The sequence below is a fragment of the Pseudoalteromonas sp. Ps84H-4 genome, assembly GCF_024124645.1.
Taxonomy (GTDB): domain Bacteria; phylum Pseudomonadota; class Gammaproteobacteria; order Enterobacterales; family Alteromonadaceae; genus Pseudoalteromonas; species Pseudoalteromonas lipolytica_C.
In genome coordinates this window covers 1-57,671 of sequence record NZ_JAMXSK010000015.1, presented here as the reverse complement: position 1 = coordinate 57,671, position 57,671 = coordinate 1, and the positions used below count along the sequence as shown (strand labels likewise).

General features: G+C 39.3%; 57 protein-coding genes (1 of these 57 running past the window's edge). 20 read left to right on the top strand and 37 right to left on the bottom strand.

Going from position 1 to position 57,671, the window contains the following annotated elements:
• Positions 1 to 1,075, bottom strand: partial view of a response regulator gene (locus NH454_RS13710; RefSeq protein WP_235382121.1) — the 5' portion only. Its footprint begins 899 nt before the window's first position; the window shows 1,075 of its 1,974 coding nt (coding positions 1-1,075); its start codon is at positions 1,073 to 1,075; the stop codon falls past the left edge of the window.
• Positions 1,076 to 1,244: 169 nt separating this feature from the next.
• On the opposite strand from NH454_RS13710, the gene yvcK reads away from it, so the two are divergent.
• Complete coding sequence (yvcK, locus tag NH454_RS13705) at positions 1,245 to 2,156, top strand: uridine diphosphate-N-acetylglucosamine-binding protein YvcK (protein WP_235382120.1); 912 nt, start codon at positions 1,245 to 1,247, stop codon at positions 2,154 to 2,156.
• Here the strand turns inward: yvcK and NH454_RS13700 are convergent.
• Complete coding sequence (locus NH454_RS13700) at positions 2,121 to 2,453, bottom strand: Hpt domain-containing protein (protein WP_199526498.1); 333 nt, start codon at positions 2,451 to 2,453, stop codon at positions 2,121 to 2,123. The two genes, yvcK and NH454_RS13700, sit on opposite strands and share 36 nt — an antisense overlap.
• A gap of 20 nt (positions 2,454 to 2,473) precedes the next feature.
• Here NH454_RS13700 and NH454_RS13695 point away from each other — a divergent pair, with 20 nt between their 5' ends.
• A complete protein-coding gene (locus tag NH454_RS13695) occupies positions 2,474 to 3,508 on the top strand; it encodes a glycosyltransferase family 4 protein (RefSeq protein WP_235382119.1) in 1,035 nt (344 codons plus the stop codon).
• Here NH454_RS13695 and NH454_RS13690 read toward each other — a convergent pair.
• From NH454_RS13690 to NH454_RS13625, 14 genes are all read right to left on the bottom strand, one after another.
• Positions 3,477 to 4,925 (bottom strand): sigma-54 dependent transcriptional regulator, encoded by a 1,449-nt coding sequence (locus NH454_RS13690; RefSeq protein ID WP_235382118.1) that lies wholly within the window; start codon positions 4,923 to 4,925, stop codon positions 3,477 to 3,479. The genes NH454_RS13695 and NH454_RS13690 overlap by 32 nt on opposite strands.
• 103 nt (positions 4,926 to 5,028) lie before the next feature.
• Positions 5,029 to 6,486: a SpoIIE family protein phosphatase gene (locus tag NH454_RS13685; protein WP_199526496.1), complete on the bottom strand. Its 1,458-nt coding sequence runs from the start codon at positions 6,484 to 6,486 to the stop codon at positions 5,029 to 5,031.
• 8 nt (positions 6,487 to 6,494) lie between these two features.
• Positions 6,495 to 7,193 carry an AAA family ATPase gene (locus NH454_RS13680; RefSeq protein WP_138557535.1) on the bottom strand — a complete coding sequence of 233 codons (699 nt, stop codon included), beginning with the start codon at positions 7,191 to 7,193 and terminating at the stop codon, positions 6,495 to 6,497.
• On the bottom strand, positions 7,190 to 9,259 hold the full coding sequence (locus NH454_RS13675) for an SLBB domain-containing protein (protein ID WP_235382117.1): 2,070 nt from the start codon (positions 9,257 to 9,259) through the stop codon (positions 7,190 to 7,192). Before NH454_RS13675 ends, NH454_RS13680 begins: the two co-directional genes overlap by 4 nt.
• Positions 9,260 to 9,263: 4 nt before the next feature.
• Entirely contained in the window at positions 9,264 to 10,118 is an 855-nt protein-coding gene (locus NH454_RS13670) for an OmpA family protein (protein WP_235382116.1), read from the bottom strand.
• An 8-nt stretch (positions 10,119 to 10,126) separates the two neighbouring features.
• Entirely contained in the window at positions 10,127 to 10,447 is a 321-nt protein-coding gene (locus NH454_RS13665; protein ID WP_135924568.1) for an STAS domain-containing protein, read from the bottom strand.
• Between the two features lie 159 nt (positions 10,448 to 10,606).
• Positions 10,607 to 12,418: a sugar transferase gene (locus tag NH454_RS13660; protein ID WP_235382115.1), complete on the bottom strand. Its 1,812-nt coding sequence runs from the start codon at positions 12,416 to 12,418 to the stop codon at positions 10,607 to 10,609.
• A 9-nt stretch (positions 12,419 to 12,427) separates the two neighbouring features.
• Positions 12,428 to 13,507 carry a glycosyltransferase gene (locus NH454_RS13655; protein ID WP_199526492.1) on the bottom strand — a complete coding sequence of 360 codons (1,080 nt, stop codon included), beginning with the start codon at positions 13,505 to 13,507 and terminating at the stop codon, positions 12,428 to 12,430.
• Positions 13,504 to 14,979, bottom strand: coding sequence for a GNVR domain-containing protein (locus tag NH454_RS13650; RefSeq protein ID WP_199526491.1), 1,476 nt, complete (start codon positions 14,977 to 14,979; stop codon positions 13,504 to 13,506). The genes NH454_RS13655 and NH454_RS13650 overlap by 4 nt, the downstream gene beginning before the upstream one ends.
• Positions 14,980 to 15,150: 171 nt before the next feature.
• A complete protein-coding gene (locus tag NH454_RS13645; protein WP_235382114.1) occupies positions 15,151 to 16,308 on the bottom strand; it encodes a glycosyltransferase in 1,158 nt (385 codons plus the stop codon).
• Positions 16,305 to 17,015, bottom strand: a complete 711-nt coding sequence (locus tag NH454_RS13640; RefSeq protein WP_235382113.1) for an acyltransferase — start codon at positions 17,013 to 17,015, stop codon at positions 16,305 to 16,307. Before NH454_RS13640 ends, NH454_RS13645 begins: the two co-directional genes overlap by 4 nt.
• A complete protein-coding gene (locus NH454_RS13635; RefSeq protein ID WP_235382112.1) occupies positions 17,008 to 18,372 on the bottom strand; it encodes an O-antigen ligase family protein in 1,365 nt (454 codons plus the stop codon). Before NH454_RS13635 ends, NH454_RS13640 begins: the two co-directional genes overlap by 8 nt.
• Positions 18,356 to 19,774, bottom strand: coding sequence for an oligosaccharide flippase family protein (locus NH454_RS13630; protein WP_235382111.1), 1,419 nt, complete (start codon positions 19,772 to 19,774; stop codon positions 18,356 to 18,358). The genes NH454_RS13635 and NH454_RS13630 overlap by 17 nt, the downstream gene beginning before the upstream one ends.
• A 9-nt stretch (positions 19,775 to 19,783) precedes the next feature.
• Entirely contained in the window at positions 19,784 to 20,935 is a 1,152-nt protein-coding gene (locus tag NH454_RS13625) for a glycosyltransferase (protein WP_135924587.1), read from the bottom strand.
• Positions 20,936 to 21,158: 223 nt separating this feature from the next.
• Here NH454_RS13625 and NH454_RS13620 point away from each other — a divergent pair, with 223 nt between their 5' ends.
• Positions 21,159 to 22,076: a glycosyltransferase family A protein gene (locus NH454_RS13620; protein WP_135924590.1), complete on the top strand. Its 918-nt coding sequence runs from the start codon at positions 21,159 to 21,161 to the stop codon at positions 22,074 to 22,076.
• Positions 22,073 to 22,474: a response regulator gene (locus tag NH454_RS13615; protein ID WP_235382110.1), complete on the top strand. Its 402-nt coding sequence runs from the start codon at positions 22,073 to 22,075 to the stop codon at positions 22,472 to 22,474. Before NH454_RS13620 ends, NH454_RS13615 begins: the two co-directional genes overlap by 4 nt.
• On the opposite strand, the gene NH454_RS13610 is transcribed toward NH454_RS13615, so the two are convergent.
• The 4 genes from NH454_RS13610 to NH454_RS13595 form a co-directional block, all read right to left on the bottom strand.
• Entirely contained in the window at positions 22,450 to 23,361 is a 912-nt protein-coding gene (locus NH454_RS13610) for an endonuclease/exonuclease/phosphatase family protein (RefSeq protein WP_253039365.1), read from the bottom strand. The two genes, NH454_RS13615 and NH454_RS13610, sit on opposite strands and share 25 nt — an antisense overlap.
• 145 nt (positions 23,362 to 23,506) lie before the next feature.
• A complete protein-coding gene (locus NH454_RS13605; RefSeq protein ID WP_135924597.1) occupies positions 23,507 to 23,941 on the bottom strand; it encodes an acyl-CoA thioesterase in 435 nt (144 codons plus the stop codon).
• Between the two features lie 5 nt (positions 23,942 to 23,946).
• On the bottom strand, positions 23,947 to 24,765 hold the full coding sequence (locus NH454_RS13600) for a M23 family metallopeptidase (RefSeq protein ID WP_235382108.1): 819 nt from the start codon (positions 24,763 to 24,765) through the stop codon (positions 23,947 to 23,949).
• On the bottom strand, positions 24,758 to 25,615 hold the full coding sequence (locus tag NH454_RS13595) for a 6-carboxytetrahydropterin synthase (protein WP_235382107.1): 858 nt from the start codon (positions 25,613 to 25,615) through the stop codon (positions 24,758 to 24,760). Before NH454_RS13595 ends, NH454_RS13600 begins: the two co-directional genes overlap by 8 nt.
• A 207-nt stretch (positions 25,616 to 25,822) precedes the next feature.
• On the opposite strand from NH454_RS13595, the gene fabA reads away from it, so the two are divergent.
• Positions 25,823 to 26,338: a bifunctional 3-hydroxydecanoyl-ACP dehydratase/trans-2-decenoyl-ACP isomerase gene (fabA, locus tag NH454_RS13590; protein WP_054553819.1), complete on the top strand. Its 516-nt coding sequence runs from the start codon at positions 25,823 to 25,825 to the stop codon at positions 26,336 to 26,338.
• A gap of 64 nt (positions 26,339 to 26,402) precedes the next feature.
• Here fabA and rmf read toward each other — a convergent pair whose 3' ends face one another.
• Positions 26,403 to 26,573 (bottom strand): ribosome modulation factor, encoded by a 171-nt coding sequence (rmf, locus tag NH454_RS13585; protein ID WP_138557519.1) that lies wholly within the window; start codon positions 26,571 to 26,573, stop codon positions 26,403 to 26,405.
• A 375-nt stretch (positions 26,574 to 26,948) separates the two neighbouring features.
• On the opposite strand from rmf, the gene NH454_RS13580 reads away from it, so the two are divergent.
• The 4 genes from NH454_RS13580 to gloA all read left to right on the top strand — a co-directional run bounded on the left by NH454_RS13580 (position 26,949) and on the right by gloA (position 29,861).
• Positions 26,949 to 27,581, top strand: coding sequence for a TetR/AcrR family transcriptional regulator (locus tag NH454_RS13580; RefSeq protein WP_235382106.1), 633 nt, complete (start codon positions 26,949 to 26,951; stop codon positions 27,579 to 27,581).
• A gap of 61 nt (positions 27,582 to 27,642) precedes the next feature.
• On the top strand, positions 27,643 to 28,635 hold the full coding sequence (locus NH454_RS13575; protein ID WP_235382105.1) for an MDR family oxidoreductase: 993 nt from the start codon (positions 27,643 to 27,645) through the stop codon (positions 28,633 to 28,635).
• A gap of 90 nt (positions 28,636 to 28,725) precedes the next feature.
• Positions 28,726 to 29,142, top strand: coding sequence for a VF530 family DNA-binding protein (locus NH454_RS13570; RefSeq protein WP_105180503.1), 417 nt, complete (start codon positions 28,726 to 28,728; stop codon positions 29,140 to 29,142).
• 188 nt (positions 29,143 to 29,330) lie between these two features.
• Positions 29,331 to 29,861 (top strand): lactoylglutathione lyase, encoded by a 531-nt coding sequence (gene gloA / locus NH454_RS13565; protein ID WP_235382104.1) that lies wholly within the window; start codon positions 29,331 to 29,333, stop codon positions 29,859 to 29,861.
• Positions 29,862 to 29,972: 111 nt separating this feature from the next.
• On the opposite strand, the gene NH454_RS13560 is transcribed toward gloA, so the two are convergent.
• The 10 genes from NH454_RS13560 to NH454_RS13515 form a co-directional block, all read right to left on the bottom strand.
• Positions 29,973 to 30,350: a hypothetical protein gene (locus NH454_RS13560; RefSeq protein WP_235382103.1), complete on the bottom strand. Its 378-nt coding sequence runs from the start codon at positions 30,348 to 30,350 to the stop codon at positions 29,973 to 29,975.
• Between the two features lie 211 nt (positions 30,351 to 30,561).
• On the bottom strand, positions 30,562 to 32,385 hold the full coding sequence (locus NH454_RS13555) for a serine/threonine protein kinase (protein WP_253039363.1): 1,824 nt from the start codon (positions 32,383 to 32,385) through the stop codon (positions 30,562 to 30,564).
• A gap of 55 nt (positions 32,386 to 32,440) precedes the next feature.
• Positions 32,441 to 32,929 carry a hypothetical protein gene (locus tag NH454_RS13550; RefSeq protein WP_253039361.1) on the bottom strand — a complete coding sequence of 163 codons (489 nt, stop codon included), beginning with the start codon at positions 32,927 to 32,929 and terminating at the stop codon, positions 32,441 to 32,443.
• Positions 32,930 to 33,037: 108 nt separating this feature from the next.
• Complete coding sequence (locus NH454_RS13545) at positions 33,038 to 33,799, bottom strand: SDR family oxidoreductase (RefSeq protein WP_253039359.1); 762 nt, start codon at positions 33,797 to 33,799, stop codon at positions 33,038 to 33,040.
• A gap of 9 nt (positions 33,800 to 33,808) precedes the next feature.
• A complete protein-coding gene (gene mmsB / locus NH454_RS13540; protein WP_063705355.1) occupies positions 33,809 to 34,699 on the bottom strand; it encodes a 3-hydroxyisobutyrate dehydrogenase in 891 nt (296 codons plus the stop codon).
• Positions 34,700 to 34,716: 17 nt separating this feature from the next.
• Positions 34,717 to 35,859, bottom strand: coding sequence for an enoyl-CoA hydratase/isomerase family protein (locus NH454_RS13535; RefSeq protein WP_253039358.1), 1,143 nt, complete (start codon positions 35,857 to 35,859; stop codon positions 34,717 to 34,719).
• Entirely contained in the window at positions 35,859 to 36,638 is a 780-nt protein-coding gene (locus NH454_RS13530) for an enoyl-CoA hydratase (protein ID WP_175078337.1), read from the bottom strand. Before NH454_RS13530 ends, NH454_RS13535 begins: the two co-directional genes overlap by 1 nt.
• A gap of 10 nt (positions 36,639 to 36,648) precedes the next feature.
• Positions 36,649 to 37,806 (bottom strand): acyl-CoA dehydrogenase family protein, encoded by a 1,158-nt coding sequence (locus NH454_RS13525; RefSeq protein ID WP_253039357.1) that lies wholly within the window; start codon positions 37,804 to 37,806, stop codon positions 36,649 to 36,651.
• Between the two features lie 110 nt (positions 37,807 to 37,916).
• The gene (locus NH454_RS13520) at positions 37,917 to 39,407 is read right to left on the bottom strand and encodes a CoA-acylating methylmalonate-semialdehyde dehydrogenase (protein WP_235382097.1); all 1,491 of its coding nucleotides are present in this window, start codon (positions 39,405 to 39,407) and stop codon (positions 37,917 to 37,919) included.
• Between the two features lie 91 nt (positions 39,408 to 39,498).
• Positions 39,499 to 40,680, bottom strand: coding sequence for an acetyl-CoA C-acyltransferase (locus tag NH454_RS13515; RefSeq protein ID WP_235382096.1), 1,182 nt, complete (start codon positions 40,678 to 40,680; stop codon positions 39,499 to 39,501).
• A gap of 341 nt (positions 40,681 to 41,021) precedes the next feature.
• On the opposite strand from NH454_RS13515, the gene NH454_RS13510 reads away from it, so the two are divergent.
• The 9 genes from NH454_RS13510 to NH454_RS13470 all read left to right on the top strand — a co-directional run bounded on the left by NH454_RS13510 (position 41,022) and on the right by NH454_RS13470 (position 50,749).
• A complete protein-coding gene (locus tag NH454_RS13510; protein WP_036968456.1) occupies positions 41,022 to 41,456 on the top strand; it encodes a MerR family DNA-binding transcriptional regulator in 435 nt (144 codons plus the stop codon).
• Positions 41,457 to 41,500: 44 nt separating this feature from the next.
• Positions 41,501 to 42,676, top strand: coding sequence for an isovaleryl-CoA dehydrogenase (locus NH454_RS13505; RefSeq protein WP_135924632.1), 1,176 nt, complete (start codon positions 41,501 to 41,503; stop codon positions 42,674 to 42,676).
• A 9-nt stretch (positions 42,677 to 42,685) separates the two neighbouring features.
• Positions 42,686 to 44,293: a carboxyl transferase domain-containing protein gene (locus NH454_RS13500; RefSeq protein WP_235382095.1), complete on the top strand. Its 1,608-nt coding sequence runs from the start codon at positions 42,686 to 42,688 to the stop codon at positions 44,291 to 44,293.
• A 10-nt stretch (positions 44,294 to 44,303) separates the two neighbouring features.
• Positions 44,304 to 45,074 carry an enoyl-CoA hydratase/isomerase family protein gene (locus NH454_RS13495; RefSeq protein ID WP_054553800.1) on the top strand — a complete coding sequence of 257 codons (771 nt, stop codon included), beginning with the start codon at positions 44,304 to 44,306 and terminating at the stop codon, positions 45,072 to 45,074.
• Positions 45,075 to 45,082: 8 nt separating this feature from the next.
• The gene (locus NH454_RS13490; RefSeq protein ID WP_235382094.1) at positions 45,083 to 47,047 is read left to right on the top strand and encodes an acetyl/propionyl/methylcrotonyl-CoA carboxylase subunit alpha; all 1,965 of its coding nucleotides are present in this window, start codon (positions 45,083 to 45,085) and stop codon (positions 47,045 to 47,047) included.
• Positions 47,047 to 47,952 (top strand): hydroxymethylglutaryl-CoA lyase, encoded by a 906-nt coding sequence (locus NH454_RS13485; RefSeq protein WP_235382093.1) that lies wholly within the window; start codon positions 47,047 to 47,049, stop codon positions 47,950 to 47,952. The genes NH454_RS13490 and NH454_RS13485 overlap by 1 nt, the downstream gene beginning before the upstream one ends.
• A gap of 11 nt (positions 47,953 to 47,963) precedes the next feature.
• On the top strand, positions 47,964 to 48,662 hold the full coding sequence (locus tag NH454_RS13480; RefSeq protein ID WP_199526468.1) for a CoA transferase subunit A: 699 nt from the start codon (positions 47,964 to 47,966) through the stop codon (positions 48,660 to 48,662).
• Positions 48,663 to 48,673: 11 nt separating this feature from the next.
• On the top strand, positions 48,674 to 49,330 hold the full coding sequence (locus NH454_RS13475) for a 3-oxoacid CoA-transferase subunit B (protein WP_062564432.1): 657 nt from the start codon (positions 48,674 to 48,676) through the stop codon (positions 49,328 to 49,330).
• A 540-nt stretch (positions 49,331 to 49,870) separates the two neighbouring features.
• Positions 49,871 to 50,749: a LysR family transcriptional regulator gene (locus NH454_RS13470; protein ID WP_135924646.1), complete on the top strand. Its 879-nt coding sequence runs from the start codon at positions 49,871 to 49,873 to the stop codon at positions 50,747 to 50,749.
• Positions 50,750 to 50,796: 47 nt separating this feature from the next.
• On the opposite strand, the gene NH454_RS13465 is transcribed toward NH454_RS13470, so the two are convergent.
• The gene (locus NH454_RS13465) at positions 50,797 to 51,144 is read right to left on the bottom strand and encodes a hypothetical protein (RefSeq protein ID WP_235382092.1); all 348 of its coding nucleotides are present in this window, start codon (positions 51,142 to 51,144) and stop codon (positions 50,797 to 50,799) included.
• A gap of 99 nt (positions 51,145 to 51,243) precedes the next feature.
• Positions 51,244 to 51,696, bottom strand: coding sequence for a hypothetical protein (locus NH454_RS13460; RefSeq protein ID WP_135924651.1), 453 nt, complete (start codon positions 51,694 to 51,696; stop codon positions 51,244 to 51,246).
• Between the two features lie 386 nt (positions 51,697 to 52,082).
• Between NH454_RS13460 and NH454_RS13455 the strand changes: the two genes are divergently transcribed.
• Positions 52,083 to 52,505 (top strand): hypothetical protein, encoded by a 423-nt coding sequence (locus NH454_RS13455; protein ID WP_135924653.1) that lies wholly within the window; start codon positions 52,083 to 52,085, stop codon positions 52,503 to 52,505.
• A gap of 70 nt (positions 52,506 to 52,575) precedes the next feature.
• Here the strand turns inward: NH454_RS13455 and NH454_RS13450 are convergent, their stop codons facing one another.
• The 4 genes from NH454_RS13450 to NH454_RS13435 form a co-directional block, all read right to left on the bottom strand.
• Entirely contained in the window at positions 52,576 to 53,493 is a 918-nt protein-coding gene (locus tag NH454_RS13450; protein ID WP_253039356.1) for a DUF5700 domain-containing putative Zn-dependent protease, read from the bottom strand.
• Between the two features lie 173 nt (positions 53,494 to 53,666).
• Positions 53,667 to 54,080, bottom strand: coding sequence for a hypothetical protein (locus NH454_RS13445; RefSeq protein ID WP_235382090.1), 414 nt, complete (start codon positions 54,078 to 54,080; stop codon positions 53,667 to 53,669).
• A gap of 108 nt (positions 54,081 to 54,188) precedes the next feature.
• Entirely contained in the window at positions 54,189 to 54,623 is a 435-nt protein-coding gene (locus NH454_RS13440) for a GNAT family N-acetyltransferase (RefSeq protein ID WP_235382089.1), read from the bottom strand.
• Between the two features lie 227 nt (positions 54,624 to 54,850).
• The gene (locus tag NH454_RS13435; RefSeq protein ID WP_253039355.1) at positions 54,851 to 56,227 is read right to left on the bottom strand and encodes a serine hydrolase domain-containing protein; all 1,377 of its coding nucleotides are present in this window, start codon (positions 56,225 to 56,227) and stop codon (positions 54,851 to 54,853) included.
• A gap of 221 nt (positions 56,228 to 56,448) precedes the next feature.
• Between NH454_RS13435 and NH454_RS13430 the strand changes: the two genes are divergently transcribed.
• Positions 56,449 to 57,582: a winged helix-turn-helix domain-containing protein gene (locus tag NH454_RS13430; protein WP_253039354.1), complete on the top strand. Its 1,134-nt coding sequence runs from the start codon at positions 56,449 to 56,451 to the stop codon at positions 57,580 to 57,582.
• Positions 57,583 to 57,671 lie beyond the last annotated feature (89 nt).

The following is a 57,671-nucleotide window of genomic DNA, read 5'->3' as shown; positions in this document are numbered from 1 at the left end:
AAAAATCCAGTACGTCACTAATTAAATCAAGTAATAAATCGGCACTTGAATTAGCATAATCAAGCCAGCGGCTTTGTTTGTCGGTAAGTTTTGAATCAGCAAGCAAATCTAACATTCCGACTATCGCATTCATAGGGGTACGTATTTCATGTGACATCACGGTTAAAAATTTAGATTTAGCAAGATTCGCTTCTTCTGCCTTTTCTTTTGCTAATTGCAAAGCTTGCTCACGGTCTTTGTTTACTGTGATATCTTTTGCAATTCCGAGGTACCCTCTAAACTGACCCTGTGCATCAAACTGTGGCTTGCCACTAAATGATACCCATGCCGATGGTGAGGAGTTAACTTCAAACTCAAAATCAAGAAACTCAGCATGCTCGGCTAAAAGATGTTTAAAGTGAGACCATTTTTTAAGCTGTTTTTGTTCTTGCTGAGTAATGATCGCATCGAAATTTTTATGTAAAAAATGACGTTTATATAAATTACTGTGGCTAGCTGTGGTCAGCACATTAATAAACCGCTCTTCTTTATTGGTGCGCCAAAACCATTCACTGGCAAAGTCTCTAAATAATTCTGACAGCTCTCCAAGGCGAGTTAATAACGAGGTCGAATGAAATTTTTGCCTATTTAAACGTGTTAATTGCGAATACTGCCATGCAACTTGCTGTAATAGCACATGGAGCGCTGTTGATGCTTTTTTAGAAAAATAGTCACTTTCTTTAACTGAAAAAAACACAAAACATTGCATGCTTTCTTCAGACAAGGCGACTTTAAATATCAAGGCATCATTAAGTGGCTCTGAGCTTAGGAAAACATGGTTAGTATTAAAAAAACACCATTCGTCGTTACTGGATTTTAGTATTTCCTTTAGTAATTGTTCATCAAATTCAAGGTGTTTTGTGGTTCTCATTTCGAAAGATGCTTTGTCATGTTCGATATTGATTAAACAAAGTTCGTTAAAAGTAAAGTACGGAGCTAATACATGTTCAAGCTGCGCTTTCAACGCTCGACTGTCATTTATACCGTGAAACTTGCGAAGTTCACTCTGTAACTGTTGTAAATTTAATTCAGCCATTGCTTTTCCACGTTGATATTGCGTCGCATATTGCAAATAAATGCCCCACTTTTAGTGTAGACACTAAACCTAGAAAATAAAGTATTTAAATTTCATTACCTTATAAAACTTAATCTTTTGGTACAGACTATGCTTTTAAGTAGTATTGAACGAATAAGGGGTAAGAATCATGAAAATAGTATGCATTGGTGGTGGCCATGGTTTATCTCATATGCTCAGTGCTATAAGACCTCATTGTGCAGAACTAACTGCGATTGTAGCAACAACCGATAATGGTGGTAGCACTGGCAAGCTAAGAAATAGTCAAGATGTTGTTGCATTGGGTGACATACGGCGCTGTTGTTTACAGCTTGCAGATAATGATTCACTTATTCATCAAGTATTTCACCACCGTTTTAGTGGCGGTGAACTCGATGGCCACAGCTTGGGTAATTTAGCATTATTAAGTTTAACGCAGCAAACAAACTCTGCGACTCAAGCAGTAGCATGGTTTAACGCAATGTTAGGAAACTCTGAAAATATTTTACCCATGTCAGATGAACCTACCGATTTACTTGCGGTGTTACCTTCTGGTTTAAAAGTATTTGGCGAATGCGAAATTGATTCTCTGGCGGAATTACCTGATTACGTCACCCTTTCTCAAAATGTAAATGCCGCACCAGGTGTTATTCAAGCAATAGAAAACGCAGATATGCTTATTATTGGCCCAGGCAGTCTGATTACCAGTGTTATGCCAGCCATGTTAGTAGAAGATATTGCCAAAGCCGTACAAAACACATCTGCATGTAGAGTGTTTATTGAAAACATCGCTAAAGAAACCAGTGTTATTAAATCGCTCGATATGAAACCTGTTGACTGGCTTGAAGGCATGCTGGGCTATAGTTTTTGCGATTTAAGTATTTCTTTAGATGCACTTAGTGAAATTGTTTCGCATTTTAATGATGTGGTGAAATCGGCTAATCAACAACACGATATAGAGCAGTTAAGTACGGTGTTTGGGGAAATCTTAAAAATGCCGCTCAGTTTAGAGACTGAGCATGAGCAATTAATTCGCGCTGATCAAGCTCTGCGCGTGGGTTGAGGTCTGTGTAAATTGATCTTGTAACGTACTGATTAGGCTAACAAGTTGGTCATCGAATTGTTCTGCTTTAGCTTTCATTTCAATTTGTTCGGCAAGTTTTCCGACAGCTAATGCACCATAGCTCAGGCTACTGCTTTTTAAGCTATGCGCATTAATTTCGATGTCAGTTTGCTTGTTTGGATCAGCTAGGCTTGAAACAATTTGACTGGATTCAGTGATATAGACTTGCAAAAGCTGTTTAGCTAAGTCATCACCAACATCCTGTTTTAACTGAGAAAATGTAGCATTATCTATCATGGTCTCACCTTGGAGTGAATATGAAATACAGTGTTATTTTATTTGTTGATTCAAGCCTGATAGGTGGAATCGAAAGTCACCTAATTGCTTTAAATAAGCTTTTAGAACGAAACAATATTAAGAGTTCAATCCTATTTTATCAAGATCATAATAATCGGGATTTTTACTATCGCTTAGAGCAAGAAAATATCGTCTATGGTTTTGCTGGCGGGAGCTTAAAAAGTTTAAACGATATTTTAAAATCGTTTCCTCGTTCAGCGTTACTGCACACCCATGGGTACAAGGCAAGTATCATGGGTAAGTTAGTATGCCGCTGGCAAAACCGCCCTTGCATTTCGACTTACCATGCTGGAGAAGTTGGCCGTGGTAAAGTCTTTTTATATAACAAGCTTGATAAGCTTTTAAGCTTCTTTTCTAAAAACTTTGCAGTTTCAAATCAATTAGCTGCCGATATTTACAATGCCGAAGTGCTTGAAAACTTCATTTCTATTCCTAATGCTAACCCGACATTAGAACCTAAATGCAAAAGCAATTTAAATGTTGGTTTTGTTGGTCGGCTTTCAATAGAAAAAGCGCCCGATATATTTGTAGATGTTGCTAAGCAATTTGCTACTAGTTCTTTAATTTTTCATATGTTTGGCGATGGACCTATGCGTGACGACCTTGAGCTTTCTTCAGTATCCTTTCACGGCATGTGCGACCAACATGAAATTTGGCAAAAACTCGATGTATTAGTGGTCTGTTCTAGGGCTGAAGGACTGCCAATGGTAGTGCTTGAGGCAATGTCGCATGGCGTATTAGTTATTGTCTCTCCAGTTGGGCAATTACCTCATATTGTGAGCCACTTAACTAATGGGCTATTAATGACAGACAACTCTGCGCAAGCGCTATCTAAGCAATTAAATAATTTAATCAATTTAACCCCTGACCAAATTACTTACATGCTTACTAATGCACATACTTTGGTCAGGCAACGGTTTGGTGGAGAGCAACAATTCAAGCAACTTAACCGAGTTTATCGAACTAGCTTACTTGCATCTCTTCCCAGCTTTTAATTTTTCGGTATAAAGTTGAAGGGCTCACATCTAATAAAGCAGCTGCTTTAGGAATGTTGTTATCACATGCTTGTATAGCTTGTTCAATGTAACGTTTTTCAACAAGCCATAATGGTTCAATGTCTGCTTGAGTGAACGTCAACAAAGTGTCATTCATGGTAGCTTGTTCAGTATGCAAGCCTGTATCTACAGCAGTAATAATGACTTCTGGTTGCGGTACTTGATGCAACGATGCTAATTGATTCTGATTAGAGGATTGAGGTAATGCGGGGATCATATCCACTTCGATATATGATTCATCATGTAACACCATAATATTACGAATCGTGTTCTCTAATTGACGAACATTACCAGGCCAACTGTAGCCCAAAAATAAGTTTTTTACGCCTTCAGACATCCCTTTATATTGACGCTTTTCTTCTTTACTTATTTTTTTAAATAACGCATCAGCAATTTCTATAACATCTTTGCCCCGTTGTTTTAGTGGCGGTAAGGCTATTGGAATAACGTGTAAACGATAATAGAGATCTTCCCGAAAGCGACCTTCTTGTACTTCTAGTAACGGGTCTCGATTGGTAGCGCAAACGAAGCGTACATCCACTTTTACTTCTTTTTCACTGCCTACTTGTTGATAACATCCCGTTTGAATAAAACGCAGTAGTTTGCTTTGTAAGTTGATATCCATCTCACAAAGTTCATCAAGAAATAACGTGCCGCCATCAGCTTGACCTGCGGCTCCTTCTCGATTTGCTATAGCACCAGTAAAAGCGCCTTTTAAGTGTCCGAATATTTCGCTTTCAATTAAGTCTTTAGGAATAGCTGCACAGTTTAGAGCAACAAAAGGCTTATTAGCTCGAGGTGATGCTAAATGCACAGCTCGTGCACACAACTCTTTACCAGTACCACTTTCACCGGTGATGAACACGGTTGCTTTACTTGCCGATGCAGATTTTATGATTTGATAAACTGACTGCATCACGCTTGAGCTACCAATCAAATCAAAATATTTACCATTTTCGTATGTAGTTTGATAACTTTTTACCGTTTGCTTTAAGTCTTTTAATTTAAGCGCGTTATTTACGGTGATCCTAAAACGATCGGCTTCTATTGGTTTTTCTAAAAAGTCACTCGCGCCGAGTTTAATGGCTTTAATGGCCATTTCTTTGGTGCCATGACCTGTAAGAACAATAACTTGTGGTGCGGTGTCTGAGTCTAACGAAGATAAAATATCCAAGCCATTTATATCGGGTAGCATGACATCTAAAATTATTAAGTCAGGCTCGAATTCTTGTAATGCACACATTGCTTGCTCACCGTTATAAGCGATGCGTGTTTTCACTCCCGTTGGAATCAGATAAGACTGATACATCAAGGCGAGTGACTCAGTATCTTCAACAATGAGTATTTTAGGTGGCATTACTGGCTTCCTTTTTCTAGTTTTTATGCTGAGATAAAGTGATTATTTTACAGTTCCTTACTAGTAGCTTAGTGCTTAATTGGTGACTTTGTAAACTCTATATTTAGTGTTTATTGATGACAATTAAAGACGCATCATCAACTTCGTCTGATAGTTTAACTTGGCTTGATTGCCAAAGCTTATATGCAAATTGTTCACTGTGAAGATCTTCGGCCGTTAAATTTGCTATGTGTTGACCCACCTCATTAAAATGTTGGTTGTCTAACCAGCCATCAGTAAATAGTAAAATATGCTCAACATCACTCAGGTCATATTGGTAATGTGAGTAGTGATGCTCATCACTTAAACCAAGTAAAGGGTCTGTTCCAGTTAACTGTATTAACTGCCCTTTTTTAGTAATAACACAAGGAGCAGGATGACCGGCATTGAACCAATGGAATGTGTTGTTTTCTATAAATGTTATTAATAAGGTCACTAAACTCGATTTACACAGTCGTTGTTCACAGAGTGCTGTGTTTAAGGTGCTAAGAACATTTTGTAAGGGGATCTCTGTGGCCAAACAGCCACTCAAAAAACCTTTGATGGCGAAGCTTTCTTTTAAAGCTGTAATGCCATGCCCCATCATATCTCCTAAGATAACTGGCTTTTGTGGCTGGTGGGGATATAAACAGAAATCGCCACCATTTTGTGAAATAATCGAGCCAAAATTATAGGCGGTATGATCTGTTAAACTACGCTGTGTTTGCATTCGCTCTTCGTTAATTAAATATTTTAACGCAGAGAATCGATGAACAATTCGTTCAATACTTTGAAGTAATCGAGTTTTTGTTACGGGTTTTACTAAGTAGTCATCAACCCCTAATAAATTTATCCGTTTAATAAGTTCATCACTATCATCTCCGGTTAGCATGACTACTGATAAATTTGTTTTAATATTTGACTGATTTAATTTTTTTAATAATGGCTCACTTGTGCCATTTTTTAGTTTATGGTCAAGCAACAAAATCGTTGCGCCCGATGTAAGTAGCTCTTGCCAACCTGACTCTATATCTTCACAGCAAATTACCTGAAAGTGGTTGCAAAGATAAGCATTTAGCAAAGCTAACTGAGATTTGTCATCATCGATATAAATCAGTGTTGGTCGTTTATCAATGTTTGATAAATGAAATGAAAAGGTATTTTTGTGCTTCTCTGATGTGTACTTAGCATTTGGGAAGTAGTGCTTAATAAGCGCTACACCCATACCACCTTCTACTAACTCACCACTTTCTAGATGCCAATCAGAGCTATGATTCTCAAACAAATTATAGCTTGGCATTGCATCAGTGAACTCTATAAGCAATTTATTTTTAGGTAATTTATACATTGAAAACTGCAGCTTTTTATCACTTTCCTCGCTATGACGTAGCAAGTTTGTTAGGTACTCAGTAGCAACCAAGCCGGCAGCATCAATATCTTGATTTTTAACACTTATAGCTGTTAATACATGTTTTAGAATATGGCGGATCTCACTAACAATAGGCCAATCTAATTGAAATGATTTTTGATATAAACAATCCATACAAGGCCTCAGTAAGGAACAAATAACCAACGTTGTTTGATCACTTTATTAATTAAAAAATTAGTGAGTGTTGGCCACTTTTGTTGGTATTTATTGAGTGTATTTAAAATACGACTACCAAGCGGTGCAAACTGATGTTGAGCAACAACAATTTTTATATTTTTTATCCCCGCATTGTTTAAATTTGCGACCCCGTGACACAGCGCCTCTTCATTGTTGTAACCAAGTGATACTGTCAAAAAGGTTAATTCAGTACACAGACTTAATGCATGCAGCGGCACATTACCTCGGTTACGTTTCAAGGCCGGGCTCATATCTAAAAAAATAAAATCGTACTCTTGCTTTATTCGTTCAATCGCATCATTGAGTACTGTTTTATTTTTTACCGATTCCAGCTCTTTTAGGTGCTGCATGGTTAATAAATCAACATAATCAGTATTAATAATATTAAGCTGACAAGATATATCACTAAAACACCATGATTCTGCTTTTGTTTGCGCATCCAATTTAAAAGGGTTTAAAGGGTTCAAGTCGATAATTAGTACTCTTGAACCTTGTAAACTTAAACGTCTAGCAACACTTGCACACAATGACGTTGACCCTTCATTGCCTGTTAAAGAAATAAAACAAATGCAACGTGCTTTAGCATTATCTATTTCGTTACACACAGCTTCTAGTTCTTGGTATTGCGCAGGAATTAATTTCATAAGCCCACCACTAAAGCTAGCACAGTAATAAAATCTAAGAAGTTTGATTTAAATTGACTCATTAAATCTTGCCCTTTATCAGGGACATAAAGTGTATCGCCCGCTCGTAGAACCGGTATGTAAGCTGAGTTAGGGTTTTTCACAAACTCTTCTAAATCAAATACTCTTGATTGCTCTTTGCAGCAAGAGTGGTTCACAACCACGATTTTGTCGATGAGTGCTGAACTTGATGGACCGCCTGCTTCTGCTAAAACATCAAGCACTGTCATGGTATCGTCAAAGCTATAGCGTCCTGGTTTTTCAACTGCGCCCATGATTCGAACAACTTGCTCTTTAGGTGTACGTAACCAGTCTTTGTTTTTTTCTGGGATATAAATGGTGTCGCCAGGTAACACATGGGGAAATAATGTTTCATCGCCGGTTTCAAAATACATTGCAAGGTTTAACCTGCTAACTTTAGCCGTATTACCATTACGGTGAGTAATACGAATATTACGTAGGTCTGCATTATCGGTCGGACCATCAGCTGCAGCCAAAATATCAATAAAGTGCATGTTGGTATTAAAAGCATATCGACCTGGTGAACCAACCTGCCCCATAATATAAATTGATTTTCCAGACTCTTGGCGGATCCACTGTGATTTGTTGTCTGAAGGATCAACAGGTAACTCTTCAACTATAATGGTATCACCCGCTTGTAAACTCGGTAACGCATGCTTTTTAGCGCCACTAATTGTGTATTGCTCTAAATCAAAGCGTTTTGTCACTTCGCCATTTCTAACAATTTTAATGTCGTTAATATTGGCCCCTTTTGTTGGGCCGCCGGCATGGGCGAGTAAATCTGTAAAATCCATTTCTTGACTCCACTCATAGCGTCCTGGTGACATGATCGCACCAATGATTTTAATTGCTCGCTTGGGTGGAACCTTTAACCAGCTTTTCTCATTTTGATCGGTTTTCTCTGGTACAAAAATTACATCACCCGGATTTAAGTTAGGTACTTTTGCAGTAATAAGGCCTTCGCTGTAACCTTGTAAGTCAAATAAGATGCTTTCGCCTGCTGGAGTTAAAATTTTAATCTGACGAGTTTCAGCAAAGCGTGTTGGCCCCCCAGCATTAGCAAGAATATCTAAAAAGCTTGTATTTTCTGCGGCTTCATAGGCACCAGGCTTTTGTACCTCTCCCATGATGTACACGGTTCTTGATGTGGTATTCACATCATCGACCATAATTGGTACATAGATAGTAGAGCCCGCTTTGAGCTCTGGCATGGTATCGTTGCTTGGTTTATCTAAGTATGCTTTTAGATCAAATACCACTGGGGTTTTATCAACAATGACGCGAATTTTAGTTACATCAGCATAGCGAGTTACGCCTTCTGCACGCATTAATGCATCTAGCACACTCATATTTTCTTTAAAAGAGAAACTACCCGGGTTGTGCACTTCACCCAATAAAGTAATCGCACTGTTATCGCTCGCATCGCCAGAAGCACTTAATGTTTGAGCATCAAAATCAATTTGTACATTACCTAATAGCGGAGAAACAGGCACAAATACAGTATCAGCGCTTTGTAAGCTGGGTAGTAAATCTATGTTGCCTGAGTCTAGATACGCTTTATAGTTGAACTCTATAACTTCATTTGCACGGCGAATTTGTAAGCGGTCTAGTTGGGCGCCGGGTTTTAAGCCCCCAGCTCTGGCTATTACCATTTGAATGTTACCGTCGTTTGGAATACTAACTTGTGAAGGTTCATTCACATAACCCATTACATTAATAAAGATATCGCGCGAATGTATTTCTACATAAAAATCATCCATTGCAACAAAGACTTCACTGAGTGATTTTTTAAGCTGTGCTTCAATTTCTTTAAGTTCTAAGCCCGCCACATTAAAACGACCCAGCTCAGGCAGTGTGATAGAGCCATCTTTATCTACCTCAAATGGTTGAGAAAAATCAGCTTCACCAGGTAAATAGACGAAAAGCTTATTGCCCACTTTGATTTCTTCAGCAGCCACTGTGGTTGCAAGAAAAATTAAACAAAGTAATAAAAGTAATTGTTTCATGGTATTACTCCTTAGGCCCGTTTAAGATTTTCGTCCAACTAGATAATGCAGGATGTTGCTCATTTACTTTTTCGTCACCCTTGTCGATAATAATCGCGTTTACACGTCTATCTGAATGGCGCTTAAAACTCGAATCAGGTTGTTCGCTGTAAGGCGATAAACTTCCTTGCGTTAAGGTGGTCATAGTTGCAGGGTTTACACCATAAACACCCAGCCAATGTTTCACTGTTTCGGCGCGTTTAAGAGCCAGTTCATAATTTGTTATTTGCTGACCACTAATATCAGCATGACCGACAAGCAATAACTCAACATTTTTCACTTGTTTAATTAGATCTGCAGCTTGTGCTAAGCGTGAGAGATACTTCGGCGTTACCTGAAAGTCGTTTAATGAAAATTGATTATCGCTATTCAAAAGCTCTGTGATCTGTTCTTTAAGAGAAACACTCATTGGTTCTTCTGCTTTTGTTGCTGCACCGCATTTAGTCAAAGCATTAACCGTCTCGAAGTGTTTAGTTAGTTGATTTAGTCCATGGTAATGAACGAGTAAATCATGCTCGGCATCAGACCACATTTTAGCCGCAATGAGTCGACGAATGCGGTTTTCATATATCTGTGCTTTTAATAATTGAGCAGGCATACATTGTTGAATACCTTGTGCTTTTAGTAAATCAAGTTTGAGTACATGATGTTCAAACTCACTAAGTACAATGGTTTCCTGTGTATCGTAAATAAGCTCGTTTTGCTCATCGGTTAACGGGTAGTTCTGATATTTTTCAGCCCAGCCGCCTTGCCCTTCATCAGGCCAAGAAGCACATCCACCTAACGTGAGCAAAATTATTATAAAGAGTGTGTGCTTCATAACTCACCTCAAGCTATATCATTTTGTTCAATGAAAGGGATTGTTTTGTCGACTCTTAACAGACTCATTAACTTATGAGGCTGACCAGAGACATTAAGTAATGACAGCTTTTGGCCTTTCTTCTCAATGCGTTTATATAAAAAGACCATCGCACCTATACCTGATGAGTCGATAAAAGTTGTTTCACTAAAATCGAGTACAACGTTGGTTTGTTTACCTTGTGCTACTTCTTCGAATTGATCTTTAAAGCCGTCTACTGCAAGGCCCGAAAAATCATTTGGGAGTGTGATGTATTTACTGTCTACAGATACTTTTGTGTTGTTAGCCATGATCTTCTACCTTTGTATTTGGTTAGTCATAGTTAACAGTACAACTACAGTGCCAGTTTATAACGCATTGATTTATATATCAATAAAGGCTGACTGATGCATAATGCAAACATTTTTGATAGCAAAAATTGCATTATGCAACGTAATTTGCAGAACCTGTTATTGTCCTTTACCAGTGAAAACAACAAGTAAGGTTCGCAGGATAATTGATAATTCTAATTTTGCCCATGCAACAGGAGAAGACATACTCAATGAATAAGCGTAATCCCAACCTATCTTACTTCTGGCGTCTTCTATTGTTTCGTCGTATCCGTTCATTACTTGTGCAAGACCTGAGATACCCGGTTTCACCCCGTAAGTACGTTGACAAAAATAGGGAATATCTTTTTCCAGTTTGCCGTAGAAAACTGGGCGTTCAGGTCGAGGGCCTATTAAAGACATCTCTCCTTTAAGAACATTAAAAAGTTGCGGAAGCTCGTCGATACGGGTTTTACGCATAAAACGGCCAACCGCTGTTATTCTTGGATCATCTTTACTTGCCCAAACAGCACCTGAGTGTGACTCAGCATCAACAACCATAGAGCGAAATTTATAAACGTAAAAAAGCGACACAAATTCATCTGAGCTTTCGCCCACTCTCAACTGTTTAAATATCACTGGGCCTTTTGAGGTTAGTTTTATTACAACAGCAGTTATTAAGCAGATTGGCCATACAAGAGTGAGAAGTGCTAGCGCGCCAACAATATCAATTGTGCGTTTTATTGTTTTAACTAGCGTTTTGGTTGAGGCCTTACGAATTGACCTAACCCGTTTCCAAGGTTTGTTAAAGTAGCCAAGTTCGTAGCGAATAATTCCCCACAATGCTAAGAAGTAGCTATTTAATATATAGTTGCTCTTATCAATCAAAGGTATAGGTGTTGTAATTTGGCAAGTTGCTTTGACTATATGTGTAATGTGTAAAGACGCTATAGCTGTTGCAAGAGCTTGTGCCCACAATGTGTGTGCAAAAAATGCCTCAAAAAAAATGCTGGCATAGATAATGGCTAGAATAATAGGCATTACACCACGCAGAACTTTATGAGAAAAATAATTAAGAAAAGTCCAACCTAAACGAGGATTTAACAAAATCATTAAGGCTTTAATTTGTTGCCAATTTCCGGCGCCTAAACGTACGCGGCGGGTGTAATCATCGCTTTGTGAATCGCAATCACGTTCGTATATCACAACGTCTTCGTCAAGTACCGCCTTGCCCCCTTTGCCCAATACTTTCATCGATAAAACAAAATCGTCATTTATGGTGTTTTGTTCAAGTTCAAACGTATCGCTTGAGCGCATAGCGAACATAGCACCAGGGACACCAATAACAGCACCAAGGTTCGATTCTGATTTCTTAATTTGATTTTGATAATGCCAATAAACCTTTTGTGACTCAGCTGCATCGTCATCCAATGTGTACACACCGGTTAAAATACTGATAGAGGGATTAACAAAATGCTCTACAATTTTATCGAGCACATCAATGCTTAATAAGGCACTGACATCGGTAAAAAGTAGAATATCGTTTTGATATTTTGCAATGCCCATCAGGGTATTCAAGCCTTGTACTTTCCCCATATTCTCATCGCGAATATGAAAAAAGCACTGTACTTCTTGGCTATGAAGCACTTGTTGAGCTTGCATTGCCTGTTCTATCGTGTTGTCTGTACAGCCATCAAAATAAACATGGATTGAATAGCGACTGTTATCATAAATTAATGAGGCTAGGTTATGGAGCTTCTCAGCAATGTGCTGCTGTTCATTATAAGCGCACATTAAAATCGCAATTTTTGGTTGATACTTATCAGCACACTCTTGCTGTGTAGTTGGTTTTAACTTTCTTGAGGCAACCAGTTTTAACAGAATTGGGTAGCCAATATGGTGATATATAACAACACACACCAAGGTAATAAATAGAAGCGTAACAAATGTCATACTAACCTCCTACATCAGCAGTGCTGAGTATAAATTATCGTATTTACTGCTCATTGTTCGTGCATCAGCAACCTTAATTGCATGGTGACGGATACAGAGTCCCCGCGGTAAAGTACAGGCTCTTTGAATTGCAGGAGCAAGTTGATTAAAGTCATTAACACTGACAAGTTCTCCTTGCTCTGGAGTAACGACTTCATGAATGCCTCCCACATCACTGGCCACAATTGGAATACCACATGCCATTGCTTCAATTATTGAAAGTGGAAGGCCTTCGCGTTGAGAGTACAAACACATCACATCAATACTTGAATAAAATGCACGCATATCATGTACATTTCCCAAAAAATGAACCCGCGAAGTTAAGTGCAAGCTTCTTACCAAATTTAATAAATACTCTTTTTGGTCTCCATCTCCGGCAAATACCATATGAAAATCATCGGGTAAGTAGCGAAGTGAATGAATCATATCTTTATGACCCTTCCCTTCTATGAGTCTTGCTGCGCAGCCGATTAACTTAACATTATTTGGTAAGTTGAATTGTTCACGAGCTGCTTTAGCATCAATAGCCATAAAGTTTTCGCAATCTATGCCATTTAAAATAGTGCGCTCGGGGATAATCGCAGTTTTGGCTCTAAATTCGTCTGCAACAATGCGTGCATCAGCAACCCAATATATATTAGTTAGCGAATCTAATAACTTTGTAAAAGTGCGTTGCTTTGTATTAGTGAGGTACCATGCGTCATGTATTGTTGAAATATGCCGTACTGAACCTTGCGATAACGAACTTGCTATCCCCGCATAAATCAATGGCCCAATGTGGTGGCTATGTATTATGTCGATATCATGCTCTCTGATTAGACTTTTGATTTTAGCTATAACAGATAAACATATCCCTGGCTTTTTATCTAAACAAATGACGCGATGACTGAAAGGCTCAAGCTCAGGCCACTGTTCAAATGCAGTATTTCTATCCCCCTCAAGCGAAACAATAATACTTGAATGCTTAAATTGACTGTTTTGAAGTAGCGTTATTGCCATTTTTTCTAAGCCACCTACCTGTAAGTGCTGAACTAAATGCATAACATTCATGATTTTTCTCCTTCAATAATGCCGGTTATTTCCCCGCTATTGACGATAGGAAGTATTGTTACCACCTCAGTGTTAGTTAACTTTTCAATGGTTTGCGTGTCTTTTAAATGGCTATCACAAAGGGCTGCAACAAACACACTAGCACCACCTGTAAATATTCCTAAGATAAGACCTACAATTGCAGTCATCATAATTGAGGTATTTATTGGTTGCGTTGGGCTATATGCGCGTTCAATTGTCTTAACTTTGTCAGGGCCTTCATATTTAACAAGCTTGCCGGTCACTTTGGCCATTTCGTAACGACTGAGCATATCTTTGTATAGTGATTGTTTTACTTCATAGTCACGCTCGAGTTTACGTAATTGCTTTTCAACATCACTGGTTACTAATAAACGATCGCTCACTAGCTTCACTTGCTCTTCTAACATGGCAAACTCTTGCTCTTGCTGTAGTAAGTTGTTGCGTGCCTCTTCAAGTGCTAACAGTTGAGAAACCAATACACTTGATTCTTTGTTATCTTGAGAAGGTAAGGTGTTCACTAACTGCCAAAGCTGATCGATATTTGTTGTACTTAACTGTTCGCTTTTCTCTAGTAATGCTTGTTGACGGCTTTTTAAATTAACGAGGGTACGTTTTTTCTCGATGATTTTGCTGTGCTTATCGGTATAGCGAGTGCGCAGCAAACTGAGTTCTGATTCTGTACGGATTATTTTTTCTTCTAAGTTTCCTAAAATAGGATTTGCTTGCCCTACTTTACTTACCAGTGCGTTAAGCTTTGCTTTTGCACCAGATAGAGCAATCATTTTTTGTTGTTTTTCACTTAGTAAGGTATCAAATGTTTGCCGGTTACTATGAAGCACGGCTGGTAAAGTATTACTGTTTTGACTTTTAAATTCTGCTAGTGCTTCTTCTGAAGCCTCTAATTCTTCACGTAGACTATCAAGTTGTATGTAGAAAAATTGCTCAGACGTATCCAGAGAAGCTTTAGTTGGAGCAAGTAAACGCTCTATAAATTTTTCAACGACCTTTTCAAGCACGGGCTTCATTTGTGCTTGGTTATGCCAAATAAAGTTGATGCGGACCAGCTCATCACCAATCAAAGATAAAGATAAAGCCTTAGACAACTGTTGATGTATTTCTTCAACCTGCTTATTGCTGGCATTTTCAGGGATTAATTGTGTTTCTTTCGCTACAGAGATAAGTACTTTGCGACTGATCACTAAGGTGCGTAACGCTGCTATACGATCTGATAATTGAAATGAGAAAGATAAGTCATCTAAATATGGGTTAAGTAGTGCAGATTCTTCGATTAAAATAGTTGCATGATTGCTGTATTGTTTTTGTGCAAATAAAGCAAGCACAATCACGACAAGTGGCACAATACAAAACGGGATTATAAAAAGCTTAATACGCGTGTATAGCGCATAAAGCCCTAAATATAGTAACCGTTTGATTTGCTCTTTTACTAACATGATTTACCTATTGCTTTGCATTTTGCAAAATGTTTGGGTTATTGATTGCAAATTGAAAATAAATAACCCTGATACATTCATTTAATTAGTAAGTTGCAGGTCTCGAGCCAAAATGCAAAAAGCTGCATGTTGTAGCTATACAAGATGCAGCTTTTAGGTTTTACGATTAAATCAGCAAAATCTTAGTTGTTTACAAACTAACGTGGCTTTTGCTTGCCAACTATGATTATTAGCTTGCTGAGATTGATTGGTTCGCCAGTTTAAGTTTTGTGATTTACTTAAGCTAACTGCATAGTCAATTCGATCGATAAAACCTTGATGGGTATCTGCTATTAAGATGGTCTCACGGTAAGGATTAACTGCAGCAAAGCGTGTTGTTACGATTGGTGTGCCTGTGGCTATGTATTCTTTTAACTTGAGTGGATCACAAGATCTTATCTGCTCATTATCAACAAACGGTAAGATCGATACTTGCCAATGCTGTGCAAATGAAGCTAAGCGATGATGCTCTACAGCCTTTATATGGGTTACATTGCCCAACTTGAGTAGCTCAGAGAAATCTTCTATGAGGTGTCCTATTAACACTAATTGATACTCAGGCCTCTCTTTAGCAAGAGTCAACAATAAGGCTTTATCAAGCCAAGCATTTAAGGAGCCATAAAAACCAATCATTGGTTTGCTTATTTGCTCAAGTTCTCTGGCTTTTGCTGTTTGCGTAGTAAAAAGTGCTAAATCAACCCCATGAGAAAGCATTTTCACTTTGGATTTTGGCATTTTGTTGGCAAGTCGCTCGCTAACAACATAGATAGTATCTGCTTTTTTGATAAGTTCACTTTCAAATGGCGCAACCATTTTGTGATCAACACCAGCCAGTGCTGAGAAGTCATCACCACAATAGTAAATTACTTTATCTTGCTCTCTTGGAGAGATTAAACTAATTGCTGTTGGCACACTTAACCAATAGACAATTGGCTCATCATCTATGAAACCTTTTTTATTAAAAATCCATTTATTAAATAGCCTTACTATAACGCTATCGTGCCAAGGTAAAACCGCTAATGTGTGTGCTGTTAAATTAATGTTCTGGCTAGTATTCGTTGTTTTAGCATTTGGCCTATTGCGCTTAGATGAAAAAAGGGTGCGCTTTGATAAAAAAAGGCTTTTTAATTTATTAAAAACTCGTTTCATATCAATCAAGCGAAATGTTGGTTTGCGCATCCCAATCGAGTTAATCCAAATAACCTGATGCTGTTTTGCTAGTTGTTTGAATAGATGCTGTGTACTACTTGGGTGACTTTGCCAGTCTTCGCCGAATACAATAAATTTCATAGCGAATCCTTAAGCTGTTTAACAACTTTTGCTGGATTACCGGCAACGATGGTGTTTGCAGGTACATCTTTAGTTACGACAGCGCTTGCTGCAACAATAGCCCCTTCACCGATTGTTACTCCTGCAAGTACAGTTGCACCAGTACCAATCCAAGCGCCTTGTTTAATGATGATATCGCCTACTTGGCACTCATCATCAGACTCACCCTTTGCACGTCTTTCTGAATTTAATGGGTGACCAGGAAACCCTGCTAAAAACACCCTACCAGCAAGACGCACATCGTCCTCTAGAATGATATTACGCCCCACTGAAAATGCGTTTTGCCAACCAATATCAACATTACTGCCAATTATAAGCTTAGGTGTAAATTCGCCCTGACTCCGCCCACAAAATGTTGTAATACCACTAATGCGCGTATTATCTTTACAACTAATTTCGAGTTTGCCTAATATTTGTGGCATTCCTGAATAAAGATATAAATTAGCTTTAGTGCCTTTAATTTGGCTTTTAAATAACGGTGTGTAATAAAAGATACGTGCCATCTCGCTAATAGTTGTGCTAATAAGTAAATGCAGTTTAAACAGCAAGGAATGTACACCGGGGATCACCCAAATTTGCGGATTGCGAATAGCTTTTGCAAATTGAAAAAGTGATTTTGCAAATGGGCTGTCACTTGATTTTAACCAATGTTTAAGTTGTTCACTCATGTGCGTTCTCCCGTTGTCTATCCATTACCAGCTTTTCTAAGGCAATTGTTAAAGCAAGGATTATATAAATAGGCCATGTAAATGCTTGAGTTAAAAATGTTCCAGACACCATAAAGCCAATTAATCCGCCTTTTAACGCTTTCGCATTTACCGCTATTTTTTCATCATTTAACTGCGTATTTATCAAAAATACTCGGTTTAAACTGCGGTAAATACAGGCAATCACTAATATGAAAATGCATATGCCAACAATGCCTGTTTCACCTAAAACTTGAAACCATGTACTGTGTACTGCATGATTCTTGCCATCCCAATGGGGGCTGTAAAAATAGTAATTAACAACAAAATTATTAACGCCAACCCCCGTTAGTGGGTTATGAATCGCCATATTGATCGCTGCTTGCCATGCATAGATACGGCCCATAGCAGATTCATCAACTCCGCCTTCATGTGAACCACCACTTTGCCTATCAGCAATACCAGCAAACGCCACCATAGCAAGCATTCCAACAGCACCAATACAAGCTACAACTACGGGATTCTTAACTTTTTGATAAATAAAGAAGCTAATCACTGCTGCAATACCGAGTAGTCCGCCTCGACTTTGAGTCGCAATAACGCCGCTAATAGCAATCACTAAGCAAATTAATGCAATTATTCGTCTGACTTTATGCGCACTTGTATCAAACACTTCTGCTGCTAAAAACGACACAGGGAACATCATTACCAATGACAAGTCATTGGGATCGCCTAATTGCGAACGCAGTTCACGTGAGATTGTCACGCGTGTCCCTTCTACTAAACCAATCCCATTCATTTTGTTACTCAGTGCCACTAAGGCTATGGCAGCACCAGAAATCATGATGCCAATTCTGACTGCATTAAAATGTTTAAGTGATGTCATCCACCAAGAAATTGCAAAGACCATTATGAGCACTTTAGTTAAAACGCCACTCCAGTACTCCATCGCAAGTCCACGATTAGACGCACTGAATACACACACGGTGAGCCAAACAAACCATAAAAAGAACACAAGGTGACTTGTTTGCCAGTGAGGCTTAAGTTTTTGAGAAATGAAAAGATGCCAAACAATACCAAGCAACGATGCAAGTGCTAGCAGCTTTGGTATTTTAAAAGGCATTAATATTGGAAATGCCTCATGGAGTCTAAAGTAACTAAACAGGATGAATAATATAATAAATGCAACACTGACTTTTACCGCAGTGAAGGCAGCGAATGGCAGGAGCAACAAAGCAAATACAGCTATTGGCCCTACCGTTGCGTATGTCACTGCTACAGCAAAAGTAATTAAAATGCCATTAATTAAAAGCGTGTTTTGTTTATAGTAATTGAGCATAATCATGCCCCTTAACTAGCTTTTTAATGGCAGGTAAAAATAGTGACTTATATTGGAAGGCTAATCCGGTAATGTAAAAGACAAGAATAAGCCCTTTAGCTGTTAGTGAACTTTCAAATTGCAGTGTTACAAAGGTTATTGATACTAATGCAAGCCAACTTGGGATAACAGCAAAAAAATCTAGCTGCAAAGGCTCAAGATGTTGACTCAAAATGTAAAAACATACTAATTTAAAGCTTTGCATGATAGCTAAAGCGGCTATGACGCCTTCAACTGCAAAACGTGGCACCAAGAAATACAGTAAAGTTAATCCTAAACATGCAGTTAGCAAATTAACAACAGATACATACACACCATTTTTATGCATGTAACAACCAATATTTAAAATGTCACTGTGATGTCTGATAGCAACAACTAATATTAGCAACACGAGCCATTCGTCATGCCCATGATAGTGAGCTGGTAATACAAAATTAAGTAATAAAGGCGCAATAATGGCCATTATAACGCACAATACAAGACCCGTATTCAGAGACAAAATAGCATACTGTTGATACTGTAATTTGTTTGTTTTGATAAGGTTAAAGCGTTTAGCAAACCACCATAGTCTAATTGGCTCAAAGGTGAATGAGGTTATAATTGCAAACTGAGCCGCAACATAATAATTAGCTAACAATTTTTCATCGAAGTAAGCAACAATGAACCAATTTTCTGCACCATTACCTGCATAAACAAACAACCCCGATGAAATTATAGAAAGTAAAAACACACCCTGAGATTTTTTGATTCGCCAACTAAACTCTGCGTAGCTAACTTTTATTGCATCAGCAATATCATGAACAGTGAAAGCTAAAATAATTAGGGTGCACACAACTCCTGAAATCATCATGCCGGTGATATTATAGCCAAGCACTAATAAAGTAATTGTTAAACAGGTTTGAATCAGTGCATGAGAAACGCTGTAAAAACAATACTTTTGCGCATGATCAAATAGTCGATAATAGGTATAAGGAATACTTAATATGGCTGCTAGCGCAAGATTTATTATTAATAACTTGAGATCTATCAGCTTGATATTGGCGGGTAATGCTTTGATGATATCTTCTGAAAAAACAAATCCAAAAAGAATGAACATTAGACAGAACAATAGAATTAAGATTAAAGCGTCACGGAACAATGCCATTTTTTCTTTAAAAGAATCATATTGTTGCTTTAGCAATAACTCAGGTAACCCTAATGAAACGACCAGAGAACATAATGCAGACAGTGTTACTAGGAAGTTTAATTGACCAAACTCCTGTTGTTCTAAAAGGCGAGTTGTAATGGGTAAAAGTATAAAACCCATTCCTTTTACCGCAAAAATTGCACATGCAAAGTAGCCTATTTGCTTTAAGTTACTCATGGTCGTTCCTTATAAAGATTCAACCCATTGTGATAACCGTTCTGCCTGTTTTATTGCGTTATAGTTTAGATTTACATGCTGTTTAGCATTTTGACCTAGCATATAACGCTGATGAGGAGAGAGTTGGTGGAATTTAAATAGCATTTTGCTAATAGCAGAAATGCTCCCAGGCATGCATTTCATTCCAACTTGGGGTGTGACAATTTCGTTTGCCCCCATTAAGGTGGTGGTGAGTACAGGTAAACCAGAGGCCATAGCTTCTTTTAACACTAACGGGCCTGTATCCCTATCACCGTTTTCTGCAATACAAAATGGTGCGATAAGAGCTGAATAGTAAATTAGGTTTTCGCTGACCCAATCATGTGGTTTTTCACCTAAAAACCGGACAGACTTTCTAATTCCTAACTCTTCAGCCATAAAGATTAAATCGTTCAACATAGGGCCATCACCAACAATATCAACAGTGATCCCAAGCTCTTTCGGAATTTGCCTCAAAGCAGGTAATAAAAACTGCAAACCTTTTTTTTCGACTAACCGCCCTATAAAAATTAGCCTGACGGACTCATTAAGTGATGTGGGGCTATGATTAAATTGACTGGTATCGATACCACAATGCAGTAACTTAACGTTACTGTCAGAAAAGCGCTTAAATTGCATAGCCATTTCTTCACAGACAGCTATCGAAAAATCACAAAATGCGAGTTTAGGTTTTAGATCAGCACTGTTTACATAAACATCATGTCCGTGGCCAATTGATGATACTGTTATATCAGCAAGTTTCGCTGCGACAATGCCATAAGCAAGTGGCCCATGCATAAAATGACAATGTAGATGATCAATCTTTGCCGCTTTTATATAACGTGCAATTTGATAACCGTACGCAAGTAATGATTGAGTTGAAATTGATTTAAATTGAGCTGCAGTGTGAGCTGCTTTTGCTAACTTATAAATATTTAGCATTGAAGGAAATATTGATTTAAACGCTGGTTTAGTGATTTTTTTCACTTCAATAGCGCTGGTTAAGTTAATCAACACACTGGTTTTTTCGAAGGTTAACACCGTCACCTTGTGCCCTGCGTTTAACAGCGCTTTTATTTCTGTTACAACAAAGGTTTCTGATGCAATCGGAAAGCTTGGGACTAATATAGCAATGTGCTTCATAAAAAAAACGCTCCTACAAAAACGGTTATAAGAGCTATGGCAAGTTCCATACCCGACAAAAAAGCCGCTAAATTCCCGAAATGAGATAAAAACATGCTTAGCATTTGCAAAATGCAACGCACAAAGAGAAAAGACTTAGTAATTTAACAGAAAATACAGATTTAAAGCTGGCGTCTAAATTGCGTATCCTTTAATACGTGAAGAAATGCTTTTGGAGCATATTATGAACAGCCAAGTCAGTATTATCATTCCAAACTACAACTGCTTGCAGTATTTAGATACTTGTATTAACAGCATTTATCAGCAAAAAAACGTTCAGTTCGAGATCATTATTGTCGATGATGGCTCCACTGATGGCAGTATCAACTACCTACAACGACTTGCCGCTGAAAAAAATGAAGTACGGATTTTTAGTCAACAACGAAAGGGCGTTGTTGCTGCTCGTAACCTTGCAATTACACAAGCAAAGTCAGAGTACTTAGCTTTTTTAGATGCCGATGATTATTGGTCTGCTGATAAGCTTGCTAGTCAACTTGCATTCCATCTAAAACATCCTGATTGTGTGTTAAGTTTTACTGACTATATGCATTTTAATGAACAGAACGAGGACATTATTGGTTGTTTCGACTATTGGCCTGAATTTAAATGCAATAAAGAAAGTAAAGATTTCCAATTACTTGAAAACCCAATCAGCCAAATGATCACCACCAATATTGTTGGTACATCATCAGTAATGGTTAAACGTTCAGCCATTGTTGATGTGGGTGGTTTTGACAATAAGTTAAGTAGCGCTACAGATTTAGATTGCTGGTTAAAATTAGCTAAACGAGGTTATGTTGCCTACTCAACACAGTGTGCAATGCACTATTTAATGCGCGCCAATTCTATTACAGCAAATAGAGAAAACCGTTTAGCGGCCATGGTCGAAATAATTAATCGTAACCAATCTGTTGTATCAAACAATGAACTTAAAAGAATCAAAGCGAGATTAAGTGAATGCTATGGTGAATTTTATAGGGAGCTTGGTTACTACTCAAAGGCATTAGCCTACTCTTACAAAGCGTTTTGGTTATTTCCACATAAACGAAATTTTAAACATGTTTTGTATGATTTAAGGCATTTACTTGGGGCTCAATCATGAAAACAACCATTGTAATCATTGATGATGATGAAGCTATATTACGTGCCCTCTCGCGTTTACTATCACCAGACCATGTTGTTGTATGCTTTAGTGACCCATGTGCAGCGATCAAATATACAAAATTACATAATGTAAACTTAGTTATATGTGATTTACTAATGCCAACGTTAAACGGTTTAACTGTACTTAAAGAAATTCGCCTGATCCAACCACATTGCTCGCGAATGCTACTTACAGGTTATGCTGAGTTAGAAGCAACTAAGCATGCGATATATAAAAACATTGCCAATATCATTACAGCAAAACCATGGGATAATTTTGAGTTAACGATGGTAATCAATCTTTTGATAGAAAATAGCTTTCTACGCGCTAATCAATATGTCGAAAAAGAAAGTTGATAGCTTAGTAAATGGTGATCACTACCTTTGATGACTTGCTTGTGTACTCCAGAAAGTCGCGTTCCTTGGCTTACAATACAATTATCAATTGGTAAACCCGCTAACGAAATAGCCAATTTATTTTCAACAGCAGACCAACTTGCATAGTTACGACCTTGCTGAGAACAACTGTTGTTATGATTTAAAAAATAACGTGACCAAGGCACAGTATTAAAATCCCCGGCTATAAACCAATGCCCTTTTAATTGAAGCATTTGTTTATCAACTTGCGATAAAAGATAATTTCTTTGCTCCCATAAAAGCTGATTTCTGGGTGATGGCGGATGCAATAAAATTGTACTCACGACTGTATCTTTGAACAAAAAGTTAAGTTTTACAAAACCTAGTTTTGGGTTATCTAAATACTTAATTTGTTTCTGGATAATTGGATGTTTTGAGATAACAATAATTCCAAATGGCGCCCCTTCAACTTCAGCATAGCCAAATAAATGATAACGTCCTTTAAGTTCACTAAGCAGGTGACGCTGTGTATCATTAAATTCAAACAAAATGAGTATATCGTTGTCGCTATTAACTAGCTGAGTATTAATTATGTCGGTTAAGTATGGATTACTATAATGGACGTTTGCTTGCGCTATTTTTATATCACCTGGTTGAGAGTCAGCTTGATTAAAATAATTGTAATGATGAAAGATCAGTACCGTACTAAACACCACGCAAACAGCGCCAAATTTTTTAGCCTTATGAACACAAGCCATTGCAAACAGCAAGCTAAACGCAAGCAATTGCCCTCTTAATGAGGCGATAAGATCAAACCAATAGTTATCAACTTGGTTAAAAGCCAATATAAGTATGCAACTGTATAAAGTAAAAAGTATGAAATTCATCGATTCCCCCTTGCTGAATTTATAGTTGCATAATTCATTCCTTGCTGAGCTTTTATTCACCCCAAATATTGTATGATGTGTTCCTTATTATATAAATAATAAGTACCCATAGGTACTTATTACATTAAAAATATTTGTCGATTAATTAATCGAAACCGTTGATCATTTTTTCGCAAACAACCGGTGTTGGTCTATGGTTATCATCAACAGCTACAAACGTAAAGCTGCCAGAAATAGCCAAGTGCTTATCATCTTTATGCATTCTTTCTAAGAAAATCTCAACGTCTACTTTAAGGCTGGTATTACCTACATGTACAACTTTTGAAATAAGCTCAGCAAATGTTCCAGCAGGAATAGCTTCTTTAAAGTCCACACGGTCAGACGAAATCGTTACAAGTGGCTTTCTACAAAAACGCGTAGCAGCAATAAAAGCCACTTCATCCATCCAAGCAAGTGCATCACCACCAAATAAAGTATTATGGTGATTAGTACGGCCAGGAAAAACAGTTTTTGTTACTGAAGTTGTTGAATCAGCAATACGCTTTGCAATAATTGCGTCACGATCGATTTGTTGTGTCATAGTCTCTACTTTTCATTAGCTAATGTGTCTTGCATCATTAGCGCAGGGTCAAGGCGTTCATTCTTCCAATTAAAACGCCAGTCTAAATGAGGGCCAGTTACGCGACCAGTCGCGCCAATTTCAGCAATTTTATCACCACGCTTAATTTCATCCCCTATTTTGACATCTAATTTACTTAAATGAATGTAAGTAGAGGTAACGCCATGGCCATGATCAAGAATTAACGTGCCACCTGAGTAATATAAATCTGCATCAGCAAATACCACAGTGCCACTTACAGGCGCATACACTGGAGTGCCTGTTTTATTTGCAATGTCTAAACCAAAATGCGGTCTGCGTGGCTCACCATTAAAGTAGCGCTGGCTACCATAAACACCCGATATACGGCCGGTTGCAGGTTTATAAACTGGGTCTAAAAAGTATCTTAAGTCAGAATCAACTTGCCTAGCTTTACGCACAGCAACAGCTTCACGGCTAATACGCTCAGACACTTCTTTTGGTGGCGAAACATATTTTTTTGCAACACCAGTTATTTTATCAATTTTATAGTCACGCTTGGTGATTGTAATTGCTTGCTCGTGGCTCACACCATTACTATCAACCCAAGAAAGATTGTGATTTGTCTCAGCATCACGACCAAAACCAAATACAAACTCACCATTTTCAGAAAGCTTAAGTTTCTCGCCATTAAAACTAACGCTTTTAGCACCTTGAATTTGGCCTGTTACTAAACCACCTTGGGTTAAATGTCCTTTTAATTCAACAGCACTTGCAGTAAGTGAGAACAGCCCTGCAAACGCTGCTACTAGTAATCCTTTACGCATAACTGATTGACCCTTTGCCAACACCTTCATAAGCAGTAATTTTTACCTCTGATTCAGGGTATTGGTTTTTAACTTGAGAACTTAAGTAGTCTGCAATGCATTCAACAGTGGTATCGCAAGGTAAAATGTCGCAGCGAGACTTATCAATTACCATTTCAAAATAGCCTTGCTGTGATGTATACGCAAAACACACATCGTTATCTTGTGCAGTTACATGTTTAAGGTCTGCTTTGTTAATTTCATCTTCAGCAGTGGCTAAATAAATGTCTTCCCATTTATCTGCCCATTCTTTTTGTAAGCGTGGCATAGCCATACCATCAAGGCTAATACCAATTTGCGAACGGTGACCATGAATAATACGCTGGCAATTACCATCATGCTTTTTAAGGCCATGGCTGTAATGATAGTAAAAGCTTTGGCTATGCTCTGGATATAAACTGATTTCGATCTTTTCGATGTTACTAGGTAGCTCAGGCATTATCGTTTTAATCAAAAACTCAGTTACTGATTTTTCGTCAACAACATCCGCATCAATTAAGCAAAATGCTTGGTTAGGAGCACTCATAGCTAAGTGATAATTATCACCAAAATGGCAATCTAGCACGCTATGCTCAGCATGCTGTGTTAGTGAACCGTTTAATTTGGCAGGCACTGCAAGTTTGTGGTCGATACAGTTATCAATAATGCCCTTGATTTGCTTTTTAACTAAGCCAAAATCAAGCACCATCGACTCATCATTTAATTGGCCATGCAGAGTTAAATCCACAATCCAGCTCTCGCCAACTGCGCCGCGTTTATTACACAAGTAAGAAAAATCAATCACTGTCAGTGAGTTTACAAAAAGGATCATAAATTTCCTTTAGACTGGTTAAAGAATCACAGCAATTATAATGATTTTTACTTCACAATGCGCGGTTTTATCTCCCTTTATCGGCTACAGTTTAATTAAATGGTCATAAAACAAGCGAAAAATAGCAAATAATTAACTGCTCCGAGTTGTTTAGCGTACAAGTGTACGCTAAAGTACGTGGCAATTTCTAAGCGATGAATGAGAGTTATGGAACCTAAAAACAGCTATACAAAAGAAGAATTGGTCCTTTGTGGTCAAGGTGAAATGTTCGGTGAAGGCAATTGTCGTTTACCAAGTGACAACATGCTAATGATGGACCGCATTATCTCTATCACTGCTGACGGTGGTGAGCACGGTAAAGGTCAAATTGTTGCAGAACTAGATATCAACCCAGATCTTTGGTTCTTCGACTGTCACTTTAAAGGTGACCCTGTAATGCCAGGTTGTCTTGGCCTTGATGCTATGTGGCAATTAGTTGGTTTCTTCCTTGGTTGGTCTGGTGGTCCAGGTCTTGGTCGTGCACTTGGTGTAGGTGAAGTTAAATTCACAGGTCAAATCTTACCAACTGCTAAAAAAGTAACTTATCGATTAGACATGAAGCGTGTAATTAAGCGTAAATTATTCATGGGTATGGCAGATGGTACTGTTGAAGTAGATGGCCGTGTTATCTATGAAGCAAAAGATCTTAAAGTAGGTCTTTTCCAAGATACATCTGCGTTTTAATCTTTAATTAAAGATACAAAAAAGCCCCTAAATGGGGCTTTTTTGCGTAAATAAGGTGCCTATATTAAGTTTTAAACATATTGCGGTTTTCAATGGCTTCTCGCCAGCCACCTAACCATTCAGATTTAGGATCGACTTGTTGATAAGGGCATTGTTCTTTAGAACGGCCTGCCAAGCCTGCTTTATAACCTTGAGAATGAGCTCTTTCTAAACGATCTCTTTTCTGTCTCTTCATAGGTAATATCCTCACCTTTTTATATTTATAGATATGTAGCGAAATTGACATCTACATTTAATGAATAGTTAATAAAACTGTTAAATTCAAATAGCAAAAAGCAATTAAATAAATTGACAATAACTAACGTGCTGATGCTCAAATGAATTAACATTTAAAATGACTAAGTGGTCGTACCTCTTTAACTAAAACCATCTATTAATACACTTAAATTCAGCTAAAAACGATACAGCTCTTTTTAGCTTCAGTATTTGTGACCAACATCATTTGCGCAAAGTTCCCAATTTAATTGTAATCATGACAAATTTATGATGATTACAATTTAAGCAATATAGTTCTTGCATATTAAAAACCAATCGGTCTAATATGGTTGGCATGGAAACAAATAACTCTGTACCAAGCCGTCGTGGCAGGCCACCAAAAATAGCACGTTCAAATGCAGATACTCGTGCCCTATTAATTAATACCGGGTTAGCTGTATTAACCGAAAAAGGCTTTAGTGCAACCGGCATTGATTTAATCTTAAAATCAGCTCAGGTACCTAAGGGCTCTTTTTATCATTATTTCAAAAGTAAGAATGATTTTGGTTTAGCCCTCATTGATGCATACGACAGCTATTTTCAGGCCAAGTTAAAGCGCCATTTAACAAATAGTGCAACTACCCCTCTTGAGAGGATTGTGCTGTTTGCCAATGACGCCAAACAAGGCATGGCAAAATTTGAGTTTAAGCGCGGCTGCTTAATTGGCAATTTAAACCAAGAGCTCAGCTATCTTGATGAGCCAATGATTGATCGTATTAAACAGGCTTACACCAGCTGGCAAGCTTTAATCGAGCAATGCTTAGTTGATGCTAAGAAGCAAAAGCAAATTCCTCAATCATCAGATTGCAAAATGCTTGCTGAGTTCTTCTGGATTGGCTGGGAAGGCGCAGTGATGCGCTCTAAACTTGATAAATCAAGTGAACCGCTTACCCTTTATACAGCACAATTTTTACGCTTAATTTTATAAAGCCGTTTAAATACGGTTTTATTTTAACCATTAAAAGACGATCGGTCTAAAAGGAGTCACCATGACAACATCAGTAAAATCGGTAGTTATTAATAAAGATGATCAAGGCTATCGTGCCGAATACACAGACTTTCCTGTAGAGAGCATCCACCAGCATGATGTAAATATTGATGTTGACTACAGCACGTTAAATTACAAAGATGCCTTAGCAATCACAGGTAAAGGGCCAGTGGTAAGAACATTTCCTATGATCCCCGGGATCGACCTTGCAGGCACAGTAACAGAGTCTAAAAGCGATGAATTTAAAGTAGGCGATAAAGTGCTACTAAATGGCTTTGGTGTTGGCGAAAAATACCTAGGTGGCCTAAGTGAAAAGGCGTCTATGAGTGCTGATTGGCTCATCCCCCTACCCGCTAATTTAACACCAAAACAGGCAATGCAAATTGGCACTGCGGGGTATACGGCAATGCTAAGTATTATCGCATTAGAAAAACAAGGCATCACGCCAAAATGTGGTGAAATACTTGTTACCGGTGCAAATGGCGGCGTGGGTAGTTTTGCTATCTACTTATTAAATAAACTTGGCTTTGATGTGGTTGCAACAACAGGTCGAATGAATGAAGCACAGCACCTTGAAAAATTAGGCGCAAAACGCGTTTTATCTCGCGAAGAATTCTCAGCACCTGGTAAACCACTCGCTAAAGAGCAATTCGCTGGCGCAATTGATTCTGTGGGTAGCCACACCCTTGCAAATGTGTGTGCATCGATTAAATACGGAGGTGTTGTAACTGCCTGTGGGTTAGCACAAGGAATGGACTTTCCAGCAACGGTAGCGCCGTTTATCCTTCGTGGCATTAGTCTAATGGGTATAGATAGTGTAATGCGCCCTAAAGCTGATCGAATTGAAGCATGGCAACGTCTTAGTGAGTTAGTTGAAACTCAGTACCTCGATGCTATTTCGCAAGAAATACCGCTATCTAAAGCCATAGAAAATGCAGAAGCGTTATTAAAAGGTCAAATTCGCGGCCGTGTAGTGGTTAATTGTAAAGAATAAGCTCGAATATAAACATTCTTAGCAAGTTAGCTATAAAACTAGGGTAAAGGCAATTATACTTACCCTAGTTTTGTAATACCGGACAGTCTAATGAGTAATAAAGAAATTTTCAGCAATAACCCACTGCAAGGTGTAGGTATCGAGCAAGTAGTGACAGAGCTTGTCGAGCAATATGGCTGGGAATTGCTCCACGCCTATATGCGTTTAAACTGCTTTAAAAATAATCCAGATGTTAAATCTGCGGTTAAGTTTTTACGTAAAACACAATGGGCTCAAGAAAAAGTCGAGAACTTTTATTTGTATCGCCTTAAAAATTTACCACGCCCAGACGATGTAAACTACGAGCTGCCACCTCGAGATCGCGTGATCCCTGCGGATCAAAAACCTGGTGAACCGTGTGAGTTAAGTTTTACCGACGCTAAACGCATTCACGCAAAAAAAGAAGCCAAGCAACAAGCACGAACCCGTAAACAGCGTTCAAGTGCGAGTAATCCTTGGGGCAACTAATCAACAATTGCTAGTTACAAGCTGTCAATTTATAAGAGCCGCCTGTTGAGGCGGTTTTTTATGTGAGTTAGCAAGTTAATATCTTCACAACCAGTCAAACTGGTCAATATTATTTTTTATTAATTTAAGGGTAATCTGGTTATGTTACACTTAGTGCATCATCATTAATGTCAGTTAAAAGGATGTATATGTCTAACTACAACGAATCACCTGAACAAATCGCAAACGCAACGCAAGATTTCGTGATGCAACAAACTATGTTGCGTATTAAAGATCCAAAGCCATCTTTAGATTTCTACCAAAACGTTTTAGGCATGAAGTTACTGGGTAAATATGATTTTCCTAAAATGGAGTTTACGCTTTACTTTTTAGGTTATGAGCAAGACATGCCAAAAGGCACCGATAAAGAAAAAGCACAGTGGGTATTTCGCCGCCCTGCTCTTATCGAGCTTACGCATAATTGGGGCACAGAAAACGACGATAGCTTTGCTGGTTACCATAGTGGAAATGATGAACCAAAAGGCTTTGGTCATATTGGTATTAGTGTGCCAGACGTGTACGCAGCATGCGAACGTTTTGCAAAATACGATGTTGAGTTTGTAAAAAAACCAGACGATGGCTCGATGAAAGGCCTAGCCTTTATTAAAGACCCAGATGGGTATTGGATTGAAATACTCTCAGCTGAAGGGATCACTGAGATAATTGAAGAGCATAAGTAAAATTGCGCCGTAAATAACCTGCTATTTAGCAGGTTATTTTATTCTTCATTCTAAGGTTTCATTTCTAAATATGAGCTTGCTTTAGGGTAAAGTGTTCTACGAAGTGAAAAATTAGTTTGCATAAAAATAGACTGCAAAAAGCAAAGGGAGGTACAAAATAGAACTTACGGCTGCCAGCAACCGCATATTATTACGGCCGAGCATTTCACTAGCATAATCAAGCTTAGGTGACCAAAATAAAGGTAGCAAAGACCATACGATGGCGACGCATAACCACCCATTCCAAAATTCAGGTGTTAGATAAACTTTATCTGTGATGAAACCATAAAATGCGAACAAGCCCAATGACATAAAGAGCGCATTCGCTATTTCTTCAAATTTAACAATCTTAGGACTGTCATCTTTACCTGATAGATATCCATATATCTTAAAAGGAAATGGCACGACAGTAATGGCGAGCAAAATAATAAAGGATATTAGCCAGAACATATATTAATTCCATTTAAATGCATATTCGACTTTTACAATTAGGCTTATCCCTACATTTTACAATGATTCAATTATAACTTTTGGATAACATCAGGACTAAAGGATGTAGCTAAAATTAATTTTCTAGAAAAAGCTACGAACAAAAACAGCGTAAAAAATACATTTCCAATGTGATTCAAATAATGAAGGTCATTTAGCAACTTTAAATAATCTACTCGATTGTTTCTCTTTTCGGATCTCTTGGAAAAAACTCATCGGGCTGTCTGGTACATAAATCAAATTCACGGGTATTTTTGTAAGGTAGCTTCATAAAGCCTGCTACACCAACATCTGTGATACTAACCGCGTATTGCATAAGCTTACTTAATAAACGTTTAAATTCAGGTTCTTTACTGGCATCTAGCAGACGATAGTAATGGTGTATCTTCATCCTATCAGGTAAGGCTTCGAAAATGATACAGCCCGTGTGGTGTATTTGGTTAAGCTCAAATACGCACTTTATGACCTTTTTCGGGAGCTGTAATTGCTCATCTGGGTCTTTACCATCTTCAAAGTAAGAGTGTGGTCTGGTCACGTCTGAGGCTTGTACATCCATCACTTCATAATCAAGCTCAGGTAAATGTTCAAATTTAAACGCACCGGTGCCATCACGCTCTAGCTGAATGGTCTTACGCGCATCAAACAAACAACATTTAAAGAGACCTTTTTGTTCAATTCCCTGTGCTAACATCACCGTGTTGTTAATCGCATCGGTAAACGCAGTGCCGAGTGTTTCATCATGCAGGATAAGTGATGATTCAACAAACATTGAGTTTTCTTTCCAATGAAAACTTAAGCCCCCTACTACCGGGTATTTTGCTAATCGACTAATAGAGGCCAAAAATGCTTTTTCGGTGTCGCCGGTATCAAATAAAAACTCTTTGTAGTATCTATCGAGCTGAGCATCGTTTACATCAAGTAATTGTTTATTATGGTCAGCTTGTCTTAAAAATTGCTTTCGAGAACTGTAAACCACTGTATCTGGGTGCTCATCAAACTCGCTAAACCAATAAGGGATATAAGGTCGAATGACTTTACGAGGCAGTTCAGGTAGGTACGCTTTAGCCATTGCAGGCATGTTACGCATAAAATAATCACCTGCGCCATCTCGGGTTGCCTTATCTTTTGAAAGCATACCGTCAATGACCCGGGCAAGCTCCATAGGTAAATTTAAGCTTGTAGCCGGAATAACCGCCGCACCAAATCGACAAGATTGTGCAGAGGCTAATGCATAAAGAGTTGATGCAACACCTTGCTCATCAAAACGTGGAGATGACTGCCCGCCTGACATTTGCTCATCACCAATAAAATACACATCACCCATGCGTGCATTGGTTGTGCTTATATCAGCAGACATAAGATCCATAAAGTTGCTAGCAACCGGATTACCTTCAGCATCTATTTGTGCATAAACAGAGCTGCCCCAGTCTACCAATGACAACTTATTAGTTTGTTCATCATAAACAATGTTAGAGGGTTTAATATCACCATGCACAATTGGCTGTGGGCTTAAGCCATTTTTGTGTTCGCGTAAATCTACCAGCACATTACGTAACCTAAGAGCCAGCGCCATGACTTTTGCTGCACTGAAACGCCCTTGTTTGATGGAGATTTTTTCTAAATCTTCACCTAGCGCGCGCTCCATCATTAAGATGCCTTGCTTTTTAATACGCTCAAAGGCATAAAATTTTGGCACGAGTGGGTTTTTAACTTGCGAGAGCATGTAGGCTTCGTCTTCTAAACGGTCACGCACACTTTGCGCTAGGGTTATCCGTGAAAACTTAAATACCCAAGGTAGGTCTTCATCATCAACACCAGCAAAAACAAATCCAAACGCACCAGAACCAATTAATTCAACGTCACTGTAACCAAGCAAGGTAAGTTGTTTAATACAAATGTTAAGCCATTGACGGTGCTTTTTAGCATCATGGTGAGACAGCAAATAAACAGACTGTTCTTCATTGATATAAAAATTGCGGATTTGTTTGGGATTCACTGCATCTCTCAAAGTTAAGCGGCATTTAACCGCTTAATTATTGAATGCTGGGCAGTTAATTACAAGGCTTTTGCTCTTCGATGATCCAGCCTTGATTTTTAAAAACTATTTCTGAAAAAATTAAAATGGCACCAGCAAGTAAAATTAGCTCGTTAAGTGATATTACTTCTGCCATAAATACCCATCCCAAAATAAAAAATGCCAATATATCGAGATACCTGAAATACCAGGCTACTTTGCGTGTTTTACCGTAGGTTAGTAGGAAGCGTTGTACTAATTCACCTTCACACTCTAACGATATAACAGCTGAGAACTTAAAGAAGGGCCTAACACGTATAGACAACTGGCAGGCTTTACCATCAACATTAAACTCATGAACAGATTTTGTTTTAAAGTTACGTGATTCTGCTATTAATTCACCGTCAACTTTCAGAACTTCTTTTCCAGAATAAGCAGAACCCCAGTATTCAATTAAATGTTCACCCAGATTGAAGTTGGCTTTAATTCCTTTGCTCATTGAGACTGTAATGCCATCAGTGTTCATAAAAAATCTCCTTATCATTATGAATTTAAAATACTTAAAAAATAAAAAAACGGCAAGCTAGGCTTACCGTTTTGGTACATTCAATGGGTAAAGGGTTACCATTTAAAACTAAAGGCGGATACCGCCATCAATTTCAACAACACGACCTGTAAAGAAGTCATTCTCTACAATGTATTGTGCTGTTTGAGCAATTTCTTCTGCTTCACCAAAACGACCCACTGGCGTTACCGCCATCATGCGTTGTTTTGCTTCTGGTTTCATTGCATCTGTCATTGCTGTGCGAATAACACCCGGTGCGATTGCACCAACACGGATACCAAAGCGACCTAATTCTTTCGCCCAACCCGTTGTCATCGAAACAACACCGGCTTTAGACGCAGCATAGTTTGTTTGGCCAATGTTACCAGCACGGGCAACACTCGACATATTAACAATAACGCCGCCTTTGCCAGACTCAATCATGTGGCTCGCAGCTTCGCGGCCTGCTAAGAATACACCAGTTAGGTTCACATCAATCACAGATTGAAATTGAGCCAGCGACATTTTATCTACCACTTTGCCCTCTTTTGCTTTGATAAACATACCATCGCGTAAGATACCTGCGTTATTAATTAACACGCCGATATGGCCAAAGTCTTTGTTAATCGTGTTGAACGTTGCTACCACAGCGTCTTCATCTGTGACATTAGCAGCATACGCCATGACTTTTGTGCCATGCTTGGCAAGCGCTGATACTGCAGTATCTAGTACATCTTGTTGCATATCGATAAGGGCGATGTTCGCGCCAAGCGATGCAAATTTCTCGGCCATCGCAAAGCCTAAACCTTGCGCACCACCGGTAATTACGATGTTGTTGTTTTTAATTTCCACAACAATCTCCTACTTCGAGAATAATTTAAAAATAGCGCTAAAATCATCACTACCCGCACCTTGATGCTGAAGCATAGTGTATAGATTCTTCGCCATTGACCCCATTGGGGTAGATGAATTACTTTGCTGAGCCGCTTCCATAGCAAGACCTAAGTCTTTAGCCATTAAATCAACCATAAAGCCCGGTTTATAATCATTACTTGCTGGCGCCGTTTCCATTACACCAGGGCATGGGTTGTAAAGCTCAAGTGTCCAGTTACGCCCAGAGCTTGCAGTCATGATGTCACTTAACACTTTTGGATCGAGCCCGTTATTTATGCCCATTTGTAGTGCTTCGCTAGTACCTGCCATTAAAATGCTTAGCAGCATGTTGTTACAGATTTTTGCGACTTGGCCTGCACCAATATCACCAGCATGGAAGATATTTTTACCCATATCCACTAAAGCCAGTTTGGCTTTTTCAAAGTGACTTTGCTCACCACCGACGATAAAGGTTAAAGTGCCCGCTGTTGCTCCTGCAACACCACCTGATACCGGTGCATCAACAAAATCAATGCCTTTTTGAGCAAGCTCACTACCCACTTGACGTGCTGATTCTGCATCAATGGTTGAGCAGTCAATCACTAAGGTTTTGCTATCAAGTAAGTTAATAAGACCCGTTTCACCTAAGTAAAGCGATTTGACGTGTTTGCTTGCCGGTAGCATACTGATAAAAATATCAGCACCAATGGCACATTCAGCCGCATCGTTTGCAGCAATTGCACCTTTATCGGCAAGCTCATTAACCGCTGCTTTATTTAAGTCAAACACGCGAACTGTATGACCTGCATTGACAAGGTTTGCCGCCATTGGGCCACCCATGTTGCCTAAACCAATAAATCCTATTGTTAATTTAGCCATTTGTTTACCCCTTGGACTTAAGATGACGTTAATGAGTTAAGTGGATGAGATTGCTCATCCCAGCGTGCTGTAAAGAAGCTATCTACAACTGCTTCGTCGATATCGCTAAGCGATTTAAACTGCCAGTTTGGTGCACCGTCTTTGTCAATTAATAGCGCACGAACTCCTTCTTGAAACTCACCTACTTCGCCACAGCGTACTGACATACCTAGCTCCATTTTGAAGCACTGTGCTAACGTCATCTCTTTTGAATTAGCTAATTGACGTTCAACCAGCGCACAACTAAGCGGACAACCATGCGCTAATGACTTTTGCGCACGGGTAAGCCATTTGTCTTCGGTTTCTAAAGCTTGAATGTAGTCAACTTTGCCCTGCAGTGAGTCAAATTCAGCCAGCTTTTGAATAACCGCTAAGTTATCTTTTACGTTACCTTTAGGGACACGGCCTGAAATATTATCAATAGAGATTAGAATGTTAGTCAGCTTTTCGTGATTTAATGAGGCTGTTTTTCCCCACTTTTCAGCTGTGATAGCCGTTAAAATAGCGTCATATTTATCTGCTGTTGCATAGTGATCAGCAAGATTAACAAACAATGCATCTTCAGCATTGATAGACGCCGCAGTTAACCCTAAAAATAAACCCACTTGCTCAGGCATTTTATGTAAGAAATAACTGCCGCCAACATCTGGGTATAAACCAATGGTTAGCTCAGGCATTGCGATACGCGATGTTTCGGTTACCACACGGTGACTTGCCCCAGCCATTAAGCCAAGACCGCCACCCATAACAATACCATTACCCCAAAGTAATATTGGCTTTTCATAGCAGTGAATTAGGTAGTCTAATTTGTACTCATGGGTAAAAAAGTCTTCAATGTAGTTAGCAGGCTCACCTGTGCTCATTGCTTTATGTAGGCTTACTACATCGCCACCAGCACAAAATGCTTTTTCGCCAGCCCCTTTTAGAATGACCATGGCAACTGCGTTATCGTCAGCCCATTTTCTAAGCTGAGGCTCAAGCAGTTGGATCATGTCGTAATTTAAGGCATTTAACGACTTAGGCGCATTGAGTGTCGCAATTGCAATGAGGCCGCTTTCGGCCTCTGCAGTTTCAAATACCACAGGCGCATCTTGATGATTTAGTAGTGTTACGTTAGTCATTAGCCATTTACCCAATTAGCTTTACGCTTTTCTAAGAACGCATTCACGCCTTCTTTTTGGTCTTGCGTATCAAATAATTGTACAAATAACTCACGCTCTAGTGGCAATGCATGAGCCATAGGTTGTGTGCGACCTTTTTGAATAAGCTCTTTACATGCAGTCACAGCAACCGGGCTTTGTTCGCCAACTTGGTTAGCAAGTTTCATTGCCGCGGCTAAGCTTTCACCAGTGCCAACCACTTCTTCAACAAGGCCAATTTCACGTGCTTTGTCTGCTTTTAAGCGCTCACCACATAAAATCATACGTTTTGCCCAGCCTTCACCGACAAGCCATGCAAGGTTTTGCGTACCACCAGCACATGGCAGTAAGCCAACTTTCGCTTCAGGAAGTGCCATTTGAGCTTGCTCTTCAGCAATGCGAATATCACAAGCAAGGGCCACTTCAAGACCACCGCCCATGGCATAACCATTAATTGCCGCGATTGATACACCACGGAAATTGGTTAATGCTTCAAATGCATCACCAAACACTTTTGACATGGTGGCAGCAACGCCTTTATCACCACTAGCAAACACGTTTAAATCGGCACCTGCACTAAAGAACTTTTCACCTTGCCCTGTGATCACTAATGCATAGACATTTTTATTAGCATTTAGCTCAGTTACAGTCTCTTTTAATGCAGTTAATGTATCTTGTGTCCAGGTATTCGCTGGCGGGTTATTCATGGTTAAAACCGCTACGTTACCTTCAATATTTAAATCAATCGATGGATTAGACATAGGTTGCTCCTTATAGAATGTCGCCAGCTGACTCAGCTAAGATACGACGTGCGATAATCACACGCATGATTTCGTTTGTGCCTTCAAGAATTTGATGCACACGGACGTCTCTGAAATGGCGCTCTAATGGGTATTCTTTGATGTAACCGTAACCACCGTGAATTTGTAGTGCGTCGTCACAGACTTTAAAGCCAACATCTGTAGCAAAACGTTTTGCCATTGCACAGTAAGTGGTTTTTTCACTGTCACCCGTATCAAGTTTAAATGCGGCTAAGCGCACCATTTGACGAGCGGCAACAAGCTCGGTGTTCATATCAGCAATCTTAAATTGCAGTGCTTGGAAAGCAGCTAATGGCTTACCAAATTGCTCACGTTCTTTTAGGTATTCACGCGCAGTATTAAGAGCAGCTTGTGCTGTACCTAATGAACAGGTTGCAATATTAATACGACCACCGTCTAAGCCTTGCATTGCAAACTTAAAGCCTTCGCCTTCTTGACCTAGTAAGTTAGCCGCAGGAATTCTGACACCTTCAAAGCTAATTAAACGTGTCGGCTGTGCATTCCAGCCCATTTTTTCTTCTGCTTTACCGTATTCAATGCCTGCAGCATCTGCAGGCACAACAAATGCAGAAATACCGGCAGCGCCTTCACCACCAGTGCGCGCCATAACTACAAGTAAATCAGTTTCACCGGCTCCCGAAATAAACATTTTAGAGCCTGAGATCACATACTCATCGCCCTCTTTTACCGCTTTAGTTTTTAGTGATGCTGCATCAGAGCCAGAACCTGGCTCTGTTAAACAGTAAGAAGCAAGTAACTCACCCATTACTAATTGTTCACAGTACTGGGCTTTAACGTCATCAGTACCAAAGCTTGCAATCATCCAGGTTGCCATATTATGAATGGTCAACATAGCAGTCGTTGCTGTACAACCCATGGCAAGCTGTTCAAAGATAATGCTTGAATCTAGGCGAGATAAACCTAAGCCGCCCGCTTCTTCAGGGGTATATAAACCACAAAAGCCTAGCTCACCGGCTGCCTTAATGGTGTCTTTCGGGAAAATGTGTTCTTGGTCCCATTTAGCTGCATTTGGAGCAAGTTCTGACTCTGCAAACTGACGGGCTGTTTCAGCAAACGCTTGCTGATCTTCGGTTAAATTAAAGTCCATAGTAGACCTCTATTTTGTTGTCTTATTCTTGTGTGAATAACGATTGTTGTCGTTTAAATGTGTGCTCTTTGAGCGAGCGTGTGCTCGCTCAGCAGTAAATTAATTACGGCTTATTTAAGGTTTATACTCATGTTAGGACCTGAGGCGATATCATCCTCGAACCAACGTGAAGTAATTGTTTTCGTTTCTGTGTAAAAACGAATACCTTGCTTACCGTAGGTGTGTTGGTCACCGTAGAATGACCCTTTCCAACCTGTGAAAGAGAAAAACGGGAGTGGCACAGGAATTGGCACGTTGATACCAACTTGACCTACTTCGATTTCATGTTGGAATTTACGTGCAGCAGCGCCGCTTGATGTGAATAACGATGTACCGTTACCGTAAGGCGAGTTATTAATAAGCTCAATCGCCTCATCGAGTGTATCTACAAAAATACAAGCCAGTACTGGACCAAAGATCTCTTCTTTGTATAAATCCATTTCTGTTGTTACATCAGTAAATAATGTTGGGCCAACCCAGTTGCCTTGCTCGTAGCCTTCAACAGTAAAGTCAGAGCCATCAATTAAGCACGTTGCACCTTGTTCTTTACCACTTGCGATAAGTGATAAGATTCGATCTTTTGCCGCTTTTGATGTTTGTGGGCCGTAGGCCGCGTTTGCATCATCCCATACACCAGGGCGTACGTTTTCAAAGCCTGCTTTAATTTCATCAACCCAGTCTTTTGCTTGACCAACAAACACAGCAACCGAAATACCCATACAGCGCTGACCCGCAGCACCTACAGACGCACCTACTAGATTATTTACAACATGCGATTTACTTGCATCAGGCATAATTACCATGTGGTTTTTTGCACCCACACAAGCTTGTACGCGTTTAAGGTTTGCTGTGCCTTTTGAATAGATGTATTCACCTACACCACACGAACCAACAAATGAAATAGCGCGTACTGCTGGGTCTTCTAATAAACGGTCAACTTGTGGTTTTGTACCATGAACAACTTGTAACACCCCTTTTGGCGCACCCGCTTCAACAAATAGTTCAGCTAAACGCATTGGTGTTAATGGATCTTGTTCTGATGGTTTGAGAATAAAGGTGTTACCACACACAATAGCCAGTGGGAACATCCATAAAGGGATCATTGCAGGGAAGTTAAATGGCGTAATACCCGCACATACACCCAGTGGCTGCATGTAAGAGTATGTATCGATTTTACGCGCTACGTTTTCCATTGTTTCGCCCATCATTAGTGATGGTGCATTGGCTGCTTGCTCAACCACTTCAATACCACGCCAAACATCGCCTTTGGCATCTTCAAATGTTTTACCCAGCTCATGACAAATAATCGTCGCAAGCTCGTCATGGTTTTCTTTTAGTAGTGCTGCGTATTTCATCATAATGCGCGCACGCTCAGAAATTGGCACTTCTTTCCATGTTTTAAATGTTTCTTTTGCAGAGGCAATGGCTGCATCCATTTCAGCATCCGTTGCACACGGAACTTGAGCTAACACTTCTTGGTTTGCAGGATTGATAACATCAATCAACTGCGTTGAACTTGATTGGGTAAATTCGCCGTTGATAAATAAAGGTACTTGGTGCATGAGGCACTCCTCCCCAGTGGGTATAAAGAGGCCGCAACATGATAGTTTTTAAAATACGTTGCGGCTGTGAGAGATTAAAATTCTAAAGCGATTAAATAACTTCAACTGCCATAGCAACAGCTTCACCACCACCGATACACAGTGAGGCAACACCTTTGCTAAGACCACGATTCTTTAATGCATGAATTAAGGTAACTAAGATACGCGCGCCGCTTGCACCAATTGGGTGACCAAGTGCACAGGCACCGCCGTTTACGTTTACTTTGCTTTCATCAAGTTTTAACTCGTTAATTGCAAGCATAGTCACCATGGCAAACGCTTCGTTGATTTCCCATAAATCAACATCATTCACAGACCAACCAGCTTTTTCTAAAAGCGATTGCATCGCGCCAACTGGTGCTAAAGTAAATTCACTTGGTGCTTGAGAATGTGTGCTGTGAGCAACGATACGACAAAGTGGTGTTAAACCTTGTGCTTTTGCATCTGACTCACGCATCAACACAAGTGCTGCTGCACCATCAGAAATTGATGACGAGTTCGCAGCTGTAATCGTGCCGTCTTTTTTAAATGCAGGACGTAAACCTGGAATTTTATCAGGACGCGCATTGCCTGGTTGCTCATCAATCGCAACGGTCACATCACCTTTGCGTGTTGAGATAGTGTGTGCGGCGATTTCATTATCAAATGCGCCTGTTTCAATTGCGCTATTTGCTTTAGTCAGTGAGCTAAGTGCAAAGTTGTCCATTTGTTCACGACCAATTGAATATTGATCGGCAGTATCTTGTGCAAAACAACCCATTGCTTTGTTGTCGTAAGCATCTTCAAGGCCGTCACACATCATGTGATCTTTTACTTCGCCATGACCCATACGCATACCTGAACGTGCATTCGGTAACATATAAGGCGCGTTACTCATGCTTTCCATACCACCTGCAACAGCGGTGTTTATAGAGCCTGATTTAATTAAGTCATGGGCAAACATTGCAGCCTTTAAGCCAGAGCCACATACTTTGTTGATTGTTGTTGCGCCAGTACCTTGGTAAAGGCCCGCTTTTAACATTGCTTGTCGCGCAGGTGCTTGACCAAGACCAGCTGGTAATACACAGCCCATGATCACTTCGTCAATCTTATCGGCAGATAAACCAGCTTGCTCTAAGCTACTTTTAATAGCTGTAGCACCTAAATCAGTTGCGTGAGCACCACTAAGTGCGCCCATAAAACCACCCATAGGGGTGCGTTTTGCGGCAACAATAACAACGGCTTCAGTAGTCATAATTGGCTCCATGTTAGTGGTTATCATCATGTGTTCAAATCATGTGTAACCAAACAGTTAATTTGTTATAGTTTAATTTCGATTTAATTCAGCATACATAATATTTACGTTTACGCCAACGTAAATCTAAAATCAACTTTTTTGCGGTCGTTAAAACTGTAAACTTATCTGTATTTTGTTGTATTAAAAATCGAACATCTGCTTACAAGGCTAGATAAATAGAGCTTTCCAACAAATCCAACCAGTTATCTTTATAAGTCTAAAGTATAACTCCCAAATCACCCTTTACCTTTACGTAAACTTCACTTATATTGGAGTTATTCGAATGAGGTAAATAAATCATGAAACAAGACAATCAAACAAACTTTGAAAGCGCAGCAGTTGAACCTGCTAGCAATGAGCAAACGTTTAGTATCAGCGAACTAGCAAAAGAATTTGATATTACCACCCGCTCTATCCGCTTTTACGAAGACCAAGGTCTGATATCACCTGAGCGCAATGGTCAAACCCGTATTTATTCAAAACGCGACAAAGTAAGACTAAAACTTATTCTACGCGGTAAACGCTTAGGTTTTACCTTGGCTGAAACGGGTCGTTTGTTTGAACTTTACGATGCTGATAAATCAAGCGCTAAACAGCTAGTGACTATGCTTGACCTTATCGCAGAGAAAAAAGCGGACCTAAGCCAACAAATGGACGACATTAAAGTTGTACTGATGGAATTGGTTACAGCAGAACGCCGCTGTCGTGAAACCCTTAATAATTTAGACGAATAACCTGACAACAATCTCGTCAACAGACTCTCACAGGAACACACATTATGAGCACTATTTCACTATACAAAGAAATGAACTTCGGACTTGGCGAAACAGCAGACATGATCCGCGATCACGTTAATAGCTTTGCCAGCCAAGAAATCGCCCCACTTGCAGAACAAACAGATTTAGACAATGCCTTCCCTAATCAACTTTGGCCACAACTTGGCGAAATGGGTTTATTAGGTATGACAGTGCCTGAAGAATTTGGCGGTGCTGGCCTTGGTTATCTTGAGCATGTAATCGCAATGGAAGAAATTAGCCGTGCAAGTGCATCGATTGGTTTAAGTTATGGTGCTCATTCAAACTTATGTGTTAACCAAATTAACCGTAATGGGTCACAAGCACAAAAAGAAAAGTACTTACCAAAACTTATTAGTGGTGAGCACATTGGTGCCCTTGCGATGAGTGAGCCAAATGCGGGTTCTGATGTTGTATCAATGAAATTAAAAGCTGAGAAAAAAGGCGATGTATTTGTACTTAACGGTAACAAAATGTGGATCACTAATGGTCCAGATGCCGATACCTTTGTTATCTACGCAAAAACAGATTTAAATGCCGGCCCTAAAGGCATCACAGCGTTCATCGTTGAACGTAACACTCCGGGATTCTCTACTGCGCAAAAGCTAGACAAACTTGGTATGCGTGGCTCTAACACCTGTGAATTAGTGTTTGAGAACTGCGAAGTACCAGCAGAAAACATTCTAGGTAACTTAAACGAAGGCGTAAAAGTACTTATGAGTGGCCTAGATTATGAGCGTGTTGTTTTAGCGGCAGGCCCGCTTGGCATTATGCAAGCATGTATGGACATTGTGGTTCCATATATTCATGAGCGTAAACAATTTGATAGCCCAATTGGTCAGTTCCAGCTTATTCAAGGCAAAATCGCTGATATGTACACGCAAATGAATGCTGCTCGTTCTTATGTTTACACGGTAGCTCGTGCATGTGACCGCGGCGAAACAACGCGTAAAGATGCCGCTGGCGCAATTTTATATGCCGCAGAGCTGGCAACTAAGATGGCCCTTGATGCTATTCAAATCTTAGGGGGTAATGGTTATATCAACGAATACGCAACAGGTCGTTTATTACGTGATGCAAAACTGTATGAAATTGGCGCAGGTACCTCTGAAATCCGCCGCATGCTAATTGGTCGCGAATTATTCACTGAAAGCCGATAGGACCTTGTTATGACGATTTTAAAATCGAGTGTAAATCCACACGATCCGCAATTTTTGCAAAATCACGACAACATGGCAGCACTCGTAACTGACTTACGTGAAAAAGTAGCTGATATCCGTTTAGGCGGTGGCCCTGCCCTGATTGAGCGCCACCAAGGCCGTGGTAAGTTGTTTGTTCGTGACCGTATTGAAACGCTACTTGATGAAGGCTCGCCATTTTTAGAGATTTCACAATTTGCAGCCTTTGGCGTGTATGAACAAGCCATTCCTTGTGCCGGTGTTGTTGCCGGTATTGGTCGTGTGAAAGGCGTTGAATGTATGATCATCGCCAATGATGCAACCGTAAAAGGCGGTACTTACTTTCCGTTAACGGTGAAAAAACATCTACGCGCCCAAGATATCGCAGAGCGTTGTCATTTACCGTGTATTTATTTAGTTGATTCAGGCGGTGCAAACCTGCCTGAACAAGATGATGTATTCCCAGATAAATTACATTTTGGCCGTATTTTCTATAATCAGGCACGTATGTCTGGTAAAGGCATTCCACAAATTGCAGTCGTAATGGGTTTATGTACTGCAGGTGGTGCTTATGTACCAGCGATGGCTGATGAAAGTATTATCGTAAAAGAGCAAGGCACAATTTTCTTAGCAGGCCCGCCACTGGTTAAAGCGGCTACGGGTGAAGAAGTTAGTGCAGAAGAGCTCGGTGGTGCTGATGTTCACTGTAAAACATCAGGTGTTGCCGATCACTATGCTGAAAACGATGCTCATGCGCTTTCGATTGCGCGCCAATGTATTGAACGAATTAACTATCAGCGCCCTACTGCACCGTTACTTGATGATGTTAAACCACCGCGTTACGACATTAACGAAATTTACGGCATTGTGGGTACCGACCTTAAAAAGCCATTTGATGTACGCGAAGTAATTGCTCGTGTTGTTGATGATTCATCATTTGATGAATTTAAACGATACTTTGGCGAAACATTAGTAACCGGCTTTGCAAAAATATTTGGTCACTCTGTCGGTATTGTTGCCAACAACGGCATTTTATTTAGTGAATCGGCGCAAAAAGGCGCGCACTTTATTCAACTATGTGCGCAACGCAAAATTCCTTTGGTGTTTTTACAAAATATTACTGGCTTTATGGTTGGTAAAAAATACGAAGCCGAAGGCATCGCCAAGCATGGTGCGAAAATGGTAACCGCTGTGTCATGTGCTGATGTACCAAAATTCACCGTATTAATTGGTGGCTCGTATGGTGCAGGTAACTACGGTATGTGTGGTCGTGCATTCGAACCAACCATGATGTGGATGTGGCCAAACGCCCGTATCTCTGTAATGGGTGGTGAACAAGCAGCTGGCGTTCTTGCACAAGTTAAACAAGACGGTTTAGCCCGTAAAGGCGAAAGCATGACTGATGAGCAAGTCAGTGAGTTTAAAAAGCCAATTATCGAGCAATACGAAAAACAAGGTCATCCATATTACGCCAGTGCCCGCCTTTGGGATGATGGCATTATCGATCCTGCTGATACCCGCAATGTATTGGGGCTTGCCTTAAGTGCAGCTAAAAATGCACCAGAGCGCGATTCGCAGTTCGGCGTATTTAGAATGTAATGGAGGCCTTATGTCAGTAACACTCGAAATAACAAAATCAAATGTGGCTGTACTGGTACTAAGTCGCCCTGAAAAACACAATGCATTTAACGAAGAAGTCATCAGTGAACTGATCCGTTTAATTGAACACGCAAATAGCTGTGATGTGCGCGCACTGGTTTTAAAAACCGAAGGTAAGCACTTCTCTGCTGGCGCTGATTTAAACTGGATGAAGTCGATGGCAGGCAATGACTTTGCTGAAAACTTAGCGGACTCTATGCAGCTAGCAAAGCTTATGAAAGTCCTTGCTACAAGCCCACATCCAACAATTTGTGCTGTACAAGGTGCTGCATTTGGCGGTGCGTTAGGCTTGATTGCGTGTTGTGATATCGCAATTTGCCAAGACGATGCACAGTTTTGCTTAAGTGAAGTAAAGCTTGGTCTTATTCCTGCAGTTATCAGCCCTTATGTCATTAAAGCTATTGGTGAGCGCGCTGCACGTCGTTATTTTTTAACGGCAGAGATTTTTGACGCGCATACAGCTAAGCAACTGGGTTTAATTCACCAGATCACCGGCGATTTACAAACAGCGCTCGATAAACACTTACAAAACCTTGTGAACAATGGCCCTATTGCCGTTAAAGCAGCAAAGCAGCTAATCAATGATGTCGCTGGCAACGTAATAGATGATGCACTTATTGAGTTAACCGCAGAGCGCATTGCACGCATTCGTGTATCTGAAGAAGGCCAAGAAGGTCTGACTGCATTTTTTGAAAAACGCGCCCCTAACTGGCAGAAATAGGAACCATTATGACAACAAAATCATTGAAAAAAATTCTCGTTGCCAACCGTGGTGAAATTGCCTGCCGAGTTATGCGTACAGCAAAGCAAATGGGCTTAACAACGGTTGCAGTTTACTCAGATGCAGATAAACATGCTCAGCACGTAAAGCTTGCTGATGAGGCGTACCATATTGGTTCTGCACCAAGTAAAGACTCATACTTAGTGGCAGACAAAATCATCGATGTTGCAAAACAAGCAGGTGTTGATTGTATTCATCCAGGTTATGGTTTTTTATCTGAGAACTGTGACTTTGCGCTCGCGTGTGAGAAAAATGATATCGCCTTTATTGGCCCACCAGCATCAAGCATTGAAGCCATGGGTTCAAAAACCCGCGCTAAAGAAATTATGCACCAAGCGAATGTACCTTTAGTACCTGGTTATTATGGTGACAATCAAGATACTGAGTTCTTACAAGCTGAAGCTGAAAAAATTGGTTATCCGGTACTGATTAAAGCGGCTTTTGGTGGCGGTGGTAAAGGTATGCGAGTTGTTGAACACGCAAAAGACTTTATCAGTGCTCTTGAAGGCGCAAAACGTGAAGCAAAAGCCGGCTTTGGTAACGATTTAGTACTGTTAGAGCGCTACGTCACTAAACCTCGCCATGTTGAAGTACAAGTTTTTGCAGATAGCCATGGTAACTGTGTGTACTTAGGCGACCGTGACTGCTCTTTACAGCGTCGTCACCAAAAAGTAATTGAAGAAGCCCCTGCTCCGGGTTTATCTGATGCACTTCGTAAAGAAATGGGTGAAGCTGCGGTACGTTGTGCCCAAGCGATTAACTATCGCGGTGCAGGTACGGTTGAGTTTTTACTTTGTGGTGATGAATTCTTCTTCATGGAAATGAACACCCGTTTACAAGTAGAGCACCCAGTAACAGAAATGGTTACTGGTGTTGATTTGGTGAATTGGCAAATCAACATTGCGGCAGGTGAAGCATTACCACTTAGCCAAGCAGATATTCAACTGCAAGGTCACAGCTTTGAAGCGCGTATTTATGCTGAAGATCCAAGTAATGACTTTATTCCTTGTTCTGGCCACATTGATGCCCTATTTACACCGAACGAATCTGAATTTGTACGTATAGATACAGGGATTGCAGCGGGTGATGAAATCAGCCCATTCTACGACCCTATGATTGCTAAGTTAATTGTTCATGACGATAACCGTGAGGCTGCGCTTGGGCGTTTATCAAAAGCATTAGAGCAATTCCACCTATCAGGTTTTAGCTGTAACGTTAATTTCTTACATAATCTTGCTAACCACCCAACTTTTCAAGCAGGTGCACCCGATACGCACTTTATTGAAGACCAAGGTGAGCGCCTTGTTGCTAAAAACGAGCAACAGTCTGTTATTGCGACCGTTGTAGCAGCCTATGTGTATGCACATCAACTAAAAGGTGAAAACAGCAGCCCATGGCAACAATTAACAGGCTTTATGCTTAACAGTGACGCTAAAACAACAATTCCGTTTGTAGATTTTAACGTTCATGCTATTAAGACCTCAGAAGGCTTTAAAATCAGCCTAGATGGAGTTGACTATACAACCTCGGGCAAGGTTGAAAATGGCCTTGCAAACTTAGTTGTTAATGGCGAAAAAATCGTAGCTCATATCAATCAAACAGACTCTCACATCACAGTGATGTACAAAGCACAACAAACAGTGCTAGAGCTGATTGATAAACACTATATTAGTGAACACGAAAGTGATGCACTACCACTTGCTGCGCCACTCAATGGTACTGTTGTTAAGCATTTGGTTGAGGTGGGTAGTACGGTTGCTAAAGGTGATGCGGTCGTCATTATTGAAGCTATGAAAATGGAATACACACTCAATGCCCCGCATAATGGTGTATTAACGAGCTATTGCTTTGCTGAAGGTGAACTGGTGAGTCACGGTGATATGCTCGCGATTGTAGAAGAGCCGGAGGCGTAATGGCACAGTTTCCTGATTTTGTTCGCATTGTAGAAGTTGGCGCCAGAGACGGTTTGCAAAATGAAGCAGCCGTTAGTACTCAAGATAAAGTCGCTCTTATCAACGCCCTTGCAGATGCTGGCCTTAAAGATATTGAAGCAGGCGCATTTGTGTCACCTAAATGGGTGCCACAAATGGCTGACTCAAGCGATGTAATTAGCGCGTTAAATTTGCCTAATGTTAACTTAAGTGCCCTCACCCCAAATTTACGGGGTGCAGAAGCAGCAAAACAAGTCGACATTCAAGAATTTGCTATCTTTACAGCGGCAAGTGAAGCGTTTTGTCAAAAGAACATTAACTGCTCTATTGATGAAAGTATTGATCGCTTTAAAGATGTGATGGCTTTTGCCAAAGCGAATAACATTCGTGTTAGAGGTTATGTGAGCTGCGTTATGGGTTGCCCATATCAAGGTGATGTCGACTACAATGATGTATTAAAAGTATCACAAAGATTACTTGAGCTTGGCTGTTACGAAATTAGCCTAGGTGACACCATTGGTGTGGGTACGGCGAAAAAAGTCGATGAATTATTAGATTTACTTTTGCAACATATTGATAAATCAAAACTCGCTGTACATTTTCACGACACCTACGGGCAAGCGCTCACAAATATTTACACCGCCCTAAGCCGCGGTATAGCAACGGTTGACAGTGCTGTTGCAGGCCTTGGTGGTTGCCCTTATGCCAAAGGCGCGTCAGGAAATGTTGCCACTGAAGATGTAGTTTACTTACTGCAAGGGCTTGGCATAGAGCATGGAATTGATTTAGAAAGACTGGCAAAAGCTGGTTGGGCTATTTGCAGTGCATTAAATAAACAACCTGTCAGCAAGGTATCACTTGCTCTAAAGAACACTCAGAATAATTAAGGAGTAGGCTCATGGCCGGTTTCGATAAAGTGGTTTCAAGTTATGAAGCTGCAATGGAAGGTTTAAAAGATGGCGATACTATTATCGCTGGTGGCTTTGGCTTGTGTGGTATTCCTGAGGGACTTATCAGTGAAATTAAGCGTAAACAGACTAAAAATCTAACCGTTGTTTCGAACAACTGCGGTGTTGATGATTTTGGTTTAGGTGTTTTACTTCACGATAAGCAAATTAAAAAAATCATCGCTTCTTATGTGGGTGAAAATGCCCTTTTCGAAAAACAACTACTCGATGGCGAAATTGATGTTGTTTTAACACCACAAGGGACACTGGCTGAGAAGATGCGTGCTGGTGGTGCGGGTATTCCCGCGTTTTATACCGCTACAGGTTACGGTACTCCGGTTGCCGAAGGTAAAGAAGTCAAAGAATTTGATGGTCGCCCGTATATCTTAGAAGAATCAATTACTGGCGAGTTTGCCATTGTTAAAGCATGGAAAGCCGACCGCTACGGTAACCTTGTATTTCGCCACACAGCAATGAACTTCAACCCGATGGCCGCGACAGCAGGTAAAATCACTGTTGCTGAAGTAGAAGAGATTGTTGAGCCTGGAGAACTTGAGCCAAGCCAAATTCATACCCCAGGTATTTATGTTAATCGCGTGATCAAAGGTAACTTTGAAAAACGCATTGAACGTGTAACAACTCGCGATTAAGGAGCATTCAAATGGCATTATCACGTGAACAAGTTGCAATGCGTGTTGCACAAGAACTACAAGACGGTTATTACGTTAATCTAGGTATTGGTATCCCTACTCTAGTAGCTAATTATGTACCAGAAGGTATTGAAGTCATGCTACAGTCTGAGAATGGCCTACTAGGTATGGGTGCGTACCCAACTAAAGACCAAGTTGATGCAGATATGATCAATGCGGGTAAAGAAACCGTGACAGCAGCCACAGGTGCAGCAATATTTAATAGTGCAGATAGTTTTGCCATGATACGGGGTGGTCATGTAGACTTAACAGTATTAGGTGCATTTGAAGTTGATCAGAACGGTAACATCGCATCGTGGATGATCCCAAAGAAGCTAATTAAAGGCATGGGTGGCGCGATGGACCTCGTTGCTGGCGCGAAGAATATTATTGTTACGATGACTCATGCAAGCAAGCATGGTGACTCTAAGTTATTAGAAAGTTGCACTTTACCGCTAACTGGGGTTAACTGTGTAAAGAAAATCGTAACTGATTTGGCCGTACTAGAAGTTAAAGACGGCGCATTTCATCTAATTGAACGCGCTCCGGGCGTGTCAGTAGATGAAATTATTAGCAAAACGGCAGGCAAATTGCTTGTTGAAGGTGATGTTCCAGAGATGGTTTTTTAAACCACTCATACCAGTCGTGTTGAGTTATTAGGCATTTATAGCGACGGAAAAATAGAGTGATAACAAGGCAGAAATTTAGACGTGTAGTTACTCTACATTAGAAATTTCTAACGCAGTTAGCGCTTTATTTAGCACGCTAGAATGACTAAGTATTTAAGTCGATTGGTATCATCCCATGTACCGACCTCATTCCCAGTGCCAATGGCGCTGAGTTACCCAAAATCCCTCGCAAGAGGGATTTTTTTTATCTCTTAGCTACAGAACTTTTGCACCAATTTGTCACACAAATGGTTTAAAATGCCCTAACTTTGTGAGGTGAAAGTCTTTGAAGCTTAGGGTGTTACCTGTTTCAGAAAAATGGTAAAATTCACAATCCACAATAAAAGTAGATTAAACAATCAATTACCGAATGTTTTTTATGCGTTTATGCAAAGATTAGCTATATTTATTTTTTACTCTCTTACTTTTTACATTTTGGGATAATAATTGCTTAGCAGTTAATTAACTAACAAGCGCTATTGAGACTTACTGAAATTAACTATGCAAACACCTATTCGTGGCTTACGCTCATTTTGTTTTGCTGCACGTACTCTTAGTTTTAAAGATGCGGCAAACCAACTTTACCTTACGCCTTCTGCCGTAAGCCATCAGATCAAACAATTAGAAGAACAATTGGGTATTGAACTGTTTGAACGTCAAACCCGCTCAATTCGCCTGACAGCTGCAGGTAAGAATTTTTATGACTCTGTGTCACCGCTTATAAAAGCGCTTGAAAAAACCATCAACGAGTTTAGTCAATTACAAGAGAATGTGACTATTAGCATCACACTACCTGAATTTTTCGCCAGTGAACTTTTAATGCCGAAGCTAAGCGAATGGACTAGTGAACACCCGAATACTAACTTACAGCTTAATACATTAAAAACGCGTAAAGAGCTGACTAAGCAAAGCGATTTGTCGATTGTATTATCTTCATCTAAACCGCATGAAGGCGTTGTACATGAGCTGTTTTCGCTATCGTATACACCAGCATGTAATAAAGAAAACTGGCAAGCATGGCAAGAAAACCCATTTCAGGCCTTAAACGAAGTACCTCTTATACTTCACAAAGCGCGTCCTTGGGCTTGGCATCAATGGGCAGAACATGCCGGTGTAGAAGACTTCGCACCAAAGCAAATTATTCAGGTTGATAGTATGTTTGGTGTGGCACGTGCAGCGCAACAGGGTATGGGTATTGCCCTAATCCCCTTACCTATTAGTCAGACTTGGTTTGATGAGCAATGGCTATTTAATTTCACTGATATGCCATTAAAAACCAAAGACAAATACTACTTAGTGCAACATGACCCTAGCGAAACAAATGCACAGCTAGAGCTGTTTATTAAATGGATGATTGATACTTTTAAACATCTAAAATAACAAATAATAACGACCCTCAACTTCATTGAGGGTCTTTTATTGCTAATTTAGCTTTTAGACTTGGTTACTAAAATACTTACTTTATTTTCACCAATTTCAAAAGACGCTTGTTTACCATACTCCACAATAAAAGAAGGTGTAAAAGATCTTCCAGTGAGCGTGATAGATGTTTCTATTGCCGCCGTATTCTCTTTTTGTGGTATCACTGTAACTTCATAGTTAAAAGAATCGCCAACCGAAATGGTTGCAGGTTGCTTCTCTTCCACCAGCATTACTGGTGATGCTAGTAGCTCATTCGCTTTATAAACTGATGTTTCTACTTGAAAACTATCAGCTGCGAAACAACTTGTTGATGCTAAAAATACGCCTGCTACTAAACCTAACTGTTTGTACATATTTATGTCCTTATCTCATTTATAGGGTTTATCCGTAATTAATATCAGTTAGTACGTTTATTTGATACACGGAAATTTCTGAATCTATAACTATGTCTATTAAAGCTCTCGGTAATAAACATCGATAGTATGTGATATTGCTTCATAACGGTTATTTTCATGTTTAAAACAGGCTTTGCGTAGTTCCTTCTCTTCGTAGTTTTTACCTGCTACTACGACTTGATCTAAAGTTTGTGAACTTGCACAGAATTGCTGTTTTGAAATTGTTTCTATTTTAACTGATTCAGCTTTTGAGCGTGGCAATGAACTAGGCTTTGGGTTTTGCTTCATGCCCTGAAGTAACTGAGCTTTAGTAACTGGTACAGTATCTGACCCTATGCCTGGAATATGCAATGTTTGTCTAATCGTATAGTTTTTACTTAATAATGGCGTAAACAAAGATACATCGTTGCTCAAATAAGCCTGCTCAAAATTAAGATAAACAGCAACTTTATCTTCAGCTGCATTGGCAATAACAGGCCCTAAAAGTAACAACGCAAATATCAGTTTCATGGTTATACGCTTATTCTAAATAAATTAAGTCATCAACTATACATACCACCTTAAAGTACCGATTCAGTCATTAATAAACAACAATTTGTTTGTTTTGCATACTCAGCCCCTTTATTGTTCGTTAGCGTAAACTTTAGCTATTTAAACCCCGTGTCTACTTTATCGGGGTCACATCAGACGGCTGACGGCTGACGGCTGACGGCTGACGGCTGACGGCTGACGGCTGACGGCTGACGGCTTTAAGACTAACTCACTACATTAGACTAAAGTCTATAGGTTAAATTTCTTCATCTATTACGTCATTTTTTATCGTTTGTTGAATTTTCGCTGTTCAATTAAAGTTCATTTGTCGGCGATTGATACCGATTCAAATAGAGGAAAAGATTATGTTTAGTACACTTATGAAACGCGTTGCACTTAGCTCTTTATTAACTTGTTCAGCTATGGCAGTGGCTGATCAGAGTGACTACAAATTGATGGTAATTGACCAATCTATCACTGCTGATATTGCAGAAAACCGTCAATACGAACAAGCATTTAATGACTGTGCTTTAAGTGTTAAAGAGAAAAAATTCTCTGAAGCTGAAACACTTTGCTCAAAAGCAATCAGCTTACTAAGTACAAGTAAAGTACCTAGCTATAAACGTCGCGAATTAACATCGTTTACGTTAAGTAACCGTGGTGTTGCTCGCATCATGTCTGAAAACGACACTGCTGCATTGTCTGACTTTTACGAAGCAGTACAAATTTCAGGTAACGAGTTAGTAGAGCACAACTTAACTCGTGCTAAAAAGAACTTAGCGTTATAAGTTCTCACAGAATTGTGTTGTCTCAAAACCCAGCTTCGGCTGGGTTTTGTCGTTTATGTGTCATTAGTTTTTATTTTTGCGATTCTATTAATGAGTCAAGCTCATTCAGTAATAGTTTCTCTACGGTATTTTTATCCAATTTCGCCAATTCTTCTAAGGTGTAATTTTTGCCAATTTCTTTAGCTAAAATATACCCTAGGTAATAACCTCTTCGGTATGGCAGCTTTGTCTCATCATTACTGAAATTAAAAAATGAAGAATATATATCAGGGTTCCTAGAGTAATACTTTTTCTTAAGATCAGTAAGAGAATAAAGAAGTCTGGAGCTTACGTTTTCAACCATATTGTTAGGTATGTTTAGCATCAATTCATCATTATTCGAAGACGGGTTTAACTGATGTGAAACGTAAGTAGCTAAACCCTCTGTCCAAATCGAGCACCATAACTCATCCTTACAGTGAAATAATTTTTCATGATAAACATGAAATAACTCATGATGAAAAAATGGCGTATCGTTTTTCCAGGTATGATATTTGGCCATAAGGTCTACACCAAACATTAAGTAAGATTTACCATTTAACTCTCGCGTTGCCCCATTGAACCTTCCTAATGAGTGAAGTATGTAAATGGGGGTTTCAGATTTGAAATCAGGGAAAGTAGCAATAAATGATTCCATACTGCTGTTTAAATCTTTAGATAAACGCCTATTTTTTGATAAATATACTTCTTCTACACCACTGAAACCCTCAATAGCTTTAACAAAGCTTTTATCACTATAAAAAGGCGCAAATTGAGAGGTGAAATGTTCAGAAAACTGCTCTGCTCTATTTTCTGCAGTCAACGTCTTGCTTGACTGATATAAAGAATAAAAGTCATCGGCAAGGTTAATTACCTCGAAATCAGCTGACTGCTCTTTTGCAAGTGGCTTAAATGAAAACACTACTAATATAAGTGTTACCAATAGATGAATTTTAGATACATTTCGCATAATTATGATAAAGAATCTTTATAAAGTTAAAATCAAATAGGTTGAAGTCTCAGTAATTCATAGCTACACAGACAATGCTTGTTTGTAACTTAAATCAAAGTTTTTGAGTAACTGATTCAGGTAGTTCAGGTTTATCTGGTTAGGTTTAAAACTTTGCCCTTTTTCTATATTTGCTATGTGTTTTTTAGCTTTTCTTTATCTTTATTCCAAAAAGCAATGTTTCCTAACACAAAGTCATTCCAATACATTTTTGAGGAAGTTAAATCTTCATGCGGTTCCAATACTTTTTTAGCGTGAAAAACCGCTTGTTGATAATCACCCGCCAAGCCTTCCATTTGAGCTAAATGCCACGTTAACGAGCTTTCTTTTGAATTATTATGAGAAATAAAACGTTTTATCAGAATTGCGGCTTCAGCATGGCAACCTGATTTTTCTAATAACCTAAACCCAGCATCGTATGTCTGATCAAATTGTTGGTATGTGAGGTTCAAATCGTCTTTTAACCTTTCTTCAAGCGCTATTTTACAATCAGCAAAAGCAAGATTTGATGAAAATAATAACCCGATAGATAAAATTCCTGTTTTCATAATTCTGTCCTTAAATTTACTAATGCCTGTATATGATAAAACTGCTATAAAACGCTAAGTTCACCACGAATTAAATGTAGTTGGCTTTAAATAACCTTTAAATTGTTGTTACTTTTCTAGATCATGGTAAACATTTGGATTCCAAATTTGCATAAACATCTCTGGATTTTCAATTGGTAGAAAACCATATTGCGTGTACAAACCATGCGCATCTCTTGTCGCCAATACCATTCTCCTCAAACCTTGAAGCTCGGGATGAGACACTATGCTTTCAACAAGCCACTTGCTCAAACCTTTGCCACGATGGCTCTCTACTATGAATACATCAGCAAGATAAGCAAATGTTGCTTTGTCTGTTATAAGGCGGGCAAAACCTATTTGAGAGTCTTGGCTATCATAAACACCAAAACAAAATGAGTTTGAAATGGCTGTTTCTAGCGTCTGCCTTGGTATTTCGGACGCCCAATAGCTTTTTGAAATAAAACCGTAAATTACTTCAAAATCGAGGTCAGTTTTATCTGTGCTGATTTTATATCCTTGCACCAGTATTCCTTTGTGATGTTAACACCTGTTATTTAAGAGGATCAGTTTTAACAAAGTTACTAACCGATTGCTACATATATAATTAAAACGCTTTTTTAACAGGATATAGCCTACTGACACAAACACTACCACAACGTAAAACCATTACATTGTTATTAAATTTAACAATAATAGATTTGCAGGTTGTTCATAAGGGGCTTTAATACGCCCCTCTTTTTAATGAATTTTTACAAACGCTTTATGAGTTGATCTACTTTTGCCACAACAGGCCATGCTGAAGATTGAAAATTCCCCAAAACAACTAGAATATAGCCTTTTTCTTGATACATATTTAACCTTGCTGTCATGCCTAAATGGGACCCATTATGACCAACAGTTGTATTCCCTGCTGAACTTCTCACAGAGAAACCATATCCCCAGTTTGGTGCATTTAGCTCAGGTTTTGCTGATAAGGCTTTATTAGAGAGTTCACGACTTACTAGTTGAGCATTTTGCATTGCCATGGCGAATTTGTGTAAATCGCCTACAGTTGAATAACCTCCGCCTGCAGGTCCCCCTTTTACCGATTGAAACATCAAATTTTCAGTTACTTGACCAGTTTCGACAGAAAACCAATAATTACGGGCAGTATTTTTGACAGGCACATCTAAGTCATAACTTCCGCTTTGTTGCATGTTAGCTTTTTTATATACATTTTCATTTATGTAATCATAGTAATTTTCACCAGTTACATTCTCAATCACCTGACCAAGTAGAACCATACCCGTATTGCTGTAACGCCATTCAGTTCCGGGTTCAAATGTAGCATCAATTGAAGTGTATAAATGTTGGATATCTTTAAGAGACCGCACCTTATTTTGTATCTCGTCATAGCCAGAAATATTACCTACCCCTGATGTATGGCTTAATAAGTGTCGAATCTTAATTTTGCTAAAATCACCTTTCCCTAAAATGCTTTTATCAATAAATTTAGTGAGCAGATCATCAAGCGATACTTTGCCAGCTTCTATTAGCTGTAAGATAGCGACGCTAGTAAACATTTTGTTCATTGAGCCAATTTGAAACTTCGTTTCTAAGTTATTTTTCACATCATAGCGACGTGAAGCAAAGCCATATGCAGCACTGAACAAAATGTCATTATTTTTAGCAAGTAATACCGTGCCAGAGAAGCTACCTCTTTGCGCCAGTTTATCAGTATAGATTTTGATCTCTTCAATAAATTGTGACTCAGTTAAAGAGCCTTTTGAACCTTGGTTTTGTGGAGTTTCTTCAATAGACCACCCTGTTATTGCTTGTAATTGGTCATCATTAAAAAATAACACTACTTGATGCTGCATATCTGTATTCTTTGAATAAACTTTACTGATATGACGGATGCGATTAGTTGACGTATCAAGTTCTGTAGAAATAACACTCAACTCTCCATGAAAAAGCGCAACATTCATCGAATACCCAACATAACGGTCTTTACCTTTACCCTCCCAGCGTGCAAGAGAATTTGGCGAGAAGTTCTTTACTACAAACTTTTCGATCTCATCTAAATCTTTAGTGTTTAAAACCGTAATAAATTGACTTGCCAATTTGTTATAGTCTAACTCTTTCATTGCATGTGCTTTATGGCTAATAAAACACATAAAAAATATGAGCATTAGTAAATATCGCTTCACTTTACATTCCTTTTATTGTTTATTGAATAATATGGCGCTTGGCCTTTCGATACTTTTACTTTTGCGAATAACAAAAAGCGATGAAGTAATGATTAAGAAAAGCTTAAGAAAAAATTAAGCTGAAAATAACTAATAATAACAAATGGATAACTATCAACTTGAGTGAAAGTAAATTATCAAAACAATTTTTTCTTAATGACTCTTTAGTTAATTTTGAGACTGGCGAAATTCAAACAGATGGTAAAGTTGTTGTTGTAGAGCCTAAGGTGATGGCACTTCTTGAAGTATTTTCGCAAAAACCACATCAAGTGTTATCAGCCGAAATGCTTTTTGCTAATGTTTGGCCACAAGCTATTTTCAGTCCTAATTCAGTTCGCAGAAATATTGCTTTGCTAAGACAAGCGTTATCCGATGAAGAAAAGCACATTATAAAAACACACCCAAAACGGGGCTATAGTCTCGAGGCTGAAATACGTTTTCCTGATGAAAAAACGAGCACTCCATTAGCAAAAATACATCAGATAAAAAATACAAAACTAGCACTCTTAATTATCCCTGCTTTGTTTATCATTATCTTCCTTTTCAATTTCCTTAACGAAGATAAACACATTTCTTTAGAAGATCTTAAGCCTATTACTGCAAGCAATGAAAAAGAGCGTTACCTACAAGTTAGTCCTGATGGGCGTTTTATGGCTTATATACAAAATACCAATCGTCCTAATAAGCGAAGGCTTTTAATCAAAGATTTACAATTAAATTCATATAAAGAATTATGTACAGACTTAAAAGCGTTTACCTACCTTGCATGGGATACAGATACAAATACGCTTGTATATTCGTTTCAAGATGAAGGGAGTATTTCATTCAATCGACTGCAACTAGATACAGAAGCGAACGTGATCAGTGAAGAAAAACTCTTTTCTCGTACAGATATAACCTGGAACAGCTTGTTTTTTATAGATGAACAAGAAAACCTTTTCTATTTAGCAAATCAAAACAGTTCCGAACACAGCCGTAATGTAAGCCTATATCGACATAACTTGATTACTGGCCATTCTTACGAAATTCTTCAACCAAATGATGATTTCAAGCCCTACAAGCTCGCTTTATCACCTAACCAGAAACAATTAGCGATAATTGGCTTCAATGAAGATGCAATCTCGGAGGTAAAACTATTAAATTTATCGAGTTTTAACCTTGAATCAGTCGGTGAAATTGATCATAACTGGCACTTTATGACTTGGTTTAACGATGGCCCGAATTCAGATAATAAGTGCACCACTCATGGTTAAACGGTGAGAAGAGATCAACTGCCTGTTGGTGGTACTCTGTAATCGCCAAAAAACAAGAGTAGATACCATGAGTTACAAGCAGTTGATCG

Excerpts from the sequence above, each read along its gene's own strand:
- yvcK (WP_235382120.1), top strand. The coding sequence starts at position 1,245 with ATGAAAATAGTATGCATTGGTGGTGGCCATGGTTTATCTCATATGCTC.
- NH454_RS13700 (WP_199526498.1), bottom strand. The coding sequence starts at position 2,453 with ATGATAGATAATGCTACATTTTCTCAGTTAAAACAGGATGTTGGTGAT.
- NH454_RS13695 (WP_235382119.1), top strand. The coding sequence starts at position 2,474 with ATGAAATACAGTGTTATTTTATTTGTTGATTCAAGCCTGATAGGTGGA.
- NH454_RS13690 (WP_235382118.1), bottom strand. The coding sequence starts at position 4,925 with ATGCCACCTAAAATACTCATTGTTGAAGATACTGAGTCACTCGCCTTG.
- NH454_RS13685 (WP_199526496.1), bottom strand. The coding sequence starts at position 6,486 with ATGGATTGTTTATATCAAAAATCATTTCAATTAGATTGGCCTATTGTT.
- NH454_RS13680 (WP_138557535.1), bottom strand. The coding sequence starts at position 7,193 with ATGAAATTAATTCCTGCGCAATACCAAGAACTAGAAGCTGTGTGTAAC.
- NH454_RS13675 (WP_235382117.1), bottom strand. The coding sequence starts at position 9,259 with ATGAAACAATTACTTTTATTACTTTGTTTAATTTTTCTTGCAACCACA.
- NH454_RS13670 (WP_235382116.1), bottom strand. The coding sequence starts at position 10,118 with ATGAAGCACACACTCTTTATAATAATTTTGCTCACGTTAGGTGGATGT.
- NH454_RS13665 (WP_135924568.1), bottom strand. The coding sequence starts at position 10,447 with ATGGCTAACAACACAAAAGTATCTGTAGACAGTAAATACATCACACTC.
- NH454_RS13660 (WP_235382115.1), bottom strand. The coding sequence starts at position 12,418 with ATGACATTTGTTACGCTTCTATTTATTACCTTGGTGTGTGTTGTTATA.
- NH454_RS13655 (WP_199526492.1), bottom strand. The coding sequence starts at position 13,507 with ATGAATGTTATGCATTTAGTTCAGCACTTACAGGTAGGTGGCTTAGAA.
- NH454_RS13650 (WP_199526491.1), bottom strand. The coding sequence starts at position 14,979 with ATGTTAGTAAAAGAGCAAATCAAACGGTTACTATATTTAGGGCTTTAT.
- NH454_RS13645 (WP_235382114.1), bottom strand. The coding sequence starts at position 16,308 with ATGAAATTTATTGTATTCGGCGAAGACTGGCAAAGTCACCCAAGTAGT.
- NH454_RS13640 (WP_235382113.1), bottom strand. The coding sequence starts at position 17,015 with ATGAGTGAACAACTTAAACATTGGTTAAAATCAAGTGACAGCCCATTT.
- NH454_RS13635 (WP_235382112.1), bottom strand. The coding sequence starts at position 18,372 with ATGCTCAATTACTATAAACAAAACACGCTTTTAATTAATGGCATTTTA.
- NH454_RS13630 (WP_235382111.1), bottom strand. The coding sequence starts at position 19,774 with ATGAGTAACTTAAAGCAAATAGGCTACTTTGCATGTGCAATTTTTGCG.
- NH454_RS13625 (WP_135924587.1), bottom strand. The coding sequence starts at position 20,935 with ATGAAGCACATTGCTATATTAGTCCCAAGCTTTCCGATTGCATCAGAA.
- NH454_RS13620 (WP_135924590.1), top strand. The coding sequence starts at position 21,159 with ATGAACAGCCAAGTCAGTATTATCATTCCAAACTACAACTGCTTGCAG.
- NH454_RS13615 (WP_235382110.1), top strand. The coding sequence starts at position 22,073 with ATGAAAACAACCATTGTAATCATTGATGATGATGAAGCTATATTACGT.
- NH454_RS13610 (WP_253039365.1), bottom strand. The coding sequence starts at position 23,361 with ATGAATTTCATACTTTTTACTTTATACAGTTGCATACTTATATTGGCT.
- NH454_RS13605 (WP_135924597.1), bottom strand. The coding sequence starts at position 23,941 with ATGACACAACAAATCGATCGTGACGCAATTATTGCAAAGCGTATTGCT.
- NH454_RS13600 (WP_235382108.1), bottom strand. The coding sequence starts at position 24,765 with ATGCGTAAAGGATTACTAGTAGCAGCGTTTGCAGGGCTGTTCTCACTT.
- NH454_RS13595 (WP_235382107.1), bottom strand. The coding sequence starts at position 25,615 with ATGATCCTTTTTGTAAACTCACTGACAGTGATTGATTTTTCTTACTTG.
- fabA (WP_054553819.1), top strand. The coding sequence starts at position 25,823 with ATGGAACCTAAAAACAGCTATACAAAAGAAGAATTGGTCCTTTGTGGT.
- rmf (WP_138557519.1), bottom strand. The coding sequence starts at position 26,573 with ATGAAGAGACAGAAAAGAGATCGTTTAGAAAGAGCTCATTCTCAAGGT.
- NH454_RS13580 (WP_235382106.1), top strand. The coding sequence starts at position 26,949 with ATGGAAACAAATAACTCTGTACCAAGCCGTCGTGGCAGGCCACCAAAA.
- NH454_RS13575 (WP_235382105.1), top strand. The coding sequence starts at position 27,643 with ATGACAACATCAGTAAAATCGGTAGTTATTAATAAAGATGATCAAGGC.
- NH454_RS13570 (WP_105180503.1), top strand. The coding sequence starts at position 28,726 with ATGAGTAATAAAGAAATTTTCAGCAATAACCCACTGCAAGGTGTAGGT.
- gloA (WP_235382104.1), top strand. The coding sequence starts at position 29,331 with ATGTCTAACTACAACGAATCACCTGAACAAATCGCAAACGCAACGCAA.
- NH454_RS13560 (WP_235382103.1), bottom strand. The coding sequence starts at position 30,350 with ATGTTCTGGCTAATATCCTTTATTATTTTGCTCGCCATTACTGTCGTG.
- NH454_RS13550 (WP_253039361.1), bottom strand. The coding sequence starts at position 32,929 with ATGAACACTGATGGCATTACAGTCTCAATGAGCAAAGGAATTAAAGCC.
- mmsB (WP_063705355.1), bottom strand. The coding sequence starts at position 34,699 with ATGGCTAAATTAACAATAGGATTTATTGGTTTAGGCAACATGGGTGGC.
- NH454_RS13535 (WP_253039358.1), bottom strand. The coding sequence starts at position 35,859 with ATGACTAACGTAACACTACTAAATCATCAAGATGCGCCTGTGGTATTT.
- NH454_RS13530 (WP_175078337.1), bottom strand. The coding sequence starts at position 36,638 with ATGTCTAATCCATCGATTGATTTAAATATTGAAGGTAACGTAGCGGTT.
- NH454_RS13525 (WP_253039357.1), bottom strand. The coding sequence starts at position 37,806 with ATGGACTTTAATTTAACCGAAGATCAGCAAGCGTTTGCTGAAACAGCC.
- NH454_RS13520 (WP_235382097.1), bottom strand. The coding sequence starts at position 39,407 with ATGCACCAAGTACCTTTATTTATCAACGGCGAATTTACCCAATCAAGT.
- NH454_RS13515 (WP_235382096.1), bottom strand. The coding sequence starts at position 40,680 with ATGACTACTGAAGCCGTTGTTATTGTTGCCGCAAAACGCACCCCTATG.
- NH454_RS13510 (WP_036968456.1), top strand. The coding sequence starts at position 41,022 with ATGAAACAAGACAATCAAACAAACTTTGAAAGCGCAGCAGTTGAACCT.
- NH454_RS13505 (WP_135924632.1), top strand. The coding sequence starts at position 41,501 with ATGAGCACTATTTCACTATACAAAGAAATGAACTTCGGACTTGGCGAA.
- NH454_RS13500 (WP_235382095.1), top strand. The coding sequence starts at position 42,686 with ATGACGATTTTAAAATCGAGTGTAAATCCACACGATCCGCAATTTTTG.
- NH454_RS13495 (WP_054553800.1), top strand. The coding sequence starts at position 44,304 with ATGTCAGTAACACTCGAAATAACAAAATCAAATGTGGCTGTACTGGTA.
- NH454_RS13490 (WP_235382094.1), top strand. The coding sequence starts at position 45,083 with ATGACAACAAAATCATTGAAAAAAATTCTCGTTGCCAACCGTGGTGAA.
- NH454_RS13485 (WP_235382093.1), top strand. The coding sequence starts at position 47,047 with ATGGCACAGTTTCCTGATTTTGTTCGCATTGTAGAAGTTGGCGCCAGA.
- NH454_RS13480 (WP_199526468.1), top strand. The coding sequence starts at position 47,964 with ATGGCCGGTTTCGATAAAGTGGTTTCAAGTTATGAAGCTGCAATGGAA.
- NH454_RS13475 (WP_062564432.1), top strand. The coding sequence starts at position 48,674 with ATGGCATTATCACGTGAACAAGTTGCAATGCGTGTTGCACAAGAACTA.
- NH454_RS13470 (WP_135924646.1), top strand. The coding sequence starts at position 49,871 with ATGCAAACACCTATTCGTGGCTTACGCTCATTTTGTTTTGCTGCACGT.
- NH454_RS13465 (WP_235382092.1), bottom strand. The coding sequence starts at position 51,144 with ATGTACAAACAGTTAGGTTTAGTAGCAGGCGTATTTTTAGCATCAACA.
- NH454_RS13460 (WP_135924651.1), bottom strand. The coding sequence starts at position 51,696 with ATGAAACTGATATTTGCGTTGTTACTTTTAGGGCCTGTTATTGCCAAT.
- NH454_RS13455 (WP_135924653.1), top strand. The coding sequence starts at position 52,083 with ATGTTTAGTACACTTATGAAACGCGTTGCACTTAGCTCTTTATTAACT.
- NH454_RS13450 (WP_253039356.1), bottom strand. The coding sequence starts at position 53,493 with ATGCGAAATGTATCTAAAATTCATCTATTGGTAACACTTATATTAGTA.
- NH454_RS13445 (WP_235382090.1), bottom strand. The coding sequence starts at position 54,080 with ATGAAAACAGGAATTTTATCTATCGGGTTATTATTTTCATCAAATCTT.
- NH454_RS13435 (WP_253039355.1), bottom strand. The coding sequence starts at position 56,227 with ATGAAAGAGTTAGACTATAACAAATTGGCAAGTCAATTTATTACGGTT.